Source organism: Halosolutus amylolyticus, assembly GCF_023566055.1.
Lineage (GTDB): Archaea > Halobacteriota > Halobacteria > Halobacteriales > Natrialbaceae > Halosolutus > Halosolutus amylolyticus.
Genome location: NZ_JALIQP010000003.1, coordinates 450221 through 507315 on the forward strand (window position 1 = coordinate 450221; position 57095 = coordinate 507315).

A 57095-nucleotide genomic window follows, 5' to 3' on the forward strand; every position below is an offset into this window, starting at 1 on the left:
GAGCGACGACGGGATCGCCTCGAAGACGTACGTCACCTACGGCCCGTCCGGCGTCTCCGGCACGCTCGCCTCGTGGGGGACGGCCGGCGTCGTCTACGGGCCGCTGGTGCTGTCACACGGGCTCCGCGCGGGTCTCGCCCCGATCGCGATCGTCGGCCTCGCGACCGTCGCGGCCGGACGACTCGGCGGCGGCCGGTGGGGCGTCGCCGGCGGCGCCGGCCGAACCGTCGGTGACGCTGGCCGTCGCGGACTCGATCGGGTCTGTACCCGGTTCGACCGGTCCCTCGATCAGCGGACGCTCGCCGGGGTCGCCGTCGGCACGGCCGCCCTGCTCTGTGCGGTCAGCTGGCTCGCGTTCGGGCTGGGCCAGGCGATCCTGCTCGGGACGTTCGGGGTCGCGACGGCGGCGTTTCTCCCGCTCGGTCACGCGCTCGAACGGGACGAGTCCGCGTGGCGATTCGGCCTCTTGGCAGTCGCGGCACCGCTCGCGGCGACGATCGCGTTCGCGCCGTACTACGCGGCCGGGCTCGGTCCGTCGCTCGCCGGGCTGCTGTTCGTCCCGTGGGCGATCGGCATCGGGGTCGTCGGCTACTGGCTCTCGCTCGTCGGTCGGCGCGTCGGCGGGGCCGAAAGCGAGTCCGATCCGGGATAGGGTAGCTGTAGAGCGGCGTTTCGGCCATCCCCCGCAGAGAACGGCGAGGGACAATCGGAGCAGCTATCGCTCAGACGAAGTCGATCGTGAGCGGATACTCCCAGACTTCTCCGTCCGCGGCTTTGACCGCCGCGACGAGACAGAACACCGTATCCAGTAGCCCGACGAGGATCGCGGTGAAGACGCCGACGATGACGAGCGTCAGCACCATCGAGACCAGCATGTAGATCGCGAACGACAGTTGCCAGTTGACCGCGTTTCGCGAGTTTTCGCGGACGAACTCGTCGTCGGTCGAGAGCAAGAGTACGGCCGGCCCGATCGCCCACGTGAACAGCGCCAGGACGTGCGTGAGAGCGGCGATCGTCTTCGGGTCCGTCCCCGATCCGGTGGCGTACCCGGCCGGATCGGTACCCGTGTCCCGGGCTCGCGACTCCGAGCGGTCCCACTCGGCGGTGCTCGATCCCGGGTCGTCGTCATCGGCTGGTGTCGACACGTCGACCCCGCAATACTGGCAGTAGACGCTCGAGTCGGGGATCTCCTCGCCACACGACGGACAGTACATACCACTGCTGTTCCGGGCCTCGCCGTCAAAATTACGGTTCGTTCCGCGTTCGTCCGCGTCGGTCCGTCGCCACGCGCGGCGATCGTCAGCGTCAGTGGTGAAGCGGTTTCTCGGCCATCTCCTTGCGCAGGTCCTGCAGGTTCGATCGCGAGACGCCGTCGTCGAACTGCTGGAGGAGCGCGAACACCTCCGCTCGCGAGACTTTCACGTCGCCCTCCCGGATGACGTCCTCGGGGCGTTCGCGGAGTTCCCGCATCGTCCCGACCGCGAGCAGGTAGGGGATCGCCCACGCCGAGAGGCGGTTGCCGTGACTCTCCGGGACGATCTCGAGGTAGCGCTGGGCGTCGTCGAGGTACGTTTCGGCCCGGCCGGTGACGCGCTTGATCACGGTCGTGACGCCGCTGTGGTTCGACTCGTCGGTGACGGCTTCCAGGTCGACGTCCTCCTCGGCGAGCCACTCGGCCGGGAGGTAGACGTTGTTCTCCTCGTGATAGTCGTTCTCGACGTCCTTGGCGATGTTGACCAGTTGCAAGAGCAGTGCGAACGATCGCGCGTTCGTGCGCAGTTCGTCCGCACGGTCCTGCGAGGCCCCGCGAGCGACGAGCCCCGTGATGAGTTTGCCGACGGTGCCGGCGGCGTACCAGCAGTACTCCTCGAGTTCCTCGAGCGTCTGCAGGCGGAGTCCGCCCTCCTCGGCGTACCGATCGGTGAACATCGCCATCCCGCCGACGAGTTCGCGGACGGGATCGCGCATGATCTCCCGCGGTTCGTCCTCGAGCGCGTCGAACGTCCGGAGGACCCGCGGCGTCTCGGCGACGACCTCCCAGTCGGCGTTCGGCTCGTCCGGGATCCACGGCTCGACGTCGTCCATGAACGCCTCGACCGTCACGTCGGCGTCCGGATCGAGCAGCCGATCGTACTCGCTCAACAGGGCTGCCTGCGTCTCCGGCGGAATGTGACCCGCGTCCTCGATGGTGTCTGCAACCCGGCAGAGGAGATACCCCAGACAGATGTGTCTCGACATCGGCTCTTCGAGCCGATCGATAGTGATCGAAAAAGTCCGCGAAACGCCATGAACCGCCTCGAAACACCACTCGAAGTCGGCGTCGGCTGTCTCGTCGTGCTGTCCCGTGGTCATCTACTCGCGTTTGGTTTGTTCCCATCCCGGAAAAACGCCGCGGTCCCGGCGGGATATTCCGATCGCTGACAGAAGCGGCCGATCGAGACCTGTCGACGACGGTGACGGCCCCGGTCCGTCGGCGGGACGGGACTCGCGGCGCGGCGGAAATCGACACCACGACGAACAACGAGACACCCGTACGAAAACAGTAAAGAACCGACCGACCGATACTCCCGCTATGGACTTTGCGCTCTCAGTCGAGCAAGGGCAGATCAGGGACATGGTGTCGGAGTTCGTCGACGAGGAGGTCGTTCCCGTCGCGGACGAGATCGATCACGACGACGAGTTCCCCCACGACCTGGTGAGCGAGATGGCCGACCTCGGGCTGATGGGCATGCCATTCCCCGAGGAGTACGGCGGCGCCGGCCTCGACTACCACTCCTACGCGATCGGACTCGAGGAGATCTCGCGCGGGTCGGGCGGCCTGGGGACGATCGTCGCCGCCCACACGTCGCTGGCGGGCAACATGCTCTACGAGTTCGGCGACGAGTCCCAGAAGGAGGAGTACCTGACGCCGCTCGCGGCCGGCGAGGACGTCGGCGCGTTCGCCCTCTCGGAGGCGGGTGCGGGGAGCGACGTCCCGGCGATGGAGACCACCGCGGAGCAGGACGGCGACGAGTACGTCGTCAACGGCGGCAAACTCTGGATCTCCAACGGCTCCGAAGCCGACACCGTCACGCTGTTCGCGAAGACCGACCCCGACGCGGGGAACAAGGGCATCTCCTCCTTCGTCGTCCGGCCCGAGGAGGACGACGGCTTCTACGTCGAGGGCACCGAGGAGAAACTCGGCGACAAGGGCTGTCCGACGGCCGAACTCCGGTTCGACGACCTCCGGCTTCCCGAGGATCGCCTGCTGGGCGAGGAGGGCGATGGGTTCGTCCACGCGCTGAAGACCCTGAACGGCGGCCGCATTACGATCGCCGCCCGCGGCGTCGGCATCGCCCGCGCCGCCTTCGAGGAGGCTCGCGACTACGCGAACGAGCGCGAGCAGTTCGGCCAGCCGATCGGCGAGTTCCAGTCGATCAAGCACAAACTGGCCGACATGGACACGAAGATCCAGGCCGCCAAGCTGCTGATGCACAAGGCCGCCGACAAGAAGATCCGCGGCGAGAACTACATCAAAGACGCCGCCCAGGCCAAACTCTACGCCTCCGAAGTGAGCCGCGAGGTCGCCAACGAGGGCATCCAGATCCACGGCGGCTACGGCTACACCAAGGACTTCGCCGCCGAGCGGTTCTACCGCGACGCCAAACTCAACGAGATCTACGAGGGCACGAGCGAAGTGCTCCGGAACACGATCGGCGATCAACTGCTCGACGAGTAACCGGTCAGTCCCGACTGCGGTCTTCTTATCGGCGTTCCTCCGCTTCGAGGCGCGATCGCATCCACTCGTAGTGCTCTCGGACCCGCCGCTCGCCGGCGTCGGTCAGCGCGTAGACGTCGTGAATCCCCTCGGTGCGCTTCTCGACGAATCCCGCGTCGACCAGCGCCGACAGCGACCCGTAGAACGACTTGGGCTCGAGCCGATCGTCGTAGTGCGATTCGAGGTCGGACTTCAGCTGCTGGCCGCGCATCTCGCCGCCGGCCGCGAGCAGGACGCAGATGTCGCGTCGCCGGCCGCTCCGGAGCCACTTCGCCATGGGTCGACGTCCGCACGGCACCCGCTCGAAGGTTCCGGTTCCGACCGCGTCGGGCAGCCGATCGTCAGACGAGGAACCGACGTACCCGATCGATCGCCGCCCACGCGAGACCCCCGGCGATCGCCACGGCGAGCAGGAGTCGGGCCCCGAGTTCGAGGCGGGCGGTGCCGTCCGGCCGCAGTTCGTGGCGGAAGAGCACCCAGCCGTCGCCGCCGACGACCACGTCCCCGGTGCCGACGGCGAGGGCGTGAAAGACCAGCGCGCCCAGCGTCGCCGTACCCAGGACGAGGGTGCCGACGGTCCCAGTAACGATCGACGCGAGCGCGTCCCAGCGGGGGCCGCGATCGCCGGCCGCGTCGGGAGCGCCGTAGATGGCGATCCCCTGTGCGTCGGCGCGGGGAAGTTCGGCAACCCGGACGGTCGCCGGATACCGGGCCAGCGCGGCGGCCATGCGGAGGTCGCCCACCGATCCGGCGGCGTTCGCCGCGAGGACGACGACGAGGAGCGTGGACGAGAGGATCGCCATCGCGGCGATCCCGGCGGCCGTGATGCAGACGAACGGGGCGAGCAGGGCGACGAGCAGCTGGTTTCGCGTGTAGCTCGTCCCGCCCGTCGCGGCGTAGGCGTACGGCAGGAGGAACGTCGAGACCCCGACCCCGAAGGAGGGCGTCCCACCGTACCGGGCCATGAACAGGCCGTGGAGGAGTTCGTGCAGGACGACGACGAGCGCAACCAGGGCGAGCGCGACGACGAGCCGATCGAGGACCGCCGAGGGCGCGACCGCGGGGACCACGACCGGTTCGAACGGCTCGCCGCGGATCGCCCCGCGAAGCCGGCCGAACGCGTACGCGAAGCCGAAGAACGCGACCACCGAGACGGCGATCGTCCGGGCTGCGATCGACCGCGTGGGGCGAAAGGTCGCGATCGGCCGCGGCTCCGGTGCCGCGTCGGACTCCGTCGCTGTCACGCCAGACACTCTCGAGGGTTCGGAAAAAGTCGTATCGGTGTCGGTCGATCCGTCCGGCCCCGCCCCGGCCGCTGGTCGCCCGTCGCGTTCCCGGCTGCCGAAACCGACAGCTTCCCGGTGTTCGATTCCGGACTGTCTGTCATGAGCGACGACCAGACCGCTGAGGCGAACGGGATCCGGGCGACCTACGAGGAGACGGCGACGGAGCGGCTCCTCGAGTTCCGATCGACCGACGAGTCGACGCGTGCCAGCGGGACCGCCGCGATCGCCCAGAACGTCGAGGGCTACGCGATGCTGAAGGTTCGCCCGACCGCGGACGGCGACGAACTCGAGCGCTACTACGGGTTCGACATGGCGCTCGATCATGCCGGCGAGTTGCTGGGAGTCTCGCCGCACGACCTCCCGGTGCCGCCGGCCGCCGAAGATATGGGGATGTGACGTCGCCGCGCCTCGAGCGAAACCGGGAGGATCGTCCGGGTCATCACGCGACGATCGCGTACGTGAGCAAGAAGCCGAAGTACAGCAGGACGATGCCGCCGAGGACCTGGAGGCGGAAGCGTCGCATCGCGGTGCGCTCCTCGCGGACGGCCCGTTCGAAGGCGGCGCGCTCGCGATCGGCGAGCCGATCTGGGTGCGTGCGGCCGCAGTGGAGCCGTCGCAGGCGACGGTCCCGGAACGGCTGCCCGCAGTACGGACACCGCTCGGCCGGTTCGGAACCAGGGTCCGTCGTCGGGACCGGGGAAGACGCTGTTGGGGCAGTCTCGGGATCACCCATCGACACGGTACCCTGACGAACGGGAACCGCAACTATGTGTGTTGGGGCGACGGTCGCTCGCTGCGAGACGGCCCCGTCGATTGGATCTCGCCGCGAGACAGGCCGCCGACGGGGGCCAAAAGCGAGACGAATAAATAGCCGGAGCCGAAGAATCCAGACGAGAACAGCCGTGACAACCGAGTCGTTCCCCCGTCCGATCGGCACGCACCGACGGTTTTCAGCGCTGCTCGCGACGACCGCGATCGGCGTCTACCTCCTGTTGATCGTGGGGGCGACGACGTCGCTGACGAACGCGGCGTCTGCGTGTTCGACGTGGCCGACCTGTCACGCGCCGACCGATCCGCTCAGCCAGACGGAACTCGCGATCGCGTGGGGCCACCGGATCACCGCCGTCCTCGTCGGCCTGCTGGTCGCGGCGACGGCGTTCACCGCCGCGCTTGGCGACGTCTCCCGCCGCGTCCGGACGACCCTGCTCGCGGGGGCGTTCCTCTACGTCGTCCAGGTCGGCGTCGGTGCCGTGACGGCGACGGTCGGTCCCGCCGCGATCGCGCCGGGACTGCACCTCGCGCTCGGCCTCGTGATCTTCACGGCCGTCGTCCTCGCGCTCGCGTGGGATCTCGAACTCGAGACCGGTCAGGAGGACGACGTCATCGAACAGCCGGAGCCGATCGCGGAACCGGCCGATGCGGCGGCCGAGCGCACGCTTCCCACGGGACGGCTCGCCCGCGCCCGGCTGACCGCCTTCGCGTACTTCAAAATGATGAAGCCCCGGCTGATGTGGCTCCTCTGTCTCGTCGCCGCCGCGGGGATGGCCCTCGCCGCGGGCCCAGCGCTCGACGCCGCCACGATCGTCGCCACGCTCGGCGGCGGCGTGCTCGCGATCGGGGCCTCGGGGACGTTCAACCACGTCCTCGAGCGCGACGTCGATCGGCAGATGTCGCGGACGTCCGATCGGCCGCTGGCGACCGACCTCGTGCCGGTCCGCAACGCCTTGCTCTTCGGGCTCTTCCTGACGGCGGCGTCGATGACCGTCTTCCTGACGATCAACAGGCTCGCGGCGGCGCTCGGGTTCGCCGCGATCGTCTTCTACAGCGTCGTCTACACGCTCCTCCTCAAGCCGAACACGGTCCAGAACACGGTCATCGGCGGCTTCGCCGGTGCGTTGCCCGCGCTGATCGGCTGGGCGGCGGTCACCAACGAGATCGGTCTCCCGGCGCTCGCGCTCGCGGGCGTCATCTTCCTCTGGACGCCGGCGCACTTCTACAACCTCGCGCTGGCGTACAAGGACGACTACGCTCGCGGCGGCTTCCCGATGATGCCCGTCGTTCGCGGGGAGACCGAGACCCGGAAACACATCGTCTACTACATCGCGGCCACGCTCGTGGGGACGATCGCACTCGCCTGGCTCACCGACCTCGGCGCGCTGTACGCCGGGACGGTCGCGGTCTTCGGCGGGATCTTCCTCTGGGCCGCCGTCCGCCTCCACTTCGAGCGCACCGAGGCCGCGGCGTTCCGGGCGTTCCACGCCTCGAACGCCTTCCTCGGAGCGATCCTCGTCGCGATACTCGTCGACGCGCTCGCCCTCTCGGGCCCGGTGTTCTGACCGGGGACCGCCCCGTCGCGCGCCGGAATCCGCATCCCTAACAGTATCCAGTTCGTACCCCCAGCCGATGCACCGCCGTTCGTTTCTGACCGCGGCCGCCACCGGCACGACCCTCTCGATCGCCGGCTGTACGGCGCTCTTCGAGGCGTCGCTCCCCGACGAACTCGAAGGGACCGATCCGGACCCCGACCAGCTCCCGGCCCCGTCGATCGGCTCCGGGCCCGTTCCGATCGACGCGTACGTGGACTTCGCCTGCCCGCACTGTCACGACTTCCACGAGGACGTCCTGCCCGACCTCGAAAATCGTCTCCTCGATGCCGACGAGGCGACCTACCGCCACCGCGACTTCCCGCTGCCGGCCGGCGATCGGTCGATCGCGATGGCCAACGCCGCGCGGGCGGTCCAGGCGGAGACGAGAACGGAGGACGACCCGGCCGGCGAGTTCTTCACGTACAAACTGGCCGTGATCGAGGCCGACGACCTGAGCGACGACGGCCTGGCGGCGATCGCTGCCGACGAGACCGACGTCGAGGCGGCCGTCGTTCGCGACGCCCTCGACGCGGGGACGTACTATCCAACGCTTGCGGCCGACTGGCAACGCGGTGACGACCACGGGGTTGCCGAGACGCCGACGGTCCTGGTCGACGGGGACGAGGTCGACGACCCGTTCGACGCCGACGCGATCGTCGAGCGCGTCCGGGACGCCGCGTAGCTGTCGCGGGTGACTGGGGCCGGCGACCGACGGCTGGCCCGCCCGAGGCGTCAGGTCAGTTCGGACGCCGACTCGAACGCGTCGATCGCCTCGTCGTCGCCCGCGAGCAGGAGGCTATCGTCGGGTTCGAACACGAACTCCGACGGGACGTCCGTGACGATCTCGCCCGATCGCTCGACGCCGACGAGGATACAGTCGGTCTCCGGAATCTCGGTGTCTGCGAGCGACTGCCCCGCGAGGTCGTCGGCGTCGAATCGGACCACCTGTAGCTGCCGATCGTAAGAGAGGATCTCTTCGCGGAGGACGTCGAGCGCGAGCAGTCGGCCGCTGATGTCGGGGAGGCTGAGGACGTAGTCGCCGCCGGCCCGCCGGACCTTGCTCTCGTTTTCCGAGTCGTTCACCCGGACGACGATGTCGAGGTCGGCGGCGAGTTCGCGGGCGACGAGGACCGAGAGGATCGCCTCGTCATCGTCCCCGATCGTGACGACGTACGCGGTCGCCGTCTCGAGGTCCGCCTGCCTGAGTACCGATTCGCGCGTCACGTCGCCCACGACGTCGACGTCCTCGTCGTCCTCGACGTCGATGACCGTGCAATCGATGTCGGCCGATCGGAGTCGCTCCCGGACCGTCGAGCCGACCTCGCCGTAGCCGGCCACGACGACGCGTGATTCCTCGGGACGGGCGGGGGCAGTCCGAGCCTCGAGGGCTTTCAGTTGGGCCTCGCTCCCGGCGAGGAGCAACACGGTGTTCTCGTCGATCTCGAGGTCCGGCGACGGGGAACTGACGAACTCGCCGTCCGTCCAGAGGCCGGCGAGCGAGACGTCCTCCGACTCGAGGATGTCCGTCTCGGCCAGCGTCTGGCCGCAGATCGGACTCTCCTCGAAGACCGTTACCTCGACGAGGGAGAAGTCCTCGCCGAGACTCGTCACGTCGCTCAGCCGCGGGTCGAGTTCCGTCTGGATCCGTTCGGCGATTCGCTGTCCGAGCAGGTGACGCGGCGTCACGACGGCATCGGCCCCGGCGTACCGCATCGGCCGCTCGAACGTGAGGTCCCTGCTCATGACGGCGATCCGGACCGTCTCGGAGCGTTCCCTGACTGCGAGCACGACGCTCGCTGCGATCTCGTCGGCGGTGTCGATCACGACCGACGCGGCCTCGTCGATCCGCGCCCGATAGAGCGTCTCGACGGCCGTGGGGTCCCCGTGGACTACCGACACGCCGGCCTCGTCCAGTTCCAGCGCTTCCGCCTCGTCCTCGGCGACGACGACGTAGTCGACGCCGCGCGCCTCGAACTCGTCGACGAGCCGATCGCCCCGCGGCGAGTAGCCACAGACGACGACGTGGTCGGTCAGATCCGTGGTCCGTGGAACGTCGGGAGAGAGCGTCTCCTCGAGGATCGGCTGGAAGACGTAAGGCAGGACGATAAACAGGATCAGGAAGGTGCCGAGGTCCATCGCCATCACGAACAGGTTCGAGAGGGGCGAGTCCCACGGCGAGTCGGAGCCGTACCCCGTTCCCGTGACGGTCTCGACGACGACCTGCGAGTGGTGGAAGTAACCCGCCGATCGGCCCTCGACGGCGACCATGAGGTAGTGATACAGGATCGACGTCAGGAAAATGAGGACCAGAATCCCGCCGATCGTCTTGGCCGCCCGCCGTTGCCAGCGCTCCATATACGAGTATTGATCTCCCCGTTTATGAACCATTTTCGACAGCGACGGCGCCGCCCGGTACGGACCGCCTGGCCAGGATCCGATCCGTCGACACCCGTTCCGGGAGCCGTTGGCCCCTCACCGCGCGACCTCGATGAACCGGTTGACCGTCTCGTCGCTCCCGGCGACGATGAGTGTGTCGTCTTCCCGGATGGTGAACTCGGGCCCGAGGGTGGTCAGTAACTCCCCGCCCCGTTCGGCGGCGACGACCGTACACCCGAGTCGCGCACGAACGTCGGCCTCGCCCAGGCTCTGTCCGGCGAGTTCCGGCGCCGTCATGCGGACGATCTCGAACTGCGTCTCCGGCGTCAGGACCTCTTCGTCCTCGAGTAACACCGAGGAGAGCATTCGGCCCGTCACCGTCGACAGCGCGAGGACGTATTCGGCGCCCGCCCGGTAGAGCTTCCGGACGCTTTCGGTCTCGTTGGCCCGTGCGATCACCTCGGTGTCGGGGGCGACCTTCTCGAGGACGAGCGTGGCGTAGATCGCCGCCGTGTCGTCGTCGAGCGCGAGCACGATCGATCGGGCGTTCTCGACGCCGGCAGTGGCGAGCGCGTCCGGGTCCGTGACGTTCCCGACGACGTCGACGTCCGCCTGGTCGTCGCTGTCGATAACCGTGTGCGGGACGTCGGCGTCGTCGAGCGTTTCGCTGACGGTGCGCCCGACTTCGCCGTAGCCGGCGACGACCACGCGATAGGAGCCGTCGCCGGACGGGGAGATCGTTCGCGAGGTCAGTTCCGTGAGCGTCTCGTGAGAGCCGGCGACGAGCAGGATCGTATTTCCGTCGATGACCGTCTCGGGGTTCGGTGCCGGCTGGAATTCGCCGTCGAACCACGCCCCGATCACGTTGACGCCCAGCCGATCGCGCATGCTCGACTCGGCGATCGTCCGGCCGGCGAGATCGCTGTCGCGCTCGACGAGGAGTTCGGCGATCTCGAGTTGGTCGCCGAGTTCGATCGTCTCCTGGAGTTCTGCGGTCACCGATATCGTGGCTTTTCCTGCGAGGCTGTGTCCGAGCAGGTGTCGCGGCCGAACGACGTCGTTCGCGCCGGCATAGCGGTGGTAGGTTGCGACCTCCCGATCCTCCGCGACGCTGATGATCCTGACGTCGTCGCGGAGTTCCCGTGCCGTGAGGATCACTTCGGGATTGGCCTCGTCGGAGACGTCGATCACCAGGGCGCGGGCGTCGTCGACGTTCGCGGCCCGGAGGGTCTGCTCTTGCTCCGGGTCGCCGAGCATCGCGTCGATACCGTCGTCGACGAGGTCCATCACCGTCTCCCGATCGTCGTCGATGAAGACGGACGGGACGCCCGCGGCCTCGAGTTCGTTCCGGAGTACGTCTTCGCGTTCGGTGTGCGAACAGATGATGACGTGGTCGGTGAGGTCGGTCGACTCCGGCGGTTGCGTCGCGAGCGCCTGTTTGAAGAGCGGGACGACGACCAGCGGCAAGGCGAGGAAGACGAGCAACACCCCGCTGAGATTCATCAGGATCACGATGAGGTTCATGGGCGCACTCGTCCAGGAATCCGTATCGCCCCCGAACCCGGCGGTCGTCAGGATCTCGACGACGATCTGTATCGACTTGACCAGCGATCGGTCCGTCCCCTCGAACGTCGCCATCCCCCACTGGTAGAGGACGGCGTAGAAGAGGACGAGCCCGAATACGGGGACGAGCGAAATCCCGATGCGTCGCCACCACGTATTCATCGTTCCCGTATAGACACTGGAGCGTATCTAACCTGGCGGTTCGACGACGGCTCGGAATCGCGTCCCGCCGACTGCGCGTCCACACGTCGAGCCGCGTCGATCGACCAGATTCGGCCAGTACGTCAGGACCTCGAGCCCGTCTATCCGTTCGAAGTGGTCCACGTCGTCCGTCACCACCGGAACGTCGTGAACGAGAGCCGTCGCAGCGATCATCACGTCGGCATCCTCGATCGTCGTCCCGTCGCGCCGGAGCGTCGCGTCGATCTGCCCGGCGGTGGTCGCACAGTCGCGATCGAACGGACCCTCCCGGAGATCCTCCAGGAGGGTCCGTACCACGGCCCGCTCCCGATCGGTCGCCTCCGCGAGGTGGATGCCGTCCCAGAGCTCCATCACGGTAATCGAACTCACACGCGCCGTCCCGCGATCGTCCGCAGTTTCCACCGCCGACGCGACGCTCAGTAGCCGCCTTCGCCCTCGAAACAGTTCCCGCAGTAGTCGACGTCGGTCCCGAGTTCTTCGTCGGAGACGACTTGCGTTCGTGACGACGGGACGTGGGTGAGCGAGCCACACGCCGTCTCGTTCGAATCGATTCCTCGGTGAACCGTCTTCGTGTTGCTGTTCAGAATCCGGTACATCGATCGCGCAGACGACACGCCCGTCCCTAAGTGTACTCCCAACACGATTTGCGCTTGCGAGTGCACGCGAGACTGTCTTCCGGGCACGGCATTCCGTCTGAGACGATGGATCCGACCGATTCGACAGTCCGCGACTTCGGCGCCGGGGGCGAGACGCACGTCTGTACCTACGAGTACGACGCCGAAACGCCGGCGAGCATCGCCGTGATCCACGCGATCTGTGCCCTGACCGACGTCGACCCGATCGACGCGCCGACCGAACTCGGGTTCGTGTTGTACGAGCACGTCGACCCGAACGCGCTCGACACGCTCCTCGCGGACGGGACGGGGGACGGAGACGTCGTCGTCTCGTTCGAGGTCACGAACGGGTACACGTACGCGGTCGACGTCGCCGACGACGGTCGGGTCGTCGTCCGACGGGACGCGTGACGCAGGAATCGCGAGCGTATCGCCTCGGACGCGTGAGCGACGGCCGAACTGCTCGGCCTCGATCACCGGAACGACGGCAGCACCTCCTCCTCGTAGAACTCGAGCGCGAGTTCCTGCTCGGGGCCGATCTGGTGGACGTAGACGTGATCGTAGCCGGCGTCGATCGCCTGCTGGATGCTGTCGATGTGGGCCTGCGGATCCGGGCTGGTGGTCGTGCCGGCCTCGGCGATATCCTCCTTCTCGACCAGCTGGGCGGCCTGCTCGAAGTGAGCCGGCGTCGGGAGTTCCTGGCCGAGTTCGCCCGGGATCGAGCCGTTGGGCCAGTACTCGTAGACCGTGTCGATCGCCTCTTTTTCAGTCTCGGCGTAGCAGCCGTGGAGTTGCGTGTACGTCGGCCCGTCGCCGCCGGCGTCCTCGTAGGCCTCGATCGGTTCCTCCTTCGGGCCGGAACACCAGAGCCCGTCGGCGTTCTCGGCGGTCCACTCGGCGGTCTGGGGACCGAACGCGCTCGCGATCGTCGTCGGCTGTTCGTCGGGGACCGTGTAGAGTCGGGCGTTCTCGACCGTGTAGTACTCGCCGTGGTGGCTCGTCGTCTCGCCGGTCCAGAGCCGGCGCATGACGTCCATCGCTTCGTCCAGCATCTCGAGACGGACGTCGTGCTCCGGCCACCGCTGACCCGTGACGTGCTCGTTTAAGTTCTCGCCGGTCCCGACGCCGAAGGTGAACCGGTCGTCGAGCATCTCGTCGACCGTGGCGACGGCGTGGGCGACGTTGACCGGGTGAATGCGCATCGTCGGGCACGTGACCCCGACGCCGACGTCGATCTCGTCGGTCGTCGTCGCGATCCCGCCGAGCGTCGACCAGACGAACGGCGACTCGCCCTGTGCGGAGACCCACGGGTGGAAGTGATCGGAGATGGAGACGAAGTCGAAGCCGACCTCCTCGGCGTGGCGGGCGTTCTCGACGAGGGTCTTCGGTCCGTGCTCTTCGCTCGAGAGGGTGTAGCCGAGTTCGACCATGGGATGATCGGACGACGATCGGCGGCCTAATGGTTGGCCCTGCGACGGCAGTCACGCGACCGGGCGGTCGGCCGACCGACGGAATCGAACCCCTTACCCGCCACGCGTGGCTACCGGCCCGTATGGAAGCCGTGGTCGAGGCGGACGACGTTCGGAAAACCTACGGCGAGACGATCGCGCTGTCCGGAGCCTCCCTCTCGGTCGAATCCGGCGAAGTGTTCGGGCTGATCGGGCCGAACGGGGCGGGGAAAACGACCCTCGTTCGGGCCCTGACCGGGACGACGGACCCCGACGACGGAACCGTGCGGGTTCTCGGCGAGTCGCCGACGACCGTCGATCGGCACCGGCTCGGCGTGCTCCCCCAGGCGTTCTCGCCGCCGGACCGGCTGAGCGCCCGCGAGTTACTCGCCTACTACGCCGGCCTCTACGACGAGGCCCGCGATCCCGACGCGGTGCTGGCTGACGTCGGCCTCGCCGACGCCGGCGACACGTGGTACGAGAACCTCTCGGGCGGCCAAAAGCGCCGGGTCTGCGTCGGCGCGACGCTGATCAACGACCCCGACGTCTGCTTTCTCGACGAACCGACGACGGGGATCGACCCCGCCGGCAGACGGACCATCTGGGAACTGATCGAAGACCTGGCCGCCGGCGGGACGACCGTCGTCCTCACCACCCACGACATGGCCGAGGCCGAGCGACTCGCCGATCGGGTCGGACTGCTCGCCGACGGATCGCTCGTCGCGCAGGGGACGCCCGGGGCGCTCGTCCGCGAGCACGGCGGATCGAGTCGACTCACGGTCGAGACGTCGGCCGACCCGTCGGCGCTCGAGGACCTCGCGTTCCCGGTCGACGCCTGCGACGGCGCGCTCGTCGTCCGCGACGTCGACCCCGCCGAGATCGGGGCCGTCGTCGACGTCCTCGACGATCGCGGCGTGGCCTACACCGGCCTGACGTGGGCCGAACCCGATCTCGAGGACGTCTACCTCGCGCTGGCCGACGACGCCGAACGCGCACGGACCGATCGAATCGGCACTGCCGCCGGACTCGCGAAAGCGGGTGAGACGGCGTGACCCGACTGGGCCGCGTCGGGGCCGAGACCGGAGCCGGCTGGCGATCGTTCGTCCGTCGCCGGACGGCGGTCTTCTTCACGTTCTTCTTCCCGGTGATCCTGATCGTCATCTTCGGCGCGCTCGTCCGGACCGATCCGACGGGCGAGGGGCTCTTTACGGAGCCGCCGGCGTATTACGTCCCCGGCTACCTCGCCGTCGTCGTCCTCTTCACGCCGCTGTCGCGCATGGGCAGCGAGGTGGCGCGCCACCGCGAGGGGAACCGCTTCGAGAAACTCGCGACGACGCCGCTGACGCGGGCCGAGTGGCTGCTCGCCCAGACCGTCGTCAACGCCATCATCATCGGCCTCGCGAGCCTGCTCATCCTCGGGCTAGTGATCGTGCTGACGGGCGCCGAGATCGTCTTCTCGCCGCTTCTCGTCCCCTACGTCCTCGTCGGCGTCGTCTGTTTCAACGGCGTTGGCGCCATGCTCGGGAGCTACACCGACTCCCAGGACGGGGCCGTCGCCGCCAGCAACGCGATCGGCCTCCCCCTGCTCTTCCTCTCGGAGACGTTCATCGCGCTCGACCAGTTACCCGGCTGGTTCGAGCCGCTGGTGAACCTCTCGCCGCTCACCTACTTCGCCCGCGGCGTCCGGTCCGTGACTTCCCCCGACGCCGGTGCCCTGGCGGTCGCCGGCCTCGATCCCGCGCTGGCGAACCTCGCGATCCTCTCGGGGCTGGCCGTCGTCGCGTTCGCGCTCGGAGCCCGATCGATCCCGCGGACGGACTGATAGGGTCTGCTGTACCGATTTTTCGAATCGAACAGCAGAAGCCGCGTCGTTTTTCGAACGCGGGGCATCACGTTTCAACATGTAATACGATAATGTAATCTGCAGTAAACTATCTAGAACGTATTTGAACAGTTCATATAATTTCTGGACTGTTGCATCTATCGAACGTGCTGGTCGTATACTTATCACGTGATGAAATACGTCACATCCGAAATGTCTCGACAACGTGACCGTACGAACCGGCGAACAGTACTGAAGGCGTTCGGTGCGACCGCGATCGGTCTCGGTGCGGTGAGTTCCGCGGCGAGTGCAACTGCGGGAGAAGGCGATCGTAGTGCGCGACTGGAACTGGTCGGACACACCACGCTCGGCGCGCGAGACGGCGCGAATACCCACGGCGCCGTCAGTGAGGCGCACGACCTCGCGGCAGTGGGGTCGTTCATCGCAGTCGATCCCGAATTACGTATCATCGACATTTCGGATCCCGCTAACCCGGAAATGACCGCGACGATCGAAACCGGTCCGGGTGGGGACATCCGGAACTCGGACATCCATCCGTCGGAACCGTGGGTGTTCACCGCCAACGAGGGATCGGTCGACGAGGACGGCGAGGGCGCCGGATGGTCCATCGTCGACGCGAGCGACAAGCACGATCCCGAACTCGTCTCCCACAACACCATCGAGGGCGCGACCAGCGGCGTCCACAACGTCCAGGCCTTCAAGGATGAGTACCTCATCACGGCGGGCCACGGACTCGGGATCGTCGTCTTCGACATCACCGATCCTACAGAGCCCGAGAGGCTGTCGGTCTACCCGGCCGGCGAGGACGGCGCGCACGCCGCGCACGTCCAGGGCGACTACGCGTACATCGCAAGTCGGGACACCGGCCTGGAGATCCTCGACCTGAGCGATCCCGAGAACCCTGAACTGGCTGCCGCGTTCCTTTACGAGGAACACCAGGACGAGACCGAAATGCACCTCGGGCACGCCCATCACGCGGTCCCGCACCCATCGAGGGACATCGTCCTGCTGGGCGAAGAGATCGGAACGGGCGAACCCGGCTACAAGCACATCATCGAGTACGACCTCGAGGACGGCGAGACCGAACTACTGTCGTCGTTCCAGTTCCCGCAGCACGCTACCCAGACCTCCGAAACGGTGTTCTGGTGGACGGGGCACTTCTCGGACTGGGGCGTCGGCGACCAGGAGGACGTCCTGTTCAGCGGCGACTACAAGGCCGGCGTCCAGGTGTTCGACTGTTCGGATCCCGAAGACCCCGTACGAATCGACCAGTACATGCCGACCGAGGGCGTCGGTGAGGTTCGCCGAGAAGACCCCGAACGGTTAGGGCTGGTTGACAACGTCCCGTTCACCTGGGGTGCGGAAAGCTCGCTCGCGGGAGACAGCGGGCGCGTCTACGTCTCCGACGCCACGACCGGGTTCTACGTCTTCGAATTCGAGGGATACTGAGAGGTGACCAACGATGGTACGAGAGCCAACACTGTCACGACGAACCGTTCTCGAATCGCTCGCAGCTGTCGGCGCGATCGGTAGCGTCGGAGTGGCGAGCGCCGCGCCGTCGGATGGGAGCGACGATCAGTTACGACTGTTCAGCGAGCAGGCCGTCGGCGACGCCCGTGAACTGGTCACACAGCAGAACTACGCGTACGTGGCGACCACCGACGGAATGGCCGTCGTCGACTGGCGCAACCCGCGGCGGCCAGAACTGGTGGCGAAGATCGAGGCGTCGCCACCCCACGAGATCGGCGGCGACGACGAGGGAAGCGTCGGCGGTATCCTCGACGTGAAGGTCGACGGCGACGTCGCCGCGATGGCGCACAACGGCGGGACGGGCATCACGACGGTCGACGTGAGCGATCCGGCGAACCCCCAGGAGTTGGCGTTCTACGACGACGTCGACTCGACGGGTGTCCACAACTGCTTCCTCTACGAGGGCCACGCGTATTTGACGGTGGGCGATTCCCGCGAGACGCCGTTCGATTACACCGGCGTGGAGATCGTCGATATCAGCGATCCGTCGAACCCCGAATTAGCGGCAATCTGGCGGTTGCGCGACGAATTACCGGGATTCGCTGCTGCCGGCGTCAATCCAAACCACGATATCTACGTCCAGGACGACCTGGTGTACAACGCGTTCTGGGACGCTGGCGTCGTCGTGCTGGACGCGAGCGATCCGAGCGACCCGCAGCTGGTCAGTCAGTTCGGCGAGGCACCCGAGGCGGACACGCCGATGGGAGATGACTTCCCTTACGAGCGGTACCTCACGAATCCCGGCAACGCCCACTACGTCCAGCCCTCGCCTGATGGCGACTACACCTACGTCGGCGACGAGACGTTCCCGAACGCGTTCGAGGAACCCGAGAACGATACCTACGGCGGCGTCCGGATCTTCGACACCCGCGACTGGGACGACGTCGAGCAGGTGGGGTTCGTCTCGCCGCCGGATGCCGACGCCTTCCGGACGTCGCACAACTTCGACGTGACCGCGAACCGTCTTCACACCTCGTGGTACGACGGCGGCGTCCAGGTCCACGACGTCACTGACCCGTCCGATCCCGAGAAACTCGCCTCCTACCGGACCGACGACACGTCCTTCTGGGCCGCAGTTCGCGAGCGCGGGTTCACGCTCGCCAGCGATATCGGTGGCGGTCTCGTCGTCCTCCACGACGATCGCGGTCGGGCGCGGTCGCCGGGATTCGATGGGGACGGACCGCCGGAAGATCCGGGCATCGACGTCTCCACGACGGGGGACGGGACGTAGCGAAACCGGAGTGGCGGAAGTCGGATCACGACTGCGCCGAACGCCGGGTCCCGACGACCTGATACTGGCGCGGTGCGGCCGATCGCGCCTCGCGTCTCGGACACCGGTGTGCTGGCTCCCGGCCGGGTCAGGTTTCGTCGACCCCATCGGCTGCCGGGAGCGTGAACGAAAACCTCGAACCCTCGCCTGGTTCGGACTCGACCCAGACCTCGCCGCCGTGGCGCTCGACGATGCGCTCACAGAGTGCGAGTCCGATGCCGCTGCCGGACCCCTCGTCGACGGCGTGCAGGCGCTCGAAGACGTCGAAAATGCGATCGGTATCCGCGGGATCGATCCCGATTCCGTCGTCCTCGACCGAGATCACCCACTCGCTGCCCTCGCGGTGGGCCGAAACGTCGATCCGCGGCGGTTCGTCTCCCGAGTACTCGATCGCGTTCGAGAGCAGGTTCTGGAAGACCTGGCGCAACTGGTTGCCGTCGCCCACGACGCGCGGGAGCGGTTCGGCCGTGATCTCGGCGTCGTGCTCCTCGATCTGGAGTTGCAGATCGCGGCGGGCGTTGGCGAAGCTGTCGTCCAGTTCGATCGGTTCGAGCGGGTCGCCCCGCGTCTCGACCCGGGAGAATTCGAGCAGGCCGTCGATCATCTCGCGCATGCGGTCGGCGCCGTCGACGGCGAACTCGATGAACTCCCGGCCCTCCTCGTCCAACTCGTCGCCGTACCGATCCTGGACGAGTCCGAGGTAGCTCGAGACCATCCGCAGGGGCTCTTGCAGGTCGTGGGAGGCCACGTAGGCGAACTGCTCGAGTCGCTCGTTCGACTCCTCGAGCCGTCGCTGGTACTCCTTGCGCTCGGTGACGTCCTGGGCCATGAGCATCCCGGCGAACACCTCGCCGTCGGTGTCTCGCACGGGGACCGCGTGGACGGTCCAGTCCCGTTCGCGGAACGCGACGTCGACCTGAGTCGTGGTTCCCTCGAGTGCGCCACGACACGCCGATTCGAGCGTCGGGGCGATCTCGTCGGGGGAGAACTCCTCGATCGTCGCGCCGACCACCTCGCTGGCGTCGAGATCGATCTCCCCGAGCGCCTGTCCGCCGACGAGGCTGTACCGGAGGTCCTCGTCGAACAGGGCGATCGTCCCGTTCGGGAAGTGTTCGAGCACCGTCTGGTAGCGCTGTTCGCTCTCCTCTAGGGCCCGCTCGCGCTCTTTGCGCCGGGTGACGTCGGTGTCGATGCCGACGATCCGATCGACGGTGCCGTCCTCGCCGCGGACGGGTGTCGCCCGGGCGTGTATCCACCGTCTTTCGCCGTCCGGTCTCTCGATCCGGAACTCCTCGTCGTACTCCGCCTCGGGAAGACCGGTGTACGCCTCCCGGACCCGTTCGCGGTCGTCGGGATGGACGACCTCGAGAAACGAGAGCGCGTCGTCGTACAGCGAGTCGCGATCGAGTCCCCAGACCTCCTCGTAGGCCGGGTTGATGTAGGTCAGCGATGCCGGATCGTCGGTGGTCATCCAGACGACCTCCTCTAAGTGCTCGCTGAGCGTTCGGAACCGCTCTTCGCTCTCGCGAAGCTTCGCCTCCATCTCCTTGCGCTCGGTGACGTCGCGGACCACCCCGATCCGTCTGGTTCCGTCCTCCGTGGACTGGATCGTAAACCGGTTTTCGACCGTCCGGGTGTCGGTCCCGTCCGACCCCACGACGATCGATTCCTCGAACGTCGGGCTCCTCCGCGAGGTGGCCACGTCGGTCTGGTCGGCCTCGATGGACGCGAACGCTTCGCCGAACACGACTGACGCGTGGGTTCCGTGCAGTTCGTCGCGGCCGAACCCCGTCAGTGCCGCGAACGAGTCGTTGACCAGTTCGAAGCGGCGCTCCTCGTCCAGCACGTAGATGCCGTCGTGGGCCGTCTCGACGATGGTCTCGTAGCGCTCGAGGTCCCGTTCCCGGTCGAACCGGTCCGTGACGTCCTCGAGCGCGAAGACGACGGCGTCGAGTTCCCCGTCGCAGTCCCGAACCGGGGCCCCGTTGATCGATACCCAGACCCGCTCGCCGTCGGGCCGCAGGACGCCGGTCACCTGGTCGAACACCGGCTCCCCGGTCTCGACGACCTTCGGGAAGGGCAACTCCTCCGCCGCCAGCGGTTCGCCGTCCGGACCCACCTCGTCCCACTCCGGATCGTCGTACCGGAGGTTACCGATTTGCGCTTGCTTCCGGCCGAAAATCTCCTCTGCCCGGTCGTTGGCGAATCGCAGTTCGCCGTCGACGTCGACGATCGTGATCCCGATCGGACTCGTCTCGACGATCGTATCCGCGAGGGCGGCCTCCTCGTCGTGTCGGCGGGTCTCGCGGCCGTTCCGGATCGCCGACGCGAGAACGTTCGCCACGTTTCGGACGAACGCCGCGTCCCCCTCGTCGAATTCCCGCGGCACGGTCGCGTGGGTTCCGAGGACGCCCCACGGGTCGTCGGTCGGACCGACGATGCAACTGACGCCGCTGACGATCTCGTGTTCGAGAAGCAGGTCCGGCGCGTCGAACCGTTCCTCGGTACGGAGGTCGTCGACGACGACCGGATCCGCCACCCCGAGCGTGTAGCCGGCCTGCGAGTCGCGCGTGGCCGAAACCGTCTCCGAGCCGACGACGTCGTCATCCCACCCGCAGCCGTCCCGAAGCAGGAAGCGATCGTCCCCGGGCAGCAACTCGAGGAGTTTGCAGGTGTCCGTTCCCAGGGTCGTCCGTACGGCTTCCGTCGCGTCCCGGAAGAGCCGATCGAGATCGGGATCCTCGAGCACTCGGTCGCCGAGGTCGGCCACGACCCGTTGCTGGCGAACGTGGTCGTGGCGGTCCGATTCGGGATCGGAGGAGGGATTCATCTCGGCTGCGCTAATCCGCGACCGGCCGTAAAGGCTTGCATTGAAAACCACAGAATCACGATCGGCTCACAGGACCCGCTGGACGCGCCGACTCCGGAGCCCGCCCCCACAGCGACCGGATCGATCGACACCACGTAATTAGGGGGCGCCCTTACACCGCTAGGTCCCCGAATTCCTCGTGAGCACCATGACCGCCCATACCCCGTCCGAGCCGATCGACATCCTCCTCGTCGAAGACAACCCGGGCGACGTCCGCCTCACGCGGGAGGCGTTCAAATCGACCGACAGCGAGATACGCTTTTGCACCGCCACCGACGGTGACGAGGCGCTGGAGTTCCTCCACCGGTGCCAGCGGGACGACTCGCGATCCTGTCCCGACATGATCCTCCTGGACCTGAACCTCCCGCGGGTGGACGGCTTTACGATTCTCGAAGTGCTCGAACGCGACATCGAGGGGCCGCCACCGCCGGTGCTCGTTCTGTCGAGTTCGGCCGACGAGGCGGACATCGCCAGGAGCTACGAACGCGCCGCGAACGCGTACCTCACCAAGCCGACCAGCCCCGACGAGTTCAGTTCGATCGCCCGCGCGATCGAACGGTTCTGGATCGAGTCGGCCCAGCACCCCGCACCGACGTAAGGACGATCCCGCCTCGACCTCCGGCCTACTCGTCTCTTCCCATCCGATCGGTGTAGTCCCAGGTCGAGACGACGGCCGGGTCGATCGTGATCGTCACCTCCTCGCGATCCTCGCGGAGGAGGTTCCGGGCCAGCGGCGAGTCCGTGCCGCCGAGGTAGCGCTCGAGGAGGTCTCGAAGCGTCTCCTTCTCGGGATCGGGCTCGATCGCGGCCGTGCCACGACCGCGGACGCCCCTGTACGGCGGGTGGTTCGACGATATCTCGAACGCGACGCCCTCGTGCTCGCGAAGAAACGCGACGACGTCCGCGTCGGTTCCCGTCGCACACTGGAGGACCCAGTCGGCGGCGTCGTCACCGGCCGATCGGCAGCGGTACCACAGCGAGACCATCCAGAGGGTACCCGACGGCGTCTGACAGGCCAGGCGGACCGGAATCGTCGCTTCCGCGAGAAACGAGCGAATCTCGTCGGTCGAGAGGGGGCCGCGGACGTTCATACAGGAGCTATCGGCCTCGAGGGGCATAAACGCGGGCCGTCAGGTCGCGTCGTCGATCAGTTCCTGGACGTCCACGCGCCGACCGGTGTCGGCCGCCTCGTAGGCGGCCTCCGTCAGCGCGGTGACGGACAGGCCCACGGTCGCCGGAACCTCCGGTTCGGCTGTGCCCTCGATCGAGTCGAGAAAGTTCTGGAGTTTGGACGTCGTGAGCGACGCGAAGTCGGTCTGGGCTTCGATGACGCTCTCGTAGACCGCCGCGTCGCGCTCCGCGAGGCGGATTCGCTCGCCGTCGAAGGTGACCCGACCGTTCGTCCCCCAGATCGTGTACCCCTCGAACGGCGCGAGTTCGACCCCCTTGCCGCTGATCGTCACGCCGCCCAGCACCCGCTGGCCGTCCCGGTCGAGTTCCACGGAGAGCGAACTGTTGACGTCCACGCCGGGGCTCGCGTACTCGATCGTCGCCGAGACGTGCGTCGGCTCTGCGTCGGTGAGCCAGAGGATCGCATCGAGCAGGTGCGAGCCGGTGTCGTAGAGCTGGCCGCCGCCGGAGAGTGACGTGTCGACCCGCCAGGTCCCCTCGTGGAGGTCGATCCAGTTCTGGCCGATGGCGGCGTTCACGGCGTGGATCTCCCCGATCCGGCCGCTGTCGACGATCCGTTTGATCTCCGTAAACCCCGGGTGGAAGTGGCGCTGGTAGCCGATCTGGATCACGAGATCGTTCCGATCGGCTCGCTCGATTAGGTCGACGGCGTCCGCGACGTCGGTCACCATCGGCTTCTCCAGATAAACGTGAACGTCGGCCGCGAGACAGGCCCGCGCCTGGTCGTAGTGGAGCGTGTGCGGCGTGACGATCAGGGCGACGTCGACCTCGTCGCCGTGGGCCGCGAGCATCTCTCCCGTCTCGGCGTAAGCGGGCGCGTCGAACTCGCTCTCGAACACCGATCGCGCGTCGGCCGAGACGTCGACCCCGGCGACCACGTCCACGCCGTCGAGTCCGGCCAGGATCTCGAGTTCGAGCTGGCCGAGGCCGCCGATACCGATCGCCGCTGCACCGAACTGCATACACGCTGAGGCCACGTCCGGGCGGAAAAGCGCTTGCCAACCGATCGCGTGACGTGACATTCGCGTCGCCAGTACGGTCTTCGTTGCCGATCCGTCCGGGGTGAGTCTCACCGGAAACTACTCTCACTCGGCTAGCGTACGGCACTCCATGCCCGTCTGCCCCGGCTGCAAGTCCCGGCTCTCCCACGGCGACTGTATCGAACACTTGCGCTACTGCAAGTGGGTCTGGAGCGACCACCCCGAACGGGAGTCGCGGTGGGGCGAACAGCTCCTCGAACAGCTTCGCGAATGACGACGTGCGATCGCGGCGAACACGCCCCCGGCGCGAGCAGCCCCTAGAACGGGAGCAGGAACGTCGGCGTGAACGTGTAGTCGAAGGCGTGGTTGAGTAACACGTAGGTGACGACCCCGAGGACGAGACTCAGGATCCACGAGCCGGCGGCGATCCGGCCGACCCTCGCGTGGGCGGTGTCCCGCAGTTCTGCCGGCGTGTGGGTCAGCCCGAGGATCAGCGCGTAGAGGACTACCGGCACGGCCACGATCGAGAGGACGATGTGGATCGCCAGCATGATCAGGTAGGCGTAGTAGACGAGATCGGGCCCGACGAAGTACTTCTCGCCACCCCCGCCGACCCGGAGCAGGTAGACGACCAGGAACAGCAGGATCAGCCCGAACGCGCCGGTCATCGCGAAGCGGTGTTTCTCGATCTCGCCCGCACGGATCCAGCGCCAGCCGGCGACGAGCAACACCGTCGCCGACGCGTTGATGATCGCGATCGCGTGCGAGAGGACGTGCACCTGCTCGTTCGTGAGATCGGGATAGAACGGGACGTCGAGGACGAACGTCCCGACGACGAGTCCGTAGCCGACGATCGTCAACAGGAGCGTTACGCCGATCGGGCGCTCTCGAAGGCGTCGTCTCGCGTCCGCGGTTGCCATTGTCGAGGGTTAGGAAAGCGTCCGTATCTGTCTTGCCCTTCCGGACGGCTCACCGGTCGAACGGCAGTCGATCGAGCCGTTCGCGGACGAGGGGTTCGATCTCGAAGAGGTAACGCTCCGTGTCCTCGACGCCGGTCCCGTCCGAATCGGGGACGTGCTGGGTGTAGATGACCTCTCTGACCGTCACGTCCGCGGGGATGTCCGTCGCGATCACGACCGCACTGAGTCCGCGGCCGGGTCGGAGGTCGACGTCGGTGCCGCACCATCGTCGCGGGAGTCGATCGGCGTGCGGGGCGACGATGCTCGAGCCCTCGTAGAGGAAGCCGTCGTCGCCGACGAAACTGGCGTTCGCGTTCCCGTCCCAGTGGAGCGTTCGGGAACTCGTGTTGTGGACCTCGAAGAACGCGACGGTCCGTTCGGTCGCCACGTTGACCTGGCCGTCGACGAGCCGATCGAGGTCGAGGTCGTGGACCAGTCCCGACAGGGAAAGCGTGAGATAGTGGCCGCTGACGGTCAGTGCGTGATCTCCGGGCGGGTCGCGGTCGGCCGGGTCGTAGGTCGGCCCCGCCCGTCGACCGTCCGGCGGTTCGATGTCCCCTGCCGGAACAGCACCGCCGTCGGTCTCGTGGGCGGCCGGTGCACGCTCGTCCACGAGTTCCTCGTAGGCGGTCTTGATCCGCAGAAACCGTTCGCGAGAGCCACCCTGGTCGGGATGATGGTCCGTCAGTAGCTCCCGGTAGGCTCGCCGGACCGCCGCCTCCTCGGCGTCCGGCGAGAGCCCGAGGACCTCGTAGTGGCTCTCCATCGTGACGGTACTTTCTGTGTGGACGAAAAGAGTCTTTCTCCTGCGTATCTCCCGCGATCGGCGGTGGACCCGCGGTCCTCGTACGGATCGTTGTAACGTGTTACCGGTGTTCCCCGCCCCGGTCGGGCGATCACCGGTAACGAATCACAACAGACCGTCTCAGTCGACGACCGTCTCGTCGATCGTCACCGACCCGCACTCCTCGACGGTGATCCTGTGGCCGCAGTACGTGAACGAGACGGAACCGCCGGGGCGGGACGCGTTCCCGGGCCGATCGGCAAAGATCGCGTCGAGCGCGTCGGGGTCGACGACCTCGTGGAGCGACTCGTACTCCGGCGGCCCGAGTTCCTCCGGTTGAACTCCCTTTACAGTTGCAACTGCCTCGACGACCGCCTGGCTCGGCGGCCGCTGAACCGTCGTATCGACGCCGTCACCGCCCCCCTCCATGCTACTCGCTCCTTCCCAGGCCGATCGAATAAATGTATCCCTTTCGGGTCGGGATACTGATAGACCTGATCCTTCGGTACCTTCGGTATCGAAGGCTGTGCTGTCGGGCGACAGGCGTCCGGTTTTGTAGTGTTCGACGATAACAAAATTCGCCGCAATTCGACGATCGTACTAGATTACGGATACGAATCTCAGGAGATGTGTATGGCGGGCTTTCCGGGGCGGGCTTTCGCGGCTGACTCCGAACCCGGCGTGGCCGTCCGGACGGCCACGTCCGCGTCGAACTCGTCGGTTACGAGCCACGTCGCCCGTTCCAGGAGAGAGCGCTCCCGATCGCGAGGGAGTTGCTGGCCGGCCTCCGGGTCCAGGTCTGCGAGGAACGACGCGACGGTCTCCCGATCCACGGGAACCGCCTCGTCGACGGCCCGATCGACGATCGACGCGCGCTCCTCGGACTCGTCCGCGGCCCGGAGCGCCGCGACCCGGTACTTCCAGTCCGGCGCAACGACCAGTTCGATCCGTTCGGGATCGTCGATCGCCGCCACGTCGACGATGTCGCGGACGTCGTCGACGGTCGTTTCGATGAGTCGCCGCTCGCGCTCGTAGGCGGTGACGTCCCGATCGGGGTCGGGCCAGTCCGCTTCGACGACGAGTCCGTCACCGCGGAGTTTGTTCCAGAGTTCCTCGCCGAGGTGTGGTGCCATCGGGGCCAGCAGCGCCGCCAGCGTCAGCAGACCCCGCCGGTAGGTCGCCTCGTGGGGCCGATCGAACTCACGGTAGCGCCGGAGCAGGCGCGCGAGTTCCCGGATCTCCGTCGCCGCACGGTGGAACCGGAACCGCTCGTACTCGTCGGTCACCGCGGCGATCGTCCGATCGATCTCGGCGGCGAGGTAGTCGTCGTGGTCGCGCCGTTCGACGCGGGTCTCGTCCTCCGTGACGAATTCGGTCACCATCCGATGGACGGTCTGCTGGAGGTCGTAGGCCCCGCGTACGTCGTTCGCGGTCCACTCGAAGTCCTGTTCCGGATGGGCCGCCGAGAGGAGGAACAGCCGCGTCGTCTCCGCGCCGTACTCCTGTGGCGTGACGACGTTCCCTTTCGAACTGGACATCTTCTCGCCGTCGTACAGCACCGTTCCCTGACTGACGAGTTTCTCGACGGGTTCGCGCCGGTCGAGCAGGCCGATGTCGGCCAGCGCCCGAGTGAAGAAGCGAATGTACAGCAGGTGGAGCACGGCGTGTTCGTCGCCGCCGACGTAGACGTCGACCGGGAGCCACTCGGCGGCCCGATCGACGTCGAACGGCGCGTCGTCGAGGTCCGGCGAGAGGAATCGCAGGAAGTACCACGAGGAGTCGACGAAGGTGTCCATCGTGTCCGTCTCGCGGCGGGCAGGTCCGCCACACTCCGGGCAGGTCGTCTCGCGGAAGGTGTCGTGTTCCTCGAGCGGGTTCCCCGTCGTCCGGACGAACTCCGGCAGTTCCACGGGGAGATCCTCGTCCGGCACGAGGACGTGACCACAGTCGTCACAGTGGACGACCGGGATCGGCGTCCCCCAGTAGCGCTGACGGGAGATCAGCCAGTCCCGCAGCCGGTAGGTGACGTCGTCCTCGATCGCGTCGTGCTCGTCGGGCAGTTGCTCCCGGACGGTGGCACTCTCGAGTCCGTCGTACGCCGGCTGATCCGGGATCGAGAGCCGTCCCTCGCCCGTGTACGCCGCCGACTCGAGGTCGAGGTCCGGGTCCGGGACATCGTCGGCCGCCTCGGGGACGAGGACCGACTCGATCGGCAGGCCGTGTTCGCGGGCGAACGCGTGGTCGCGATCGTTGTGCGCGGGGACACCCATCACTGCGCCGGTCCCGACGTCGTCGAGGACGTAGCCCGCGACGTACACCGGCAGTTCCTCGCCGGTCAGCGGGTTCACCGCACGCGCGTCCGTTTCGACGCCGTCGAAGCCGACCTCGTCCGGCCCTCGCTCGCGGACCGTTGCCACGTAGTCCGCGACCGCGTCGTCGGCTTCGGCCAGTTCCCGCGCGAGGTCGTGACCCGGCGAGACGGCGACGTAGGTCGCCCCGAAGACCGTCTCGGGGCGGGTACTGAACACGTCGACCGCGGTAGTCCCGTTTCCGCGGCCGTCGTCGCCGATCGGTTCGACGTCGAACGTGAGTCGCGCGCCTTCCTGCCGGCCGATCCAGTTGCGCTGGATCTCCCGGACGCCGTCGGGCCACTCCGCGAGATCGTCGAGGCCCTCGTACAGTTCCTCGGCGTAATCGGTGATCGTGAAGAACCACTGGTCGAGTTCCCGGCGACCGACTGGGGTCTCACACCGCCAGCAGACCCGATCGTTGCCGCTCGCTCGTTCCGAGGCCTCACTACGTTCGGCCTCGCGGCTCGCGGCCTCGTCGCTCGCTCGTTCCGAGGCCTCACTACGTTCGGCCTCGCGGCTCGCGGCCTCGTCGCTCGCTCGTTCCGAGGCCTCACTACGTTCGGCCTCGCGGACCTCGACCTGTGCGTCGGCCAGCACGGTCTCGCAGTCCGGACACCAGTTGACCGTCGCGGCCTCGTACTCGACGAGTCCCTCCTCGTAGAGGCGCTTGAACAGCCACTGGTTCCAGCGGTAGTAGTCTGGCTCGCAGGTGGTTATCTCCCGGGACCAGTCGTAGCCAAAGCCCATCGTCTCGAGTTCCTCGCGCATCCGGCGGATACATGCCTGCGTCCAGGATTCCGGATCGCTCGCCCGCTCGTAGGCGGCGTTCTCCGCCGGGAGGCCGAACGCGTCCCAGCCCATCGGATGGAGGACGTCGTCGCCCTGCATCCGTCGGTAGCGGGCGTAGGCGTCCGTGATCGCGTAGTTCCGGATGTGGCCCATGTGGAGTTCCCCGGAGGTGTAGGGGAACATTCCGAGGACGTAGGTCGGATCCACCGCGTCGTCGTCCAGTTCGTAGACGTCGTCGCGCTCCCAGACGTACTGCCAGAACTCCTGCACTTGCGCGTGGTCGTAATGACTGGTCATTCTCGGGAAAGCCGTTGGCGCTTACTCGGCGTGCCGGCTATATGATTGTTCGGCCGATCGACCGGTTCCGATCGCGACGGAGCGGTCGTCGATTCGGACCCGATCGGCGACCGGGCGGGACCGATCGACGCTGTGGGCGCCGCCTAACAAAACCGGTCGCGATCGAAGTCGGACTCGATTCGCATGTCCGGCGAGGATCCGGTGCCGTCCGATCGCGTCGTCCTCCTCACGGTCGCGGTCGTGCTGGGAACGGGCTGTCTGCTCGTCGTCGCGTTCGCGCCCGGACTGGTCCTGGACGGGTCGACGCCGTCGGAGTCGGGCGAGAGAGCGGAGACGCCGCTCGTCGTCGATCGGAACGTCACCGGGACGGGGGACGGGAACGAGACGGCAACTGCGGAGACGCCGGGAACCGACGAGGGGTCGTCCGAAGACGGGTCCGACTCGGAGACGGCGTCGGGAAGCAGTGCGGACGAACCCGATTCGGACCGGTCCGAATCGCGGAACGAACGCGGCGGTGCCGATCGCGCCGATGGGGCGCCGGACCGCGAGGATGAGGAAAACCCGCCGGACGACGGCGACGGCCCGCCGGATCACGCCGGCGGTTCGGGGCCGCCAGACCACGCCGGGTCGCCATCTGACGGCGATCGCGGACCGCCGGATCACGCGGGCCCGGACTGATACGGATTGCTGTACCGAGTTACCGGCGCAACCGCCGCCCGGATCGCGGTTGCGCCGAAAATGACTTACAGTAAACCGTATGACGTGTACGCCGGGACGTCGGCGCAGCGATCCGTATCACTCGTCGGTCTCGAACTCGAGCGCGACGCCGTTGATGCAGTACCGTTTGCCGGTCGGCTCCGGACCGTCATCGAAGACGTGCCCGAGGTGGCCGTCGCAGTTGCTGCAGACGACCTCCGTGCGGACCATGCCGTGGCTCCGGTCGATCTTCGTCTCGACGGCGTCGTCGTCGGCCGGATCCCAGAAACTCGGCCACCCGGATCCGGAGCCGAACTTCTCGTCCGTCGTGAACAGTTCCTGGCCGCAACCGGCACAGCGGAAGACGCCATCTCCGTCGACGTTCAGCAGCTCGGAGGAACCGCGGGGTTCGGTGCCACACTCCCGCAGGACGCGGTACTGGTCGTCGTCCAGTCGGTCCCGCCAGTCGTCGTCCCGCTCCGATCGCTCGTCGTCGGACAGTTGGTCTGTCATACCGTCTCGTAGGCGTCGAAGCCATTTGAGTGGCGTCCCTCCGAGCGCGGGCCGACGATCCCGGCCGATCGGCGCGTCGGGAGCGGTCACGACGGCCGTTCGTGCCGGTCACGAGCGATCGACGGACTAGCTCCCGGTAGACGAACTCCGGGCGGAACACCGGTATCGTCCGGCAATTCGGTACCCATTCAAGAGGCCACCGTCAAGACTGGCCTGTACCTGCGGGCCGAACCGAATAGGGTGTCGCGCCCGACCGAACGGATATGGAAACACGATGGGCGACCGTGGACGGTGTCTCCGTAGAAGTTCCTGCGGACTGTACCTGCGCCGACCTTCGAGAGGCGTTCCGGAAGCCCGACGACGCCGTCCTGATCGCCGTGACCGGCGACCTCGTGTCCGTCGTCCACGACGAGGAGACGCCACTCACCGAACTGGTCGCGGGCTGTGCCGAGACGTACTATTTCTGGCGGGACGAGGAGTACACCCGAACCGGGATCCTCGACGTGCCCGAACTCGAGGCGGCGGTTGCCGACGACGACGCGGCCGAATCGACCTTCCAGCGGCCCGGAATCGATCAGTAATCGTCACGGCTCGACCCATTCTCGCCGCCAGCAACGACGATCGTTCCCGACGGATGCCCCCTCGAGTGCCGTCGGGAGTCCTCCCGTAGTCCGGGTAACGTTCCCAGTTCCGGTGCTACTCACAGTCGGTTCCCGACGACGCTGACCTGCTTCGGCCAGCCGATCGAATCCGTCGTACGGGTCTCCCTCGCGAGAGCCGACGCTCCCGGCGGGGCTGGCGGTTCCCGGGACTGTTTCCCCGCGTGAAACGGTTTATCGAGAGTATAGTGAACTACCGAGGAGCGAAACTGCCGGGTAATGAAGCCACCTGAACCGGTGTGTTGCGGGCGCCCCAGTCCGCAGCGCATCCCGACTCGCCCGCTGGATCGCGCTCCACCAGCCGGCGTGGTGAGATCGACCGAACGACTTGCCACCCAGTGCGTCACTGGGTCCCCCATCGACCGGCCGGGACCGGGGAGAACGGACGGTTCGACGGGTGCGTGACTTACCGACCACTGTATACTGACAATGCGCCGTAACGTCCGACACAATCGTGCGAAGTCGCGATCGATTCAGACCAGCGTCCAGGTGTTGCTCACCGTCAGCGGAATCGTCCTCCTGCTGGCCGGACTCACGCTCGCCGCGAGTGGCGCGTCCGTCGGCGGGGCGCTCGGGTCGGTGAGCGACGAATGGGACGGTTCGGATTCGGGCGACGACGTGGACGGAGCGGACGACATACCCGACGACGCGGACGGGAGCGACGACGCGAACGAGACTGACGACGCGGACGGGAGCGACGACGCGAACGAGACTGACGACGCGGACGGGAGCGACGACGCGAACGAGACTGACGACGCGGACGGGAGCGACGACGCGAACGAGACCGATAGTGGCGATCAGGACGACGGACCCGGAGAGGACGGCTCCGGGGACGACGGCACCGACTCCGACGGTAACGAGACCGACGGCGACGACGGCGGAAACGAGACCGACGACGACGGACCGCATACGCTGACGGTGATCGTCGAAGACGACGACGGCAACGCGATCGACGACGCCACCGTCGAGGTCGACGTCGCGTTCGGCACGACCGAGGAGCGAGACGTCGACGTCGACGGCGAAGCCGAGTTCGAACTCGAGGACGGCCGGTACACCGTCACGGGGACTGCGGACGGCTACGCCGACACGAGCGAGCAGGTCGAGATCGACGGCGACGACGAGACGGTCACGCTGACGCTCGAATCGACCGACGACGGCGCCGACGATGGCACCTCAACGCTGACCACGATCGTCGAAGACGACGACGGCAATGCGATCGACAACGCGACCGTCGAAGTCCAGGAAGACAGCCTCTTCGGCTCGAGCGAGGAGCGAGACGTCGACGGCGACGGCGAAGCCGAGTTCGAACTCGAGGACGGCGACTACACGGTGACGGCGACCGCGGAGGGCTACGACGAGTCGACGACCGACGTCACGATCGACGGCGACGACGAGACGATCACGCTGACCCTCAAGGAAAGCTGACCGCGTCCCGACGCGCCCCAGTATCATCGGCCCAGCTTCACTGGCTCCGGGGGCAGATACACCAGCCACCCGCTCTCCCGTACCGGCGATTTTCTCGACCCTGTACGGCTGGTTGACGAGACATCGATCACGACGCATACTGATACGTCGATCCGCTCTTCCCGAGCGGGCGTGTGGTCGCCCGGCCAGGGGCTACAGTAACCAGTGAAACTGTGTAGATATCGATCGCACGACGGCTGTGCGATCGGGTGTCCGCTGATTTTCAGTAGCTACGACAGCGTCCGACCATGCGGTCGCATACCCTGGTCCCGGTAGACGTCTGGATCGGGTCCAGGGGTGACTATGACCGTCGGCCCGGCACCCGGGCGCCGGGCCACGTGGCTCCGGTATCGGAGCGGATTGCCCAGGTCCCGGGTCGGCGATGGTCGGTGAGTCTGGCATCGACGGTGGTCCACGTGACACCGGAATCGAAGCCAGTCCCCGTTTCCAGTCTGCCGGTGCAAACCGAGCGACGCTCCGGCACAATCCGATCGAACCGCGTCCGTGAGCAGACAGTGGCTCGAGGCACCTACGCCGAGCGTCGTGACGATCGATCGCGGACGAAATCGGGCCCGGGGTCCAGTGATCGGTCCGGGACGCGGTTCACGGTCGTTCGGCTGACGAGTCGCCGCTCGTTCCTGCTGGCGCTGGACTATAGTAGCAACTGAAACGATTTACACACTGATCGCAAAGACGTCCTGCGATCAGGTGTGCATTGACTTTCAGTTGCTACTATAGCGCGCGACGGCGCACCGAAATCGAGTTCGAGCAGTCGGCGCGCTCCGTGTCGTAGTTCATCCACCCCCGTCGTCGAATCGATTGCCACCGACGGGCAACGATCGACTCCCGTTCGGTGGGCGCCGCCGCATCTTCGAGACGACACCATGCATTCGACGCCGCTGTGCGTCTACTACGAAACGAGAGTGGGAACGGTCGAACCGAGGAAGAGAACAGGTCGAGCCGACGGCGGAGACGACTCCCGACCGAATCGACTTGCCTGGGGATCGATCGCACGAACGCCGTGTGGCGGCGACGCCGATCGAGAGCGCCGACCGGGACTCGGCACCACCGATCTGGATCCAGGTACCACGGATCGCTGGTCGACGCTGTAACCGACTACGTCGCACGAACTGGAGCGGAACTATCGCAGGACGGACGTGGATGGCGGCCGCTTGCCGTCTTCGGTTCGAACGATGCAGGAAAAGGCGTTATTTCGGGACCGACGGGCTCATTCGACCGTCACGCTCTTCGCGAGGTTGCGCGGTTTGTCGATCGGTCGATCGAGCAGTTTCGCGGCGTGGTAGGAGAGCAACTGCAACTGGACGTTTGCGAGCAGGCCCGCCCAGACGGGGTGGGTCTCGGGAACCGACAGGTGGGCGTCGGCGACGTCGACGAGCGGGTGGTCGTCCGGCCCGACGGCGACGATCGGCGCACCGCGGGACTGGGCCTCGATCGCGTTGGTTCGAGTCTTGTCGTCGTCGCTGCCCGTCGAGACGGCGATCACCGGCGACGCCTCGGTCACGAGGGCGAGCGGGCCGTGTTTGAGCTGACCGGACGCGAAGCCCTCCGCGTGTTCGTAGGTGATCTCCTTGAACTTCAGCGCCCCCTCGAGCGCCACCGAGTGACCGAGGCCGTTCCCGATGAAGAAGTACGACTGGCTGTCGAGAAACTCCTCCGCGAGGGCCTCGGCGTCGGTGGTCTCGAGGACGGTCTCGACCTGCTGGGGCAGGTCCGCGAGGGTCTCGAGCATCGCGGCGCGATCCCCGTGGGGCGTCGCGTCCGGCACGTCCCCGGCGATGCGCTGGGTGAGCAACGCGAGCGTGACCGCCTGCGAGGAGTAGGTCTTCGTCGCGGCGACGCCGACCTCCGGGCCCGCCCGGATGTAGACCGCGTCGTCGGCTTCGCGCGCCGCCGTCGACCCGACCACGTTCGTGACCGCGAGCGTTCGTGCGCCCCGATCGGCACCCGTCCGGAGCGCGTCGAGCGTGTCAGCGGTCTCGCCGCTCTGGGTGACCGCGACGACGAGCGTGTCCTCGTCGACGGGGCCGGCCATCGAGTCGTACTCGCTCGCGCGGAGGACGTCCGTCCGGACGTCCGCCGCCCGCAACAGCTGTGCGCCGTACATCGCCGCGTGGTACGACGTTCCGCAGGCGACGAACTGGACGGTCTCGACGTCTTCGAACGTCCCCGGTGACAGCGCGTCGAGCGCCACGTCACCGTCGTCGATCCGCCCCTCGATCGTGTTCGAGAGGGCGGTGGGCTGGCCGTGGATCTCCTTCAGCATGTAGTGGTCGTACCCGCCTTTCCCCGCGTCTTCGGGATCCCAGTCGACGGTGTCGACGGGACGATCGACCGGGTTCCCCGCGAGGTCGGTGATCCGGTAGGAGTCGGGTTCGAGGACGACGAGGTCGCCGTCCTCGAGGTAGATTACCTCGTCGGTGTGATCGAGGAACGCGGGCACGTCACTGGCGAGATACCACTCCGCCTCGTCGAGACCGAGCACGAGCGGGGAGCCCTTCCGAGCCGCGTAGACCCGCTCCTCGCCGTCGACGATCGCGGCGATGGCGTAGCTCCCGTCGAGGGTGTCGACGGCTCGCCGAACCGCTTCCTCGGTGTCGTCGACCGTCCCCAGGTACTCGTCGATGAGGTGCGGGATGACCTCCGTGTCGGTGTCGCTCTCGAACTCGTGGCCCTTCTCGCCGAGTTCCGTCCGGAGTTCGTCGTAGTTGTCGATGACGCCGTTGTGGACGACGGCGACGTCGCCCGCGGTGTCCGTGTGCGGGTGGGCGTTCTCGTCCGTCGGCGGCCCGTGCGTACTCCAGCGGGTGTGTCCGATCCCCATGTTCCCGTGGGGCCGGGTGTCGAGCGAGGACTTGAGGTCCGAGACCTCGCCGGACGTCTTGTGGACCTTGACGCCCGAGCCGTTCTGGACGGCGATCCCCGCCGAGTCGTAGCCGCGGTACTCGAGGTTCTCCAGTCCCGACAGTAGCGTCTCCGCCGCCTCACCCTGGCCGATGCGGGCGATGATTCCGCACATCAGCCGTTCACCTCCGTTCGCGAGACGTGCGTCGACCACGGTACGCCATCCGGCGATCGGTGGGGGACGGATCGATCGACGGCTGCGTCGGTCGTGTCGCCTCGATTCGAGACCGCTGCCCGCAGTGCAGTACTGTTCCGTGTCATTGTTGATTCCTACCCGCGTCCGTCGTCCACTGCTGGACGGGCGGGCCTCCACTCTCCCCCAAAACGGACAGCGGCCATTACTATACGACGAATAAGACGATCGCTGTCGACGGTATCCCGTCAGACACGGTTTCGCGCTGTGCAATTCGGCCGTTCGCGGCCGCGATCGTCACGATAGTTGGGGATGGATGCGCGTCTCGACGTCTCATCCTCGAGATCCCGCGGCCGACGCGCGCAGGTCACCGGGCCGGTATCGCGAGGAGGCGGCTGATCCCGCTTACTCGGGGCTTAAACGGCGTCAAACGTGAACGGGATTTGTGCGCGTCGTAACGGCGTGGCGACGCCACCGACGGTGCCGTCGCGATCGGAACGCGGGATGCGACTGGGACGCAGGTGGCAGGACGCGACTGGGGCGCAGTTGCCAAGGAACGACTGGAACGCGAGCCGATCGGGCGACGAGTGATGGGAAAAGTGGTGGTCGTCGGCGCGGTGGGGCCGGAATCGCTTCCGAGTGGTGCGAAACGGAGCGGTGACAACCGGCGCGATGGTGGCTTACGGTTTACTGTACGTCATTTCCGGCGCAACCGCGATCCGGAGGCGGTTGCGCCGGTACATCGGTACAGCAATCCGTAACTATGGAAGCGGGTTCTCGACCTCCTCCGACCGCGTCTCATCGTCCGGGTCGCTCTCGGCGAGGGTGATGACGTTCTCCCTCCCGACCGACGACTTCTCGATCGTGCCGTCGGCGTCCATCTGTGAGCAGATCCTGCTGACCTTCGACTTCGACCAGCCGGTCTCGTCGGCGATCTGGTGCTGGCGAATGCGACCCTGGTTCGCGACGAGCAGTCGGACCACTTTCCCTTCGTCGCTCAGAAGTTCCGGTGGCGTCTCGGGCGAGAGGTACCGTTCGTATCCCAGGTGATCGTCGGTGCGTGAGTCGGTGCTCTCGTCCGATTCAGTCGTCGCCTGCGTGGGCAGCGGAATCGACGCGACCCCGACGTCACGTTCCGACAGCATATCCGCGAGACGGATTCCGACGAGTCCGCTGACGAGCAGGAACAGAACCGCGACCATGGTGACTTCCCAGATCGATGCCGCACGGAGCGGTTGCATCCAGGACAACGGTCCACCGGAGTGGATGCCGATCCTGGAACCGATCGCCGGGATTGCGATCGCGTCTACTTCGGAGTGGTAGCTCGGAGCGGAAACCATGCCAATCGGGTCTCTGCTGTGGATCGACGCGATCGAGATTCCGACTCCGGTCTGGGTAGTGGACACCATGGGTTATCACGGCTCTGTCGCGGTCGGTGCGTGTCGAGTCACGACCGTCGTGACCTCGCCGACCGCACTGGCAATCGGATCCGGGGGACCTTCATTATGAATCGGCACATGAGCGTTTAACACCAGTATAAACGCCCGTCACGCCATCTTCCCGTCGATCCGGCAAACCAGTTAGTTCTCTTCTCGATCGGCCGGATTCGATCACCCGGCCCGCTTGCAACCGTTTATTCGAGGTATAGTAAACGGCCCCCGCCGACTTGGAGAGTCTGAGGCACGCCCCCGATTGCGGGCACAGCACTCCACACGCAGCAATCCGCACAGTAACCGTCGCACTCGGTCGTGTGACGGCCCTGCGACAACGTATCACCCATGACCACGACATTCAGCGACAAGAAGACGCGAGACGACGATCGAGAGCACGACCGGTACGAACTCGACACGAACGACGGGGGAACCGCCCTCGAACACGTCGAGGAACCGTCCACACGCGAGGCGACGATCTGCGTCGTCGGGCTCGGCTACGTCGGACTGCCCCTCGCAGTCGGCTTCGCGCAGTCGGAGTACCGCGTGCTCGGGTACGACGTCGACGAGACGACCGTCGGACGACTGCAGGCGGGGATCGACACGACCGGCGACCTCTCCGACGAGGCGATCCAGGACGGGGACATCTCCTACACCACCGACGCGAGCGTGATCGGCGAGGCCGACTACGTCGTCATCACCGTGCCGACGCCGATCGACGACGACGATCGGCCGGACCTGAGCTACGTCGAGAGCGCGGGGGCCACCGTCGGCTCGAAGATGACCCCCGGGACGACGGTCGTCCTCGAGTCGACCGTCTACCCGGGGTCGACGCGCGAGGTGCTCGTCCCGGCCCTCGAGGAGGCGTCCGATCTCGTCGCGGGCAAGGACTTCTTCGTCGGTTACTCGCCGGAACGCGCCACGCCGGGCGATCCCGAGCACGGCCTCGAAGACGTCGTCAAGGTCGTCAGCGCGCAGAACGAGACGGTGCTCGACGACGTGGCGACGCTGTACGAGTCGATCGTCGACGCGGGCGTCCACCGCGCGCCCTCGATCGAGGTCGCGGAGGCGTGCAAGGTGGTCGAGAACGCCCAGCGCGACCTCAACATCGCGTTCGTCAACGAACTGTCGATGGCGTTCGACGAGATGGGCGTCGACGCACAGGCGGTCCTCGAGGCGGCGGGTACGAAGTGGAACTTCCACGACTACCGGCCCGGCCTCGTCGGCGGCCACTGCATTCCGGTGGACCCATACTTCCTCGCGTACCGATCGGAACGGGACGGCTACGATCCGGAACTCGTCCGGAAGAGCCGGCAGGTCAACGAGTCGGTGCCCGACCACGTCGCGGACATGACGATCAAGGCGCTCAACCGCTGTCACAAGACGCTCCGGGACAGCCGCGTGCTGGTCCTCGGACTGTCGTACAAACCGGGCGTCGGGGACATTCGCAGTTCGAAGGTCGACGAGGTCGTCGACGCACTCTCCGAGTACGACGTCGACGTCGCGGGATTCGACCCGTTCGCCGACGACGACGCGGTCCGGGATGCGTTCGGCATCGAGGTCCAGGAGACGCTCTCGTTCGAGGGATTCGACGCGGTACTGCTCGCGACCCCGCACGCCGAGTTCGGGGAGCTGGATCTCGGAGCCGTGGCCGCCGAACTCGAATCGAACCCCGCACTGATCGACGTCGCCGGCACCTACGAGGAGGCCGACGCCGTCGATGCCGGATTCGTCTACCGGAGGTTGTGAGACGATGCGCGTCGTCGTAACGATCCAGCACCCCGGCCACGTCCACTTCTTCCGCAACCCGATCGCGGAACTGGAGGCGCGCGGCCACGAGGTACACGTCTTCGCGCGCGAGAACGGCGTGGCGATCGACCTCCTCGAGGCCTACGACATCGACCACGAGGTGCTGGCCGGCGAGTCCGGCGGCCTGCTCTCGCTGGCCGCAGTGCAGGCGACCTACGAGTCGCGACTGTTGTGGCGTGCGAAACGGATCGATCCGGACGTGATCACGGCGATCGGCGGCGTCGCGGCCGCTCACGTCGCGTCGGTGCTGCGAACGAAGAGCGTCGTCTTCTACGACACCGAACACGCGACCCTCATCACGAAACTCGGCTACCCGTTCGCGGACGTGATCTGCACGCCCTCGTGCTACCGGGACGACGTCGGGCCGAAGCAGGTGACCTACCCGGGCTACCACGAACTCGCCTATCTCCACCCCGATCGGTTCGACCCCGATCCGTCGGTGCTCGAGGCGGTCGGACTCGACGACGACGAACCGTTCGCCGTCGTCCGACTCAGCAGCTGGGGGGCCTCTCACGACGTCGGCCACGGTGGCTTCGACGACCCGCACGAGATCGTCGATCGCTTCGAGGACGAGGGGCTCACGGTCCTGCTCTCGGCGGAAGGAGAACCGCCGGAGGACCTCGAGTCCTACCAGTTCTCGATCGCGCCCGATCGGATGCACGACCTGCTGGCGTACGCCGACGTCGTCCTGAGCGAGGGGGCGACGACCGCGTCGGAAGCCGCGGTCCTCGGCACGCCGGCGGTCTACGTGAACCCGCTCTCGCTGGGCTACACGACCGAACTCGAGTCGGAGTACGGTCTGCTGTTCGAGTACACCGGCGAGATGCGACACGTCCGCGGGCTCGAACGCGCCATCTCGATCACCGAGGTGCCCTCCGACACGTGGGCCCAGCGTCGCGCCGACCTGCTCGAAGACCGGGTCGACGTGACACGACTCGTCGTCCAGCAACTCGAAACGCTCGCGCGGACGCCCGCGACGAACCGATCGACGCGCGCCAGCACCGCGAGCGAACGATGAAGGTGCTCCAGCTGGTCACGACGCCGCGGCCGTTCTTCGACCAGCAGGTGTCGGTCCTCGAGGATCGCGGCGTCGACTGTACGGTACTCGGCGTCCCCGGCCAGCACGGCGGCGACTCGTCCCGATCGCCGGCGGCGTACGCGACGTACTATCCGAAGATCCTCTCGGAGATCCGGAACGGCGACTACGACCTGGTGCACGCGAACTACGGCCTCGTCGCGCCGTTCGCGCTCGCCCAGCCGACCCGGCCCGTCGTGGTGACCCTGTGGGGAACGGACCTGATGAGCGAGCAGTCGTGGCTCCGATCGGTGAGCCGGTTCGGAGCCCGCCGGGCGGACGCCGCGATCGTTCCGAGCCGTCCCATGGCGCGGGAACTCGATACCGGGCACGAACTGATCCCGTTCGGCGTCGACACCGATCGATTCAGGCCAATGGCGCGCGACGAGGCCCGCGAGCGCGTCGGCTGGGAGACCGATCGACCGATCGCGCTCTTCCCGTACGACCGCGACCGCGACGTGAAGGACTTCTCGCGGGCCCGCTGGATCGTCGATCGAGCGGACGTCGACCTCGACCTGCGGACCGTCTCGGGCGTCGATCACGAGGAGATCCCCGACTACATGAACGCGAGCGACGTCCTCCTCGTGACGTCGAAACGCGAGAGCGGGCCGATGGTCGTCAAGGAGGCCGCCGCGTGCAACCTGCCGATCGTTTCGACCGACGTGGGCTTCGTCCGCGAGACGATCGAGGAGGTGGACAACTGCGTCGTCAGCGACCACGACGGGGCCCTGATCGGTGGGCTCGAGCGCATCGTCGCCGACGGGGGTCGAGCCGACGGGCGCGAGTCGATCGACGGCCTCGGAATCGACACACTGGGCGATCGGCTCCTCGACGTCTACCGCCGGGTGCTCGACGGAACCGGCGGGACGGGCCAGCCGACGGAGGTGAGCCATGGAGTATAGATCGCTGTCGGAACTGCGACCGCTGCGACTCGACACGGTCGCCGCGATCGCCGGCCTCCTGATCGCGATGGGGCTGTTCCCGCTCCGGCTGTTCGCGTCGCAGATCTACCTCGACACGGTGCCGATCGTGCTCGGGACGGGCTGTGCGCTGTACCTGGTCGCCCTCTACCAGCAGGAGAACGCACGGACCCTCCCGACGCTTCCCTCGGGGGTGGCGATGGCGCTCCCGAGCCTCGTCCTGACCGGACTCGCCGGGCTCGTCGTCCTGACGATCGTCCAGGGGACGCGAACGCACCTGTTCTTCGCGGGCGCGAGCGTCGTCGGGACGCTCGTCCTCGGCCAGATCCTCTTCACGAGCGATCGCGATTTCAAGCCGGGACTGTTGCTTTTCCAGGTCGTCTGTTTCGCGCTCGTCTTTCGCTTTACCGCGCTGTACGTGACGCCTGGCTACATCGGGATCGACATCTGGACGCACACGGAACTCGTGCGCGCGATCCTCACGGAGGGGACGCTCGATGCGATCTCCGACGACAAACACTACGCGTCCCCGTTCTACCACCTGCTGGTCGCCGCGTCGGCGTTGCTGTACGACGTGCCGATCCGCACGGCGGTGTACCTCTCGGTGGGGCTCGCGATGCCGCTCTCGATCCTGCTGGTCTACGCGGCGACGAACCTGCTCGTCTCCCAGCGGTGGGCGACGCTCGCGGCCGCGTGTTACGCCCTGGCGAGCCACGTCGTGATGTGGGGGATACATCTCATCCCCACGAGCCTGGGGCTCGTCTTCTTCCTCGGAATGCTGTACGCGCTGATCCGGGTGATGCGGATCGAGTACACGTTCCGGGACTTCTCGTTGCTCCTCCTGTTGAGCGTCGCCGTAATTCTCACCCACCAGGTGTCGACGTTCATCATGCTCGTGTTGCTGATCGCGGCGTTCGTCGCGCAGCTCGTGTTCGTCGTCGGTCCGCTCGGGCTGACGCGACTCGACGCGAGCGTCTTCCGGGCGAAGAAGCCGGTCAACCTCGTCGGTCTCGTCGTCTTCAACTTCGGGCTCACCATCTTCGTCTGGTCGCTGACGCCGTATCGCCAGCAGTCGTTCCTGGCGACCGTCCTGAGTTTCTTCAGGCAGACGGTCGAGGAGAGCGCCGGCTTCCTCAACATCGCGAGCGACTCGTCGGCCGATCCGGCCCAGGCCGGGACCGAGACGACGACGCTGCTCGAACAGCTCGTCCCCTACGTCGACGCCCTCGGCTTCCTGTTCCTGCTCGGCGCGACGTTCGTCGGCTGTCTGTACGTCGTCCACCGCCGGCGCGCCGAACAGTCGGTGTTCACGCTCCTGCTGGCGTCGGCGTTCATGCTCGTGTTCGTCATGGGGATGCCGATGTTCGGGATCCACACCTTCATCCCGACGCGCTGGTTCGCCTTCCTCTACGCGCCGATGGCGATCCTCGGCGCGATCGGGCTGCGAACCGTCAGCGGGAAGCTCTCGCCGGCGCTCGTCGTCACCGTCCTCCTGCTGTTCGTGCTCGTCTACCCGGGCGCGATGATCTTCGCGACCGAGAGCAACATCGACAATCCCGCGTTCGACGACCAGCACGAGCGCCTCGCGTACGATCGGACGGAACTCGCCGCCGCGGAGTCGATCGCCGAGATAACCGGCTCGCCGGACGGCAGCGAGATCCGTCCCGATCAGCGACTCTACACCGATCACCCCTACCAGACGCTGCTCAGCCGAACCGGCGCGTATCCGTCGACGACGACCGCGACGGTCCCCGACGGCGGCGGCGCGGACCACGACTACACCGTCTACCGATCGCGCCAGTCGTCCGACGCGGTCTACTTCTCGGACGAGCGCGGCGAGGGGCGGATCGAGCAGATCTCGCCGGACCGACTGTGTCGGCCCGATCAGGCTACGGTCTACACGAACGGGGACGTGACGATGTGTACCCCGTCGCCGGCGAGTCGGTGAACATCCGCGCGCCGCCGTCTCACTCTCGAACGAGCAGGCGTCTCGACCACAGCCCGATCGGGACACGCGACTCCGTTGCAGGCCAACCCGGTAGTGATCCGTGAACCGGCGGGTCGCTCCTCGTGGCGCTCACCCCGACGGTGAACTCGAGGTGGCCTGTACCAGTGCGAGCCCCGAGAGGAGGAGAGCGGCGGCAAAGACAGGATACGTGACGTACCAAGCGGTCCCCTCCAGAAAGAGGATTCCAAAGACGAGGAGAGTCATTCCGAGGATCAGAAAGACGACCCAGGTGTCGTTTTTTGCCTCCATAGTTCTGGGTTCCGTATGACAGCCAGAAATAATTTGTTGTCCGGATAGTCGACGATCGGCCCACAGGTGTGTCCGTCCCACCAGACGTCGCTGGCGAACGGGACGCCACTCGACAGCGATAGTAGCCGCTTTCGGTCAGTGCACACCCGATCGCAGGACGGCTTAGCGATCAGTGTGTAAATTGTTTCAGTGGTTACTATAAGACCGACGGCAGCCAGCACCAGTACGAATCGGACGACGTCTGCGGCTTCGGTTCGCCCGTGAGGAGATATTCGGTCCCAGAGAAGAACCATCGACGCGATCTAGGAGTCCGTTGCGAGTCCCGTTGGCGTCGAGGTGAGCGGCCAGAGAACAGCCTGCGGGTCGTCTTCGATCCTCTTGCGCCGGATCGAAGACGACCGATCACGAGGGCCGCCGCGTAGGTCGAAGCCGATGTCCGGAAGGGTTCGTTCCCGGGGCGTACAGGAGACGCCAGTGAGGCGTCGTCAGGGCGACGCTATTCGACTTCGATCGGGAGGTGAACGACGCGATACGCCTCGTCAGCAGACGGCTCACCTGACGGCTCGCCGTCGTACAGGAGCAACGCTAGCCGGAACTCCCCGTCCGACGTCGTCGGGGTCACCTCGAGGCTCTGGCGGTGCGTCTCGCCGTCGGGAACCGTCGCCGTGGCCCGATCGAGTTCGGTCGACTCCTGGACGGTGACGTCGCCGTCCTCGTAGCTCACCCGCTGAAGCAACAGGACGGTCGTGTAGGTCCGATCCTCGTGTTCGCGGTTCGTGATCGTCGCCGCCAGTTCCTCGGTCTCACCGGCCGTGTAGGTCGACTCGTACATCGTCTCTGTCTCGCCGGACAGCTCCTCGGTGTCGATCGAAAACTCCGTGAACCCGTCGTGCTGTGGCGGGTTCGCGACCGCGAACCCGGCACTCGCGACCAGCAGGACCAGACTGATCACGATGGCGGCGTTGTACGGTCGATGATTCCGGCCGCTGTAGAGTGAGGGCCGCGATCGAGTGAAAAGCAGCGTCGCGGTGGAGACCGACGGGACGAATCGCCGATCCGGTGCACACCGATAGCGAGCACCGATCGCGAGTAGTGCGAGGACGACGGTGAGAACTGAAAGGGCGGAAAGTACTGGACTGGCGGTCAAACCCCCAGGGGTTGCACTCGTGAAAAGGGCAATCGCCGATACGAGCGCGAGGCTAAAGGTTATTGACAGGACGATCCGTTCGATCGCCTCGAGTCCCCCGTCGACCAGCAGGGGGTTGCCGAGGCCGGTCTTCTCCTCGTCGAACGACTGGTAGTCGTCGGTCGGTCTGTCCGGAAACAACGCGGAGACGAGCGCATACCCGGGTAGAAAGAGGACGAGCGGAATCGCGAGCGCGATTCGTACACCGCCGCCGAGTCCCGAAAATATGCCCAGGGAGAGCGCGCCGGTGACCGCGATGACGATCGCCTGATCGGCAAACCACCAGTTGGAGTCGCTCATGTCGTCGGTATCTGGGGGCCAGAGGGGGTTTATTATCGCCCGAATAAGCCCCGATCGACGGGGCCGGTGTGACGGTCGTCTGACGGCCACGTATCACAATCTCGATACTGGTTCAGCATAAGTAACTTTCGCCGGTTCTGAACCGTCCCAGAAATCAGAACGGTCGAAAATTCAGATTTAGCTTCCGAAATTTTCGTCAAGCATGGGAGAATAACAAAGATCGAAGTCTGTATCTATATCGTGACTATCAGGGCTTCTGGACCGATATTCTGGGGTTTAAAAATCGCACAAAGAGTTGTCTGACGCTGTGAAACTGGCTAAAGTATATCGTTCACGGATACACGGTTTCAATCCTTTATTACCCACTTCTGATTAGGGAAGACTGGTGCGATGAACGCGACACATATCAGCTCAGAAGAACAGGGTGAGCAGGCCTCGGATGACGCAGCTGACGCCCCCTCTGAAGAGCCAGCCTTTTCGAAAGACGAAATCTTTCACCTTCTGCAAAACGAGCGGCGTCGGATGGTCCTCCGGTACCTTCGCGGGACGGACGGCCCCGTCCGCATGCGCGATGTCGCTGAACAGGTCGCCGCGTGGGAACACGATACGACCGTCGAAGAGCTCACGTCGACCCAGCGCCAGCGCGTCTACATCCCGCTCTACCAGTCTCATCTCACGAAACTCGACGAAGCGGGTGTCATCGACTACCAGCAGAACCGCGGCATCGTCGAGCGAAAGCCGCTCGCAGATCAGGTCGATACGTACCTCGAACTGGAACCCGCCGACGAATCGGCGGCGGAACCCGGAACCGACGGGGCCCACTGGGGCGATTACTACATCGGCGCGACCGTCGTCGGCTACGTCGTCCTGCTGGGCGCGGTGATGGAACTTCCGTTCACCTCGTTCCTCTCCGGGATCGGGCTCAGTGCGCTGATCCTGATCCTCTATACGGTGCTCACGATCGGCTGGAACATCAACTGACGATCGCTCGCAACCACTACCCCGGAACGAACCAGACGGCAGCCGTCGTGACGAGTGTGACTAGCACTGCAGTAAGAACCGACGTCGAGACGAGCGCGACGAGCACGACCAGGAACGCGATCGAGATCGCTCCCAGGGCGGTCAGCGAGAGCAGGTTGCGCTCGCCGCGCTGTGCGGGTCGTTCGACGAGGCCCTGTGCCTCGTCGAACTCGATGTCCCCGCTGGCGTCGAGTGCCGGCAACCGCTCCCGGTGGAGTCGCTCGTGGACGGCGGCCCACATCTCGATCGACGGCCGTGCAGGGCCGATCAGTTCGTCGGTGACCTCGTCGACGGTGACGGGCGTCTGCATCCCCTCTACGATCGCCAGCAGGCTGTCGTTGGACTCCGGAAGGAACTCCCCGACCCGATCGCTCTCTCCGACACCCTCCCCGGAAAACTCGCTCCCCGTGGTATGATAGATCGTCACTCCTGCGGTAGTATCGGCATCTTCGTCACGCTCCTCGGAGGGAGCGTCGGGGGAAGAGCGAAACCACGACGGCGTCAGACGCATATTCCGCGGTAACTGTTCGCGGTATATAAGTATACTCACGGTTTAGCGTTCCTGAACGATATAAATCGTTGTTAGACCCTCTTTCAACGGGTATCTACGGAATACAACTGTACCAAACCGTGAAAACGCCGCCGCCGTCCCCGAGGTTACGCGACCGGGGATTCGGGCGGGTCGAGCCACGGCAGTGGTGGCTCCCGAGACTCCTGCCAGCGATCGAGCCACCCGCGCAGGTCGGTGAGCCTGAGTTTGTGTCTGGCCGGGAGACTGTGAACGTGCTCTGCGTCCGCCAGCAGCCGCCGATCGAAGTCGTGGCGGTCGAACAGCCGCTCGCGATCGGGCCACGGCGGTTCGAACGACGAGAGGAACGGCGTTTTTCGACGGACGAACCCCTCGATCTCGTTGAGCAGCGTCGCGTCGTGTGGCCGGTCGGGCGGCCGATGGCGGAGAATCTCGCCGTCGATTCGCTCGCACGCCCGGAGGAACGTCTCCGTCGTCCGGTGTTCCGGGGGCGTCCGGAGGTGCCAGTCGATCAGTTCGCGATCCGTCGCCAGAAACGACGTCAGGAAGTGATCCGACAGGTGGCCGTGGAACGGCACGGACGGCTGGTTGGCGATGCCACAGCAGGTGAGCCCGTTCTGCTCCCGGTCCGCGCGGGATCGTCTCGATTCGAACTCGTCCGCGATCGCGTCCCTGACGAACGCTTCGGGATCGACGTCGAACGACGTGCGCTCGGCGAGTTCGAGGCTCGCCTCGCGGTCGTACCCGAACTTCTCGAGGAGCGACTCCACGGGGTCCGGGTCGGGATCGAGTCGTCCGGTCGGGACGCGCTTCCCGAGGACGTCGACGGTGTCCTGTGCGGTGAAGTGGCCGCGGAAGAACGTGTCACAGAGGAGGCCGTGGTACATCGTGTCGACGTCAATCTCGCCGGTATAGCCGGCGTGGTGGATGTGCAAGGACTCCTTGATCCCCTGCGAGTAGCGGATCTTCGACTCGCCGGGCCGGAGATACTGCTCGTCGGGCGGAAACGCGGTGTGGTTCGCGTCGTACTGCGTGGCGACGCGTTTCGCGCCGCGAACCTCCTGTGCGTCCGGCGCACCGACCGTGTAACAGCTCTCGATCGCGTCGATCTGCGAGAGGATGATCCGCGAGTCGTACCCCGCCGAGAGGAGCAGCCCCTTTCGCCCGGGGAGCACCGATCGCCGCTCTAGCGCCCGCTCGAGCCGATCGGCGAGTTCGCCCACGTAATCGAACTCCCCGGGCTGGTAGACGAATCGATCGAGCGGATCGACCGCCGTCGGCGTGAGCCGACTGTCCAGCGGGAGCCGATCGAGTTGCGCGACGGCGGTTTTCTCCCCGAGTGCGACCCCCAGATGGAGGTACTCGAGGATGCCGTCCCGGTCGAGGATCGGTTCGTCGATCGTTTCGGTGACCTCCGCGGCGTCGGTTCCGAAGACGCGAACCCCGGGGTCGTCGGTGTGGAAACACTCCCGCGACCGGACCGGATCCGTGGCGACGAACGCCTCACCCGCGTCCTCGTGGTCGAGGACGGCCAGGTACGACCCGTTGAGCGAGGACAGCGCGTCCCGTCCGTCCCGTTCGTACTGCTCGAGGAGCCAGCGGGCGGCGTTCGACTCGTCGTTGGGGACGTACACCTCGCCCCAGATGACACAGTAGCCGTCGGTACCCACGTGCCGGGCGCTCCAGCCCGGGGTCCCGAGGTCGGCGTCCCGGATCCCGACCGTGACGGTCGATCCGATGAGTACCTCGTCGAACTCGTCACTGGCTCTGAACCGCTCGAACGTCTCGATACCGCCAAATACGCCGAAGAGTTCCCTGTTCATCGATACGCACCTCGGGGTGGCGTACGATCGAGGTGTGGCGTCGGCGTGGCCTCACGTACGCCTCTCGGTCACCAGGAGACACGAGTTCGCCATTACTATGGCACCGTTAAGCGCCACAGCGGCGTTCGCGAGGCCGATCGGACAGGGTGTCGATATCGGCGACTGAAGACCGGAGCCCCGACTATTGGATCTATAATAATAGGGTCGCTGTCAGTAGCTTCGGCCCGCTATGACAGCGCAACGTACGACGCGACGACGGTTCCTCGCACTGTCGGGTGCGGCCGGTATCACCGGGATGGCCGGCTGTACCGATCGGCTCCAGTCGGCGACCGACCGCATCGGTGACGACTCCTCGGACGAGAACGGGACCGGCTCGGACGGTTCCACGGCGTCCGCGGTCACGGAGGGCGTTCCGCCGCTCGAAACCGAGTACGACAGTCGAGAGCGGTTTCGCCAGCCGGGGACGTCGCTGGACGACTTCAGCAACGTCGACGCCTGGGACGTCGTCCAGGGGTCGGGCGAGGCCGACGAGGAGGTCGTCTTCGACGGCGACCAGAGCCTCAGACTCCAGTCGAACGGCAGTGAGAACGTCGTCGCACAGCGCGACCTCTCGGGCGAAGACCTGACGGCGACGGACCTGTCGTTCGCGGTCCGGACGACGACACCCCAGAACCTGACGATCAACCTGCGGATCGTCGACCAGTTCGGCAGCGAGCGCGTCCACTCGCTCCGGGAGATCACGTACCGGACGCCCGACGTCGGCTGGTTCCGATCGAGCCCCGGGGTCTTCCAGCAGAGCGAATACGAACCCGCAATGGATCACCTCGATCGGCTCGAGATCCAGGTGCTTCACTCCATGCCGGAGGCGGAGGTCTGGATCGACGACCTGCGGACCCACGAGCGGCCGGAGTCGGGCTACGTCATGTTGACCTGGGACGACGGGACCCGCGACTACTACGAGACGGCCGCGCCGCTTCACGACGAGTTCGGCTTCCGGACGGTCCAGGCGCCGATTCCGCGGTGGGTCGAACAGGGTCGAGACGGCACCATGTCGATCTCGGAACTCAAAGAGCGTCAGGACGAGGGCGATCAGATCGTCGTCCACGGCACCCACAACCCGATCGCCGAACTCGACGACGACGACGCGATCGACGCCCGGCTGCGCCAGGACAAGCAGTGGTTCATCGACAACGAGTTCGAGGGCGCGAACTACATCGTCTACCCCCACAACAGCTTCGACAGGACGAGCCTCGAGCACAAGACGAGCTACCACCACTGCGGCGGGTTCAACCAGGCCGGCAACGTCAACACCACGAACGTCTACGGGTTCGACCCGCTGGTGCTCCCGCGAACGATCGGCCACAACCTCGACATCTCGAAGCGGTGTGTCGACCTCGCCGCGGCCAACAACCAGTGTACGATCCTGAACTTCCACACCTTCGAGGCCAACAACACGATGCCGGAAGACGACTACGAGGCGCTACTCGAACACATCGACGAGGCCGACGTCGAGGTCGTCACGTTCGACGACCTCTGGACGATGCGGACTGAAAACCACTGATTCTCCGCGATCGTCGTCGCCCGTTCCGGCTCCACCTGTACCCCCGACCAGCGACTCCAGAGACGGTCTCGCCGGACACGGCGTCTCGCGGCACGTCCACGGACGGCGTCCCCGGCCGGATCGCCGCGTAATCGATCGCGATCGGTGCCGAACGCGAGAAAGGGGCGATCGAGAGCGGGCAGGACGATCGAGAGAATCAGTCGGTCGAGAGCGTGAGCTCCGCCGTGTCGGTCAGCCCCGCGTCGTCGGTGACCCGCAAGACGATCGGATGGTCGCCGGTCGCGCCGATCGTCACGTCGATCGTCTCGCCCGTTTCGTCGAACGTTCCGTCCTGCCCGATTCGCCACTCGTAGCAGACGAGGTCACCGTCCGGCGCACACGAGCACGACCCGTCGAGCGTAACCGTCTGGCCCGGTTCGAGGTCCAGTTCGGGCGCCCACGCGGGAACAGTGTTGATCCTCGCGATCGGTGGCTCGCGGTCGGCGCCGTCCGGACGCTCTCCGGCGGAATCCTCGGATTCGTCCGGATCCTCGTCGACGTCGTCGGCTGCGTCGATGCCGTCGGGCGTCCCGTCCGAGAACAGGTGGTCGCCGACGAGTCGGCCGGCAATCGCCGAGTGCCACTGGACGCGGGTCTCGAGATCGACGTCGGTCGAGAGCGTTTCCACGAGGTACGACTCGGCGTCCAGGTCGCGGGCCGCCTTGTGAACGAGGAGGCCGTTCGGCTCCGTGCTGGGACTCGAGAAGCGCCCCGTCTGGAACGCGCGGTCGGGGTCGTCCACGTAGTTGCGGTTTACGTACTCGACGGCGTCCACGGCGGTTTCGGCGGCCGTCCCGCCGTCCGATCGGAAGATCGCCTGTCCGACGCCGTCGACGGGATCGCCCGCGTAGATCCCGGTCGACTCGTGGAGGTCGACCACCACGTCGGCGTCGTACTCGGTAACGACGCCCCAGATCGCCCGTGCGAGGTCCATCGCCGGCTCGCTGCCCTCGGGGAACTGCCGGTTGAGGTCGACGCCCTCGTCGTCGGTCCTGGTCCCCCGATCGATCGCGACGGCGTTCGCCTCGGGGATCGTGACGAGTCGACCGGCGTCGATCGGCCAGTCGGCGATTTCGCCGGCCGCCACGTACCCCGCGACCTCGTTCCCGTGGAGGCCGCCGACGACGACGACCGTGGGGCCCTCCGCGTCCGCGGTCGTGACGTACACTGTCGTCTCCTGGTCGGTCCCCTCGCGAACGACGAACGAGTCGCGAGACACGCTGTCGTCGTCCGCCGCCGCCCCGTCGTCCGTCCGGGCGACGCCGACGGTCGTGAGCGCAGAACTTGCTGTGAGCGTCAATGCGGTCCGTCGTGAAAGGCTATCGCGTTCCATTCCATCCCGGTGGAGGAATTCGGGTCTGTTTACTACAGTCCCGATAACGATCGCATTCTCTACGTTTCGGTTCCGAAACGTCCCTTCTCGAGCGTTCCGCGCCCAGAACGGTTGGATTTCGATCGTTTCACCTGCTGGTAGATCCCGCCGCCGTATCAGAATCTACCGCCTCCGGTTCGAGGTTACGACTCGTCGCCGCCCGCAACTCGCGCCTCGTCGTCGCTCTCGTCCCGTGGCTCGTCCGTGCCGTCCCGGGCCCCGTCGAGATCGATCGCACCGCTGGCGATCCGCCGCTGGCCGACCGACGCGGCGAGTCCCGCGAGCAGGACCGTCGCGACGATCGGTATCGGCCGCCGCCGAATCCCGGTTCCGGCGGCCCAGCAGAGGCCGGGGACGTGTCGCGGCGAGGCGGCGGCCCGCCGGAGGTGCCACGCGCCCCGCAGGAGTCGCCCCTCGGCGAGGTACCGTTTCCCGACGAGCAGTTCGTGCGTCGATCGGATCTCGTAGCCCGCCGCCTCGAAGCGGTCGACCTCGTCCTCGTAGGCCGCGAGGTACTGCTGGCTGGCGTTCCGGATCACGTCCGCGGGCGGGTGGCCGGTCTCTTCGCGGCGCACCAGCGGCTCGTCGACGTAGGCGAGCTTGCCGCGTTCGAGCACGCGCAGGCAGAACTCCGGGTCCTGGAACCGATCGAGCGTCTCGTCGAAGCCGCCGGCCTCCCTGGCGACGCTCGTCCGGACCAGCAGCGTCGACCCCGCACCCGGCTGGACGTTGTCCGCGAGGATCTCGCCGACCAGTTCTTCGCCGCCTTCCCGGACGGGGTCCTCGTCCCCGCGGGCGAGCACGGCCGCGGCGGCCGATCGGATCCGGCCGCTCGTTCCCGTGAGGTCGAACGTCGCGTCGCAGTAGGCGCCGACCCAGTCGTCCGATCGATCCGAGAGGGCCGCGAGTTGCCGCTCGAGCTTCTCGGGGTGCCACTCGTCGTCCGAGTCGAGGAAGGCGACGTACTCCCCGCGGGCGTGTTCGATGCCCGTATTCCGGGCGACGTTCGCCCCCTGGTTGGTCGCGTGGACGACCGGCCGGACCCGCGGGTCCTCGTAGCTCGCCAGCACGGACCCGGTCTCGTCGGTCGAGCCGTCGTCGACGACGACCACCTCGATGTCGTCGATCGTCTGGTCGAGCGCGCTGTCGATCGCGCGGGGGAGCGTCGTCGCTCTATCGTACGTCGGGATAACCACGCTGATGCGAGTCATTTGCAGGCGGTTGCCGACCGGACCGGATTATTATCGCGTCGCTAAACCCCGGTCTCGGCGCCGTTTTCAGCGTCCGGGTCGCTCCAGTCTTCGACTTCCGGGGGTCGATCGATCGCGTGGCAATCCGCGTCGATCGGCTCGGCGATCCGGCCCGTCGACCGGCTAAGAGCTGTATAAGAAAGGGCGATCGATTCGTCCTCGCGGTCGATGACGAACCGAAACCGACGATCGTTCGTAACCACGGTTGCAGCGACCGGAACGCTCGGACTGGCCGGGTGCCTCTCGAGCGTGCGCGAGTGGCGCGGCGAGGGCGAGGAGCCGACGGCCACGGAGTCTCCGGGGGATGGGGACGGATCCGCGGGGACCGACCTGCCGGCCCTGCCCGGAGAGTCGATCGCTGACTTCGAGGACCTCGACGGGTGGACGTCGATGATCGACGCCGGGGAACTCGAGGCCGCGACGGACGATCCGTACGGGGGGTCACAGTCGGCGCGCCTGACGGCCGACGCGGAGACCGATTACGCGGCCATCTACACGGCGCAGACCGACGGGCTGGACCTGCGCGGCAAGAGCCTCTCGCTCGCGGTCTCGTTCACCGGCCGCGACCAGCTTCACCTCACGCTCGAACTGTTCGCGCCGAACTCGCGCAACGTCCACACCCTGCGTCGCACGCTCACGGGTCCGGCCGATCGCTGGGTTCGCGTCGACTTCGGTACGGGCGGGATCGACACCCAGCCCGACCTCGCCGACGTTCGGGAAATCCGGCTGGCCGCCCGCCGTCGCGGCGACCGGTCCGGCCCGATCGAGTGTCGGGTCGACGACCTCCGGGCGGTCGATCGACCGGGGACGGGGAAGGTCGTGTTGCTGTTCGACGGAACACTCGAGAGTCACTACGCGACCGCCCGCGAACACATGGACGAGTACGGGTTCCCGGGCGTCGAGGCCGTCATCCCCGAAGCCGTCGGCGAAGGGGGCCGGCTCGCGATCGACCAACTCGACGCGCTGTCGAACGCCGGCTGGGATATGGTGGCCCGGCCGCGAACCGGCGCGCAGTTCCTCCACGAGTACACGCCCGAGGAACAGGAAGGAATGATCCGGCGGACGAAAGCGTTCCTCGAGAACCGGGGCTACGAGGCGGGCGCGAAGTGCTTCGTCACCCCGCGAAACGTGCTCGGGACGGAGTCGATCGACCTCGTGCGGGAGTACCACGAGGCGGCGTTCCGGTTCGGCGGCGGCCCGAACGGCCTGCCGCTTACGGACCCGCACAACCTCGGGTTCTTCTCCGGCGACGCCGGCGAAGAGACCAGGACGTACGTCGACTTCGCCGCCGAGTACGGCCAGCTCGCGGTCCTCCACTTCGAGCACGTCGGCCCGGAGGGGATCAGCGAGGGTGCGTTCGCGGACCTGCTCGCGCACGTCGACGCCGCCGACGTCGAGGTCGTCACCGCGACGGAGCTGCTGGAGGACGCATGACCGTGGCTGAGACGGACGACCCCGTTGCCGGGAGCGTCGCCGTCGAACAGCGGGTCACGACGGGGGGCGGCTGATGTACCGGGGCGCAACCGTCGGCGTCGTGTTGCCCGCCTACAACGAGGCGGGCTTCGTCGGCGACGTGATCCACGAGATGCCAGCGTACGTCGATCGAATCTACGCGATCGACGATCGATCGACCGACAGCACGTGGGACGAGATCCGCGAGGCGGCACGCGACGATGCAGATTCGACGGCGGTAGACGACGCCGAGAACGTGGGCCAGCTCGTGGCCGACGGCGGCGCGTCCGCCCTCGCGGCGCGGGCGACGGTCCACGACGCGATCGGTCGCGTCGTCCCGATCCAGCACCGGGAGAACCGCGGTGCGGGCGGCGCGATCAAGACCGGGTATCTCGCCGCGCTCGCCGACGGCGTGGACGCGACGGTCACCGTCGATGCGGACGGCCAGATGGACCTCTCGCAGATGCCGCGACTGCTCGACCCGATCGTCGAGGGACAGGCCGACTACGCGAAGGGGAACCGACTCCTCTCGGCGGAGTACCGGACGGCGATGCCGCGCTTCCGGTTCGTCGGGAACGCGATCCTCTCGGTCCTGACGAAGATCGCGTCCGGCTACTGGAAGACAATGGACCCCCAGAACGGCTACACCGCGATCTCACACGACGCGCTCGCCGCGATCGAGGTCGAGAACCTCTACGAGTACTACGGCTACTGCAACGACCTGCTGGTGAAACTGAACGTCCGCGGGATGCGCGTCGCCGACGTGGCGATGCCGGCCGTCTACGGCGAGGAGGAGTCGAGCATCGCCTACGCGGAGTACATCCCGAAGGTCTCGCTGATGCTCCTGGGGAACTTCCTGTGGCGGCAGAAGACGAAGTACCTCGTCCTGGATTTCCACCCGCTCGCGCTGTTTTACCTCGTCGGGGCCGGGACGGCCGCGATCGGCGTGCTCGGCACACTCTTGACGGTCGGGACCGCGCTTTCGGCGATCGGCGCGCCGGTCGTCCAGGGCTCGACGAGCCTGTTGCTGTTTCTCGCCGGCGTCGCGTTCCTGCTGTTCGCGATGGTGTTCGACATGGCCGAGAGCGAACACCTCGAGGCGCAGATCCACTGATACGGATTGCTGTACGATTTACCGCCGCAACCGCGATCCGGGCGGCGGTTGCGCCGGAAATGACTTACAGTAAACCGTATGCGTAATCGAGCCCGATCGATCGGCGAGTCCGGCCGATCGGGTCGACTGGACCGATGACCGAACTGAAATATCCTCGGTTCGTCACGAAAGGGCTATAATCGACCCCGAGCCAGGTATGCTAATGGACAGCGGGGACCGCTTCGCACCCGTCACTGGCGGGCGACGACTGATTCTCGCTCTCGGCGCGATGTACCTCGTACTCGCTGTGGGTTGGGCAGTCGCACCGACGTCCCCGGAGATGTCCCTGTCGAACAGCCTCATCGTCACCGGCTTCATCGGCGGGTCCGGACTCGTCCTCTTCGTCGGCGGCTACCGACTGCCCCGCACCGACGTCCACCCGAAATTTTATCCCGTCATCGCCAGGTGGTGTCTCCTCGGCATCGGAGCGATACTCGCCATTCTCGGGCTCTACAACTTCCAGCCCGGACCGGGCCTCTCGAATCCCGTCCGATCGGTCCTCATCCTCACGGGGTTCAGCGCCGTCGCCGGATACGGCGTGGGGTGGTACGCCTCGCAGGCGAAGACGAACGCCTATCGAGCCGAACGGCAAAACCGGCTGCTGGAACGCACGCAACGGCAACTCGAAGAATCGAACGAACGCCTCGAGGGGTTCGCCTACGCCGCCTCTCACGACCTGCAGGAACCCCTCCGGATGGTGTCGAGTTACGTGCGACTCATCGAGCGGCGGTACGGCGACGACCTCGACGACGACGGCGAGGAGTTCATCGAGTACGCCATCGACGGGACGGAGCGCATGCGCGAGATGATCGACGGCCTGCTCGAGTACTCGCGCGTGGATACGCGCGGCGAACCGCTCGAACCCGTCGATCTCGACGCGGTGCTCGCGGACGTGCGCCAGGATCTCGAACTCCGGATCGAGGAGACCGACGCGACGATCGAAACCGACGAGTTGCCCCGCGTTCAGGGCGACGAGACCCAGTTGCGCCAGCTTTTCCAGAACCTGCTCTCGAACGCGATCGAGTACAGCGGCGAGGGTCCGCCGCGGATCGACGTGTCCGCCGAACGGGAGGCCACCGAGTGGGTCGTCTCGGTTCGCGATCGCGGCATCGGGATCGATCCGGCGGACCAGGATCGGGTCTTCGAGGTCTTCCAGCGTCTCCACACGCAGGAAGAACACTCGGGGACGGGGATCGGACTCGCGATCTGCAAGCGGATCGTCGAGCGCCACGGCGGCGAGATCTGGATCGATTCGGAGCCGGGTGCGGGGACGACGTTCGCGTTCACGTTACCGGAAGCAACCGCCGGAACGGACGATCGGTCGACGGCGACCGATTCGGTGTCGACCTGATCGATCGCGCCGATCGTTACGAAAAAATCGACGCGAAAGCCTCGCCCTTCAGCGCGGGGAAGTCAAGAAAGCACGTACTGGAGATCAGGACCCAGGACGCCGAGGGCGAGCCCCGAGACGAGCAGCGACAGGCCGGCCAGAACCAGCAGGCTCTGGACCCAGTCGCGGGCGGAGCCGTCGCGACCTACGCCCTCGAGCCGCCGGTGGATCGCGTCCGCTTTCGTCCCGATCGGGTCCGGAAACGACGCCAGGACCTCGAACGGTTCCGCCGGATCCAGCGCGCCGACGAGCAGTGCGAACCCGAGGAAGACGACGAACCCGATCGGGGGGACGAGTGCGAGCGCGACCCACGGGTTCGCGATCGCCGTCGAGAGGGCGACGATGGGGACGGCCGCGAAGGCAGTCGCCAGCGCCACCCGCCCGAGGCGCGCGTCCGCGAGGGGGTCGAAGCCGACGAGGCGCGCGGTCCAGCAGTGGAAGACGAACATCGATCCGTACCCCACGCTGGTCGCGACGGCCGCACCGTGCATCCCGTATCGGGGGATGAGCGCGACGTTGAGCACGACGTTGATGACGGCTGCGCTGCCGGTGGCAAGGATCGGGTACCTGAGGGCCCCGTTGCCCTGCGAGACCGCGAGGATCGGCCGGGCGAGCGCGAAGCCGAGCGCGCCCGGGAGCAACAGCAGGAGGGGCTCGATCGCCGGGACGGCCTCCTCGCCGAAGTAGATCGGGACGGCGACGTCCGCAAGGGCCGCGAGTCCAACCGCCATGACGGCCGTCAGCAGGAACGTGTACCGCGTCGTCCGCGAGGCCAGTTTCGAAATCTCTCGGTGGCGGTTCTGTGACCACAGTTCCGACGTGGAGTGGACGAACACCGTCTGGATCGCCAGCGGGACGAACCAGAGGAACTCGGCGAGCGTGAGCGCCGCCCGGTAGTTCCCCACGGCCGAACTCTCGCTGAAGCGCTGGAGCATCACGATGTCGATGTGGTACAGCGACATCAGCAGGAAGACGAGCGCGATGTTCAGCGAGTTGAACGTGAGCATCTTCCGTCGCGGAAACCGGTTCGGCGGGCGGCTGAACACGCACGACAGCGAGATCCGGCGGTGGACGAGCGCCAGACCGGCGACCGTCACGAGCAGGCTCGCGACCAGGTGGCCCGCGAGCGCACCCACGACGCCGACCCCGGCGTAGGTCAACGGGATCGCGATCGCGACGAAGCCGAGTTTGTCGAGGATCTTCAGCGGCTCCGAGTACCGCTCGAGCCCGAAGCCCATGAGCGTCTTCCGGGCGTAGTCGCGAAACTGCGCCGAGATCACGAGCACGGCGAGGACGTAGAAGTACGGCGCCAGTTCGGCCCCGAACGCGCGGGCGACGAGCCCGAACCGGGTCGCGAGGACGAGTACGAGCGCCCCGACGGCGGCGAGCAGAACCGCCAGCCGGAAGTAGAAGCCGACGACGTGTTCGCTCCAGTTCGCCTCGCCGCGATCCTCGGCGAGGAACTTCCGGACGCCGTCCGTGATCCCGGAACTGACGAAGATCATGTAGATCGCGAACACGGAGAGCAAGAACGCGTACTCGCCGAACGCCGATGCACCGAGAAACCGGTACAGGAGCGGCGTGGAGAGCGTCGTCACGACGAGGACGACGAGCTTCGCGCTGACGACCGAGACCACGCCGCTCGTGATACTCCTGTTCACGGCATCA

At 66.6% G+C, this 57095-nt stretch carries 51 protein-coding genes (1 of these 51 cut by a window edge); 24 read left to right on the top strand and 27 right to left on the bottom strand.

Features of this window, described 5'->3' with window-relative positions:
• Positions 1-652, top strand: partial view of a hypothetical protein gene (locus tag MUN73_RS14700; RefSeq protein WP_250141248.1) — the 3' portion only. The gene continues 560 nt to the left of window position 1, outside the view; only the last 652 of its 1212 coding nucleotides appear in the window; its start codon lies off the left edge, out of view; the stop codon is at positions 650-652.
• A gap of 70 nt (positions 653-722) precedes the next feature.
• Here MUN73_RS14700 and MUN73_RS14705 read toward each other — a convergent pair whose 3' ends face one another.
• Together MUN73_RS14705 and MUN73_RS14710 are read right to left on the bottom strand one after the other, a co-directional pair.
• Positions 723-1214 carry a zinc ribbon domain-containing protein gene (locus tag MUN73_RS14705; protein ID WP_250141249.1) on the bottom strand — a complete coding sequence of 164 codons (492 nt, stop codon included), beginning with the start codon at positions 1212-1214 and terminating at the stop codon, positions 723-725.
• A 91-nt stretch (positions 1215-1305) separates the two neighbouring features.
• The gene (locus MUN73_RS14710; RefSeq protein WP_250141250.1) at positions 1306-2352 is read right to left on the bottom strand and encodes a phytoene/squalene synthase family protein; all 1047 of its coding nucleotides are present in this window, start codon (positions 2350-2352) and stop codon (positions 1306-1308) included.
• 220 nt (positions 2353-2572) lie between these two features.
• Here MUN73_RS14710 and MUN73_RS14715 point away from each other — a divergent pair, with 220 nt between their 5' ends.
• Complete coding sequence (locus tag MUN73_RS14715; protein WP_250141251.1) at positions 2573-3718, top strand: acyl-CoA dehydrogenase; 1146 nt, start codon at positions 2573-2575, stop codon at positions 3716-3718.
• Positions 3719-3743: 25 nt separating this feature from the next.
• Here the strand turns inward: MUN73_RS14715 and MUN73_RS14720 are convergent, their stop codons facing one another.
• Together MUN73_RS14720 and MUN73_RS14725 are read right to left on the bottom strand one after the other, a co-directional pair.
• Positions 3744-4034, bottom strand: a complete 291-nt coding sequence (locus MUN73_RS14720) for a PadR family transcriptional regulator (protein ID WP_250141252.1) — start codon at positions 4032-4034, stop codon at positions 3744-3746.
• Between the two features lie 64 nt (positions 4035-4098).
• Positions 4099-5001 carry a DUF3267 domain-containing protein gene (locus MUN73_RS14725; protein ID WP_250141253.1) on the bottom strand — a complete coding sequence of 301 codons (903 nt, stop codon included), beginning with the start codon at positions 4999-5001 and terminating at the stop codon, positions 4099-4101.
• A 141-nt stretch (positions 5002-5142) separates the two neighbouring features.
• Between MUN73_RS14725 and MUN73_RS14730 the strand changes: the two genes are divergently transcribed.
• The gene (locus MUN73_RS14730) at positions 5143-5439 is read left to right on the top strand and encodes a DUF7111 family protein (protein WP_250141254.1); all 297 of its coding nucleotides are present in this window, start codon (positions 5143-5145) and stop codon (positions 5437-5439) included.
• Positions 5440-5482: 43 nt separating this feature from the next.
• Here MUN73_RS14730 and MUN73_RS14735 read toward each other — a convergent pair whose 3' ends face one another.
• The gene (locus MUN73_RS14735) at positions 5483-5776 is read right to left on the bottom strand and encodes a hypothetical protein (protein WP_250141255.1); all 294 of its coding nucleotides are present in this window, start codon (positions 5774-5776) and stop codon (positions 5483-5485) included.
• A 169-nt stretch (positions 5777-5945) separates the two neighbouring features.
• On the opposite strand from MUN73_RS14735, the gene MUN73_RS14740 reads away from it, so the two are divergent.
• Entirely contained in the window at positions 5946-7379 is a 1434-nt protein-coding gene (locus MUN73_RS14740) for a heme o synthase (RefSeq protein WP_250141256.1), read from the top strand.
• 67 nt (positions 7380-7446) lie between these two features.
• The gene (locus tag MUN73_RS14745; protein ID WP_250141257.1) at positions 7447-8091 is read left to right on the top strand and encodes a DsbA family protein; all 645 of its coding nucleotides are present in this window, start codon (positions 7447-7449) and stop codon (positions 8089-8091) included.
• Positions 8092-8141: 50 nt separating this feature from the next.
• On the opposite strand, the gene MUN73_RS14750 is transcribed toward MUN73_RS14745, so the two are convergent.
• The 4 genes from MUN73_RS14750 to MUN73_RS14765 all read right to left on the bottom strand — a co-directional run bounded on the left by MUN73_RS14750 (position 8142) and on the right by MUN73_RS14765 (position 12145).
• Positions 8142-9764, bottom strand: coding sequence for a potassium channel family protein (locus MUN73_RS14750; protein WP_250141258.1), 1623 nt, complete (start codon positions 9762-9764; stop codon positions 8142-8144).
• A 117-nt stretch (positions 9765-9881) separates the two neighbouring features.
• Positions 9882-11510, bottom strand: coding sequence for a potassium channel family protein (locus MUN73_RS14755; RefSeq protein WP_250141259.1), 1629 nt, complete (start codon positions 11508-11510; stop codon positions 9882-9884).
• A 27-nt stretch (positions 11511-11537) separates the two neighbouring features.
• Positions 11538-11951 (bottom strand): PIN domain-containing protein, encoded by a 414-nt coding sequence (locus MUN73_RS14760; protein WP_321575766.1) that lies wholly within the window; start codon positions 11949-11951, stop codon positions 11538-11540.
• Between the two features lie 14 nt (positions 11952-11965).
• Complete coding sequence (locus tag MUN73_RS14765) at positions 11966-12145, bottom strand: hypothetical protein (protein ID WP_250141261.1); 180 nt, start codon at positions 12143-12145, stop codon at positions 11966-11968.
• A gap of 105 nt (positions 12146-12250) precedes the next feature.
• Here MUN73_RS14765 and MUN73_RS14770 point away from each other — a divergent pair, with 105 nt between their 5' ends.
• Complete coding sequence (locus tag MUN73_RS14770; protein ID WP_250141262.1) at positions 12251-12574, top strand: HalOD1 output domain-containing protein; 324 nt, start codon at positions 12251-12253, stop codon at positions 12572-12574.
• Positions 12575-12636: 62 nt separating this feature from the next.
• Here MUN73_RS14770 and MUN73_RS14775 read toward each other — a convergent pair whose 3' ends face one another.
• Entirely contained in the window at positions 12637-13593 is a 957-nt protein-coding gene (locus MUN73_RS14775; RefSeq protein ID WP_250141263.1) for a TIGR03557 family F420-dependent LLM class oxidoreductase, read from the bottom strand.
• A 122-nt stretch (positions 13594-13715) separates the two neighbouring features.
• On the opposite strand from MUN73_RS14775, the gene MUN73_RS14780 reads away from it, so the two are divergent.
• The 4 genes from MUN73_RS14780 (at position 13716) to MUN73_RS14795 (ending at position 18215) form a co-directional block, all read left to right on the top strand.
• Positions 13716-14663 (top strand): ABC transporter ATP-binding protein, encoded by a 948-nt coding sequence (locus MUN73_RS14780; protein ID WP_250141264.1) that lies wholly within the window; start codon positions 13716-13718, stop codon positions 14661-14663.
• Positions 14660-15433 (top strand): ABC transporter permease, encoded by a 774-nt coding sequence (locus MUN73_RS14785; protein WP_250141265.1) that lies wholly within the window; start codon positions 14660-14662, stop codon positions 15431-15433. Before MUN73_RS14780 ends, MUN73_RS14785 begins: the two co-directional genes overlap by 4 nt.
• A gap of 213 nt (positions 15434-15646) precedes the next feature.
• On the top strand, positions 15647-16903 hold the full coding sequence (locus MUN73_RS14790; protein WP_250141266.1) for an LVIVD repeat-containing protein: 1257 nt from the start codon (positions 15647-15649) through the stop codon (positions 16901-16903).
• A 13-nt stretch (positions 16904-16916) separates the two neighbouring features.
• Complete coding sequence (locus MUN73_RS14795; protein WP_250141267.1) at positions 16917-18215, top strand: LVIVD repeat-containing protein; 1299 nt, start codon at positions 16917-16919, stop codon at positions 18213-18215.
• Positions 18216-18342: 127 nt separating this feature from the next.
• Here MUN73_RS14795 and MUN73_RS14800 read toward each other — a convergent pair whose 3' ends face one another.
• Positions 18343-21084, bottom strand: coding sequence for a PAS domain S-box protein (locus MUN73_RS14800; protein ID WP_250141268.1), 2742 nt, complete (start codon positions 21082-21084; stop codon positions 18343-18345).
• A 187-nt stretch (positions 21085-21271) separates the two neighbouring features.
• On the opposite strand from MUN73_RS14800, the gene MUN73_RS14805 reads away from it, so the two are divergent.
• Positions 21272-21721: a response regulator gene (locus MUN73_RS14805; protein ID WP_250141269.1), complete on the top strand. Its 450-nt coding sequence runs from the start codon at positions 21272-21274 to the stop codon at positions 21719-21721.
• Positions 21722-21746: 25 nt separating this feature from the next.
• Here the strand turns inward: MUN73_RS14805 and MUN73_RS14810 are convergent, their stop codons facing one another.
• Together MUN73_RS14810 and MUN73_RS14815 are read right to left on the bottom strand one after the other, a co-directional pair.
• Positions 21747-22214 carry a pyridoxamine 5'-phosphate oxidase family protein gene (locus tag MUN73_RS14810; protein ID WP_250141270.1) on the bottom strand — a complete coding sequence of 156 codons (468 nt, stop codon included), beginning with the start codon at positions 22212-22214 and terminating at the stop codon, positions 21747-21749.
• A 39-nt stretch (positions 22215-22253) separates the two neighbouring features.
• Positions 22254-23276: a Gfo/Idh/MocA family protein gene (locus MUN73_RS14815; RefSeq protein ID WP_250141271.1), complete on the bottom strand. Its 1023-nt coding sequence runs from the start codon at positions 23274-23276 to the stop codon at positions 22254-22256.
• A gap of 148 nt (positions 23277-23424) precedes the next feature.
• Here MUN73_RS14815 and MUN73_RS14820 point away from each other — a divergent pair, with 148 nt between their 5' ends.
• Entirely contained in the window at positions 23425-23568 is a 144-nt protein-coding gene (locus tag MUN73_RS14820) for a hypothetical protein (protein WP_250141272.1), read from the top strand.
• Positions 23569-23611: 43 nt separating this feature from the next.
• Here the strand turns inward: MUN73_RS14820 and MUN73_RS14825 are convergent, their stop codons facing one another.
• The 4 genes from MUN73_RS14825 to MUN73_RS14840 all read right to left on the bottom strand — a co-directional run bounded on the left by MUN73_RS14825 (position 23612) and on the right by MUN73_RS14840 (position 28474).
• Positions 23612-24214, bottom strand: a complete 603-nt coding sequence (locus MUN73_RS14825) for a DUF420 domain-containing protein (RefSeq protein WP_250141273.1) — start codon at positions 24212-24214, stop codon at positions 23612-23614.
• A 49-nt stretch (positions 24215-24263) separates the two neighbouring features.
• A complete protein-coding gene (locus tag MUN73_RS14830) occupies positions 24264-25019 on the bottom strand; it encodes a J domain-containing protein (RefSeq protein ID WP_250141274.1) in 756 nt (251 codons plus the stop codon).
• A 159-nt stretch (positions 25020-25178) separates the two neighbouring features.
• Positions 25179-25466: a DdfA family disk-determining factor gene (gene ddfA / locus MUN73_RS14835; RefSeq protein ID WP_250141275.1), complete on the bottom strand. Its 288-nt coding sequence runs from the start codon at positions 25464-25466 to the stop codon at positions 25179-25181.
• A gap of 191 nt (positions 25467-25657) precedes the next feature.
• On the bottom strand, positions 25658-28474 hold the full coding sequence (locus MUN73_RS14840) for a leucine--tRNA ligase (protein WP_250141276.1): 2817 nt from the start codon (positions 28472-28474) through the stop codon (positions 25658-25660).
• Positions 28475-28657: 183 nt separating this feature from the next.
• On the opposite strand from MUN73_RS14840, the gene MUN73_RS14845 reads away from it, so the two are divergent.
• A complete protein-coding gene (locus MUN73_RS14845; protein WP_250141277.1) occupies positions 28658-29152 on the top strand; it encodes a hypothetical protein in 495 nt (164 codons plus the stop codon).
• A 117-nt stretch (positions 29153-29269) separates the two neighbouring features.
• Here the strand turns inward: MUN73_RS14845 and msrB are convergent, their stop codons facing one another.
• Positions 29270-29683 carry a peptide-methionine (R)-S-oxide reductase MsrB gene (gene msrB / locus MUN73_RS14850; RefSeq protein WP_250141278.1) on the bottom strand — a complete coding sequence of 138 codons (414 nt, stop codon included), beginning with the start codon at positions 29681-29683 and terminating at the stop codon, positions 29270-29272.
• Positions 29684-29946: 263 nt separating this feature from the next.
• On the opposite strand from msrB, the gene MUN73_RS14855 reads away from it, so the two are divergent.
• Both MUN73_RS14855 and MUN73_RS14860 read left to right on the top strand, forming a co-directional pair.
• The gene (locus MUN73_RS14855; protein ID WP_250141279.1) at positions 29947-30264 is read left to right on the top strand and encodes a hypothetical protein; all 318 of its coding nucleotides are present in this window, start codon (positions 29947-29949) and stop codon (positions 30262-30264) included.
• 507 nt (positions 30265-30771) lie between these two features.
• Positions 30772-31767: a carboxypeptidase regulatory-like domain-containing protein gene (locus tag MUN73_RS14860; protein ID WP_250141280.1), complete on the top strand. Its 996-nt coding sequence runs from the start codon at positions 30772-30774 to the stop codon at positions 31765-31767.
• A 1267-nt stretch (positions 31768-33034) separates the two neighbouring features.
• Here MUN73_RS14860 and glmS read toward each other — a convergent pair.
• A complete protein-coding gene (gene glmS, locus MUN73_RS14865) occupies positions 33035-34843 on the bottom strand; it encodes a glutamine--fructose-6-phosphate transaminase (isomerizing) (RefSeq protein WP_250141281.1) in 1809 nt (602 codons plus the stop codon).
• A gap of 779 nt (positions 34844-35622) precedes the next feature.
• Positions 35623-36270, bottom strand: a complete 648-nt coding sequence (locus MUN73_RS14870) for a helix-turn-helix transcriptional regulator (RefSeq protein ID WP_250141282.1) — start codon at positions 36268-36270, stop codon at positions 35623-35625.
• A 369-nt stretch (positions 36271-36639) separates the two neighbouring features.
• On the opposite strand from MUN73_RS14870, the gene MUN73_RS14875 reads away from it, so the two are divergent.
• The 4 genes from MUN73_RS14875 to MUN73_RS14890 are packed head-to-tail and all read left to right on the top strand — an operon-like array spanning position 36640 to position 42043.
• Entirely contained in the window at positions 36640-38040 is a 1401-nt protein-coding gene (locus MUN73_RS14875; RefSeq protein WP_250141283.1) for a nucleotide sugar dehydrogenase, read from the top strand.
• 4 nt (positions 38041-38044) lie between these two features.
• Positions 38045-39118 carry a DUF354 domain-containing protein gene (locus MUN73_RS14880; protein ID WP_250141284.1) on the top strand — a complete coding sequence of 358 codons (1074 nt, stop codon included), beginning with the start codon at positions 38045-38047 and terminating at the stop codon, positions 39116-39118.
• On the top strand, positions 39115-40077 hold the full coding sequence (locus tag MUN73_RS14885; protein ID WP_250141285.1) for a glycosyltransferase: 963 nt from the start codon (positions 39115-39117) through the stop codon (positions 40075-40077). The genes MUN73_RS14880 and MUN73_RS14885 overlap by 4 nt, the downstream gene beginning before the upstream one ends.
• Positions 40067-42043, top strand: a complete 1977-nt coding sequence (locus MUN73_RS14890; protein ID WP_250141286.1) for a glycosyltransferase family protein — start codon at positions 40067-40069, stop codon at positions 42041-42043. The genes MUN73_RS14885 and MUN73_RS14890 overlap by 11 nt, the downstream gene beginning before the upstream one ends.
• A gap of 129 nt (positions 42044-42172) precedes the next feature.
• On the opposite strand, the gene MUN73_RS14895 is transcribed toward MUN73_RS14890, so the two are convergent.
• Complete coding sequence (locus MUN73_RS14895; RefSeq protein WP_250141287.1) at positions 42173-42352, bottom strand: hypothetical protein; 180 nt, start codon at positions 42350-42352, stop codon at positions 42173-42175.
• 496 nt (positions 42353-42848) lie between these two features.
• Entirely contained in the window at positions 42849-43838 is a 990-nt protein-coding gene (locus MUN73_RS14900; protein WP_250141288.1) for a DUF1616 domain-containing protein, read from the bottom strand.
• A 390-nt stretch (positions 43839-44228) separates the two neighbouring features.
• Between MUN73_RS14900 and MUN73_RS14905 the strand changes: the two genes are divergently transcribed.
• The gene (locus tag MUN73_RS14905; RefSeq protein ID WP_250141289.1) at positions 44229-44819 is read left to right on the top strand and encodes a DUF7344 domain-containing protein; all 591 of its coding nucleotides are present in this window, start codon (positions 44229-44231) and stop codon (positions 44817-44819) included.
• Between the two features lie 16 nt (positions 44820-44835).
• Here the strand turns inward: MUN73_RS14905 and MUN73_RS14910 are convergent, their stop codons facing one another.
• On the bottom strand, positions 44836-45369 hold the full coding sequence (locus MUN73_RS14910; protein ID WP_250141290.1) for a hypothetical protein: 534 nt from the start codon (positions 45367-45369) through the stop codon (positions 44836-44838).
• Positions 45370-45515: 146 nt separating this feature from the next.
• Positions 45516-47210, bottom strand: a complete 1695-nt coding sequence (locus tag MUN73_RS14915; RefSeq protein WP_250141291.1) for an asparagine synthetase B family protein — start codon at positions 47208-47210, stop codon at positions 45516-45518.
• A gap of 229 nt (positions 47211-47439) precedes the next feature.
• Here MUN73_RS14915 and MUN73_RS14920 point away from each other — a divergent pair, with 229 nt between their 5' ends.
• A complete protein-coding gene (locus MUN73_RS14920; protein WP_250141292.1) occupies positions 47440-48771 on the top strand; it encodes a polysaccharide deacetylase family protein in 1332 nt (443 codons plus the stop codon).
• Between the two features lie 196 nt (positions 48772-48967).
• On the opposite strand, the gene MUN73_RS14925 is transcribed toward MUN73_RS14920, so the two are convergent.
• Entirely contained in the window at positions 48968-50143 is a 1176-nt protein-coding gene (locus tag MUN73_RS14925; RefSeq protein WP_250141293.1) for a PKD domain-containing protein, read from the bottom strand.
• Positions 50144-50325: 182 nt separating this feature from the next.
• Positions 50326-51393 carry a glycosyltransferase family 2 protein gene (locus MUN73_RS14930; RefSeq protein ID WP_250141294.1) on the bottom strand — a complete coding sequence of 356 codons (1068 nt, stop codon included), beginning with the start codon at positions 51391-51393 and terminating at the stop codon, positions 50326-50328.
• A gap of 207 nt (positions 51394-51600) precedes the next feature.
• Here MUN73_RS14930 and MUN73_RS14935 point away from each other — a divergent pair, with 207 nt between their 5' ends.
• The 3 genes from MUN73_RS14935 to MUN73_RS14945 all read left to right on the top strand — a co-directional run bounded on the left by MUN73_RS14935 (position 51601) and on the right by MUN73_RS14945 (position 55388).
• Complete coding sequence (locus MUN73_RS14935) at positions 51601-52866, top strand: polysaccharide deacetylase family protein (protein WP_250141295.1); 1266 nt, start codon at positions 51601-51603, stop codon at positions 52864-52866.
• Positions 52867-52939: 73 nt separating this feature from the next.
• A complete protein-coding gene (locus MUN73_RS14940; RefSeq protein WP_250141296.1) occupies positions 52940-53998 on the top strand; it encodes a glycosyltransferase family 2 protein in 1059 nt (352 codons plus the stop codon).
• Between the two features lie 202 nt (positions 53999-54200).
• Positions 54201-55388: a sensor histidine kinase gene (locus tag MUN73_RS14945; protein WP_250141297.1), complete on the top strand. Its 1188-nt coding sequence runs from the start codon at positions 54201-54203 to the stop codon at positions 55386-55388.
• 62 nt (positions 55389-55450) lie between these two features.
• Here the strand turns inward: MUN73_RS14945 and MUN73_RS14950 are convergent, their stop codons facing one another.
• Complete coding sequence (locus MUN73_RS14950) at positions 55451-57088, bottom strand: flippase (protein WP_250141298.1); 1638 nt, start codon at positions 57086-57088, stop codon at positions 55451-55453.
• Between the last annotated feature and the right edge of the window lie 7 nt (positions 57089-57095).

Bases quoted from the DNA above. Each gene is read 5' to 3' on its own strand.
- MUN73_RS14705 (WP_250141249.1), bottom strand. From the start codon at position 1,214: ATGTACTGTCCGTCGTGTGGCGAGGAGATCCCCGACTCGAGCGTCTAC.
- MUN73_RS14710 (WP_250141250.1), bottom strand. From the start codon at position 2,352: ATGACCACGGGACAGCACGACGAGACAGCCGACGCCGACTTCGAGTGG.
- MUN73_RS14715 (WP_250141251.1), top strand. From the start codon at position 2,573: ATGGACTTTGCGCTCTCAGTCGAGCAAGGGCAGATCAGGGACATGGTG.
- MUN73_RS14720 (WP_250141252.1), bottom strand. From the start codon at position 4,034: ATGGCGAAGTGGCTCCGGAGCGGCCGGCGACGCGACATCTGCGTCCTG.
- MUN73_RS14730 (WP_250141254.1), top strand. From the start codon at position 5,143: ATGAGCGACGACCAGACCGCTGAGGCGAACGGGATCCGGGCGACCTAC.
- MUN73_RS14735 (WP_250141255.1), bottom strand. From the start codon at position 5,776: ATGGGTGATCCCGAGACTGCCCCAACAGCGTCTTCCCCGGTCCCGACG.
- MUN73_RS14745 (WP_250141257.1), top strand. From the start codon at position 7,447: ATGCACCGCCGTTCGTTTCTGACCGCGGCCGCCACCGGCACGACCCTC.
- MUN73_RS14750 (WP_250141258.1), bottom strand. From the start codon at position 9,764: ATGGAGCGCTGGCAACGGCGGGCGGCCAAGACGATCGGCGGGATTCTG.
- MUN73_RS14755 (WP_250141259.1), bottom strand. From the start codon at position 11,510: ATGAATACGTGGTGGCGACGCATCGGGATTTCGCTCGTCCCCGTATTC.
- MUN73_RS14765 (WP_250141261.1), bottom strand. From the start codon at position 12,145: ATGTACCGGATTCTGAACAGCAACACGAAGACGGTTCACCGAGGAATC.
- MUN73_RS14770 (WP_250141262.1), top strand. From the start codon at position 12,251: ATGGATCCGACCGATTCGACAGTCCGCGACTTCGGCGCCGGGGGCGAG.
- MUN73_RS14775 (WP_250141263.1), bottom strand. From the start codon at position 13,593: ATGGTCGAACTCGGCTACACCCTCTCGAGCGAAGAGCACGGACCGAAG.
- MUN73_RS14780 (WP_250141264.1), top strand. From the start codon at position 13,716: ATGGAAGCCGTGGTCGAGGCGGACGACGTTCGGAAAACCTACGGCGAG.
- MUN73_RS14790 (WP_250141266.1), top strand. From the start codon at position 15,647: ATGTCTCGACAACGTGACCGTACGAACCGGCGAACAGTACTGAAGGCG.
- MUN73_RS14795 (WP_250141267.1), top strand. From the start codon at position 16,917: ATGGTACGAGAGCCAACACTGTCACGACGAACCGTTCTCGAATCGCTC.
- MUN73_RS14800 (WP_250141268.1), bottom strand. From the start codon at position 21,084: ATGAATCCCTCCTCCGATCCCGAATCGGACCGCCACGACCACGTTCGC.
- MUN73_RS14805 (WP_250141269.1), top strand. From the start codon at position 21,272: ATGACCGCCCATACCCCGTCCGAGCCGATCGACATCCTCCTCGTCGAA.
- MUN73_RS14810 (WP_250141270.1), bottom strand. From the start codon at position 22,214: ATGAACGTCCGCGGCCCCCTCTCGACCGACGAGATTCGCTCGTTTCTC.
- MUN73_RS14815 (WP_250141271.1), bottom strand. From the start codon at position 23,276: ATGCAGTTCGGTGCAGCGGCGATCGGTATCGGCGGCCTCGGCCAGCTC.
- MUN73_RS14820 (WP_250141272.1), top strand. From the start codon at position 23,425: ATGCCCGTCTGCCCCGGCTGCAAGTCCCGGCTCTCCCACGGCGACTGT.
- MUN73_RS14825 (WP_250141273.1), bottom strand. From the start codon at position 24,214: ATGGCAACCGCGGACGCGAGACGACGCCTTCGAGAGCGCCCGATCGGC.
- MUN73_RS14830 (WP_250141274.1), bottom strand. From the start codon at position 25,019: ATGGAGAGCCACTACGAGGTCCTCGGGCTCTCGCCGGACGCCGAGGAG.
- ddfA (WP_250141275.1), bottom strand. From the start codon at position 25,466: ATGGAGGGGGGCGGTGACGGCGTCGATACGACGGTTCAGCGGCCGCCG.
- MUN73_RS14840 (WP_250141276.1), bottom strand. From the start codon at position 28,474: ATGACCAGTCATTACGACCACGCGCAAGTGCAGGAGTTCTGGCAGTAC.
- MUN73_RS14845 (WP_250141277.1), top strand. From the start codon at position 28,658: ATGTCCGGCGAGGATCCGGTGCCGTCCGATCGCGTCGTCCTCCTCACG.
- msrB (WP_250141278.1), bottom strand. From the start codon at position 29,683: ATGACAGACCAACTGTCCGACGACGAGCGATCGGAGCGGGACGACGAC.
- MUN73_RS14855 (WP_250141279.1), top strand. From the start codon at position 29,947: ATGGAAACACGATGGGCGACCGTGGACGGTGTCTCCGTAGAAGTTCCT.
- MUN73_RS14860 (WP_250141280.1), top strand. From the start codon at position 30,772: ATGCGCCGTAACGTCCGACACAATCGTGCGAAGTCGCGATCGATTCAG.
- glmS (WP_250141281.1), bottom strand. From the start codon at position 34,843: ATGTGCGGAATCATCGCCCGCATCGGCCAGGGTGAGGCGGCGGAGACG.
- MUN73_RS14870 (WP_250141282.1), bottom strand. From the start codon at position 36,270: ATGGTGTCCACTACCCAGACCGGAGTCGGAATCTCGATCGCGTCGATC.
- MUN73_RS14875 (WP_250141283.1), top strand. From the start codon at position 36,640: ATGACCACGACATTCAGCGACAAGAAGACGCGAGACGACGATCGAGAG.
- MUN73_RS14880 (WP_250141284.1), top strand. From the start codon at position 38,045: ATGCGCGTCGTCGTAACGATCCAGCACCCCGGCCACGTCCACTTCTTC.
- MUN73_RS14885 (WP_250141285.1), top strand. From the start codon at position 39,115: ATGAAGGTGCTCCAGCTGGTCACGACGCCGCGGCCGTTCTTCGACCAG.
- MUN73_RS14890 (WP_250141286.1), top strand. From the start codon at position 40,067: ATGGAGTATAGATCGCTGTCGGAACTGCGACCGCTGCGACTCGACACG.
- MUN73_RS14895 (WP_250141287.1), bottom strand. From the start codon at position 42,352: ATGGAGGCAAAAAACGACACCTGGGTCGTCTTTCTGATCCTCGGAATG.
- MUN73_RS14900 (WP_250141288.1), bottom strand. From the start codon at position 43,838: ATGAGCGACTCCAACTGGTGGTTTGCCGATCAGGCGATCGTCATCGCG.
- MUN73_RS14905 (WP_250141289.1), top strand. From the start codon at position 44,229: ATGAACGCGACACATATCAGCTCAGAAGAACAGGGTGAGCAGGCCTCG.
- MUN73_RS14910 (WP_250141290.1), bottom strand. From the start codon at position 45,369: ATGCGTCTGACGCCGTCGTGGTTTCGCTCTTCCCCCGACGCTCCCTCC.
- MUN73_RS14915 (WP_250141291.1), bottom strand. From the start codon at position 47,210: ATGAACAGGGAACTCTTCGGCGTATTTGGCGGTATCGAGACGTTCGAG.
- MUN73_RS14920 (WP_250141292.1), top strand. From the start codon at position 47,440: ATGACAGCGCAACGTACGACGCGACGACGGTTCCTCGCACTGTCGGGT.
- MUN73_RS14925 (WP_250141293.1), bottom strand. From the start codon at position 50,143: ATGGAACGCGATAGCCTTTCACGACGGACCGCATTGACGCTCACAGCA.
- MUN73_RS14930 (WP_250141294.1), bottom strand. From the start codon at position 51,393: ATGACTCGCATCAGCGTGGTTATCCCGACGTACGATAGAGCGACGACG.
- MUN73_RS14935 (WP_250141295.1), top strand. From the start codon at position 51,601: ATGACGAACCGAAACCGACGATCGTTCGTAACCACGGTTGCAGCGACC.
- MUN73_RS14940 (WP_250141296.1), top strand. From the start codon at position 52,940: ATGTACCGGGGCGCAACCGTCGGCGTCGTGTTGCCCGCCTACAACGAG.
- MUN73_RS14945 (WP_250141297.1), top strand. From the start codon at position 54,201: ATGGACAGCGGGGACCGCTTCGCACCCGTCACTGGCGGGCGACGACTG.